Source organism: Methylophaga sp. UBA3192 (assembly GCA_002363955.1).
Classification (GTDB): Bacteria; Pseudomonadota; Gammaproteobacteria; order Nitrosococcales; family Methylophagaceae; genus Methylophaga.
This window is the reverse complement of sequence record DEXE01000006.1, coordinates 173,014-230,543: the sequence shown is the minus strand read 5'-3', so window position 1 is coordinate 230,543 and position 57,530 is coordinate 173,014. Positions and strand designations below refer to the sequence as shown.

Annotated in this window: 60 protein-coding genes and 2 tRNA genes (2 of these 62 only partly in view); 35 read left to right on the top strand and 27 right to left on the bottom strand. The window is 45.8% G+C overall.

Going from position 1 to position 57,530, the window contains the following annotated elements; translation table 11 throughout:
- Window positions 1–485, bottom strand: partial view of an OprO/OprP family phosphate-selective porin gene (locus tag B2337_RS08210; RefSeq protein ID WP_292413194.1) — the beginning only. Its footprint begins 877 nt before the window's first position; the window shows 485 of its 1,362 coding nt (coding positions 1–485); its start codon is at window positions 483–485; its stop codon lies beyond the left edge, outside the window.
- A gap of 391 nt (window positions 486–876) precedes the next feature.
- Here B2337_RS08210 and B2337_RS08205 point away from each other — a divergent pair, with 391 nt between their 5' ends.
- Together B2337_RS08205 and B2337_RS08200 are read left to right on the top strand one after the other, a co-directional pair.
- On the top strand, window positions 877–2,649 hold the full coding sequence (locus B2337_RS08205; protein WP_292359828.1) for an SLC13 family permease: 1,773 nt from the start codon (window positions 877–879) through the stop codon (window positions 2,647–2,649).
- A gap of 10 nt (window positions 2,650–2,659) precedes the next feature.
- Window positions 2,660–3,157, top strand: a complete 498-nt coding sequence (locus B2337_RS08200) for a GNAT family N-acetyltransferase (RefSeq protein WP_292359829.1) — start codon at window positions 2,660–2,662, stop codon at window positions 3,155–3,157.
- Here B2337_RS08200 and B2337_RS08195 read toward each other — a convergent pair.
- Window positions 3,146–4,078, bottom strand: a complete 933-nt coding sequence (locus B2337_RS08195; protein WP_292413191.1) for a ZIP family metal transporter — start codon at window positions 4,076–4,078, stop codon at window positions 3,146–3,148. The genes B2337_RS08200 and B2337_RS08195 overlap by 12 nt on opposite strands.
- Window positions 4,079–4,192: 114 nt before the next feature.
- Here B2337_RS08195 and B2337_RS08190 point away from each other — a divergent pair, with 114 nt between their 5' ends.
- Together B2337_RS08190 and B2337_RS08185 are read left to right on the top strand one after the other, a co-directional pair.
- Window positions 4,193–4,384, top strand: a complete 192-nt coding sequence (locus B2337_RS08190) for a CPXCG motif-containing cysteine-rich protein (protein WP_292359832.1) — start codon at window positions 4,193–4,195, stop codon at window positions 4,382–4,384.
- A gap of 286 nt (window positions 4,385–4,670) precedes the next feature.
- On the top strand, window positions 4,671–5,012 hold the full coding sequence (locus B2337_RS08185) for a hypothetical protein (protein ID WP_292359834.1): 342 nt from the start codon (window positions 4,671–4,673) through the stop codon (window positions 5,010–5,012).
- 60 nt (window positions 5,013–5,072) lie between these two features.
- On the opposite strand, the gene cmoB is transcribed toward B2337_RS08185, so the two are convergent.
- The 3 genes from cmoB to tsaB are packed head-to-tail and all read right to left on the bottom strand — an operon-like array spanning window position 5,073 to window position 7,455.
- Window positions 5,073–6,044 (bottom strand): tRNA 5-methoxyuridine(34)/uridine 5-oxyacetic acid(34) synthase CmoB, encoded by a 972-nt coding sequence (gene cmoB / locus B2337_RS08180; RefSeq protein ID WP_292413189.1) that lies wholly within the window; start codon window positions 6,042–6,044, stop codon window positions 5,073–5,075.
- Window positions 6,041–6,772: a carboxy-S-adenosyl-L-methionine synthase CmoA gene (gene cmoA, locus B2337_RS08175; RefSeq protein WP_292413186.1), complete on the bottom strand. Its 732-nt coding sequence runs from the start codon at window positions 6,770–6,772 to the stop codon at window positions 6,041–6,043. The genes cmoB and cmoA overlap by 4 nt, the downstream gene beginning before the upstream one ends.
- Complete coding sequence (gene tsaB / locus B2337_RS08170; RefSeq protein WP_292413184.1) at window positions 6,769–7,455, bottom strand: tRNA (adenosine(37)-N6)-threonylcarbamoyltransferase complex dimerization subunit type 1 TsaB; 687 nt, start codon at window positions 7,453–7,455, stop codon at window positions 6,769–6,771. The genes cmoA and tsaB overlap by 4 nt, the downstream gene beginning before the upstream one ends.
- Window positions 7,456–7,533: 78 nt before the next feature.
- Between tsaB and B2337_RS08165 the strand changes: the two genes are divergently transcribed.
- The gene (locus B2337_RS08165; RefSeq protein ID WP_292359841.1) at window positions 7,534–7,662 is read left to right on the top strand and encodes a hypothetical protein; all 129 of its coding nucleotides are present in this window, start codon (window positions 7,534–7,536) and stop codon (window positions 7,660–7,662) included.
- 15 nt (window positions 7,663–7,677) lie between these two features.
- Window positions 7,678–7,917 (top strand): hypothetical protein, encoded by a 240-nt coding sequence (locus tag B2337_RS08160; protein WP_292359843.1) that lies wholly within the window; start codon window positions 7,678–7,680, stop codon window positions 7,915–7,917.
- Window positions 7,918–7,926: 9 nt separating this feature from the next.
- Here the strand turns inward: B2337_RS08160 and B2337_RS08155 are convergent, their stop codons facing one another.
- The 6 genes from B2337_RS08155 to B2337_RS08130 form a co-directional block, all read right to left on the bottom strand.
- A complete protein-coding gene (locus tag B2337_RS08155; RefSeq protein ID WP_292359844.1) occupies window positions 7,927–8,496 on the bottom strand; it encodes a YceI family protein in 570 nt (189 codons plus the stop codon).
- Between the two features lie 16 nt (window positions 8,497–8,512).
- Window positions 8,513–9,058 carry a cytochrome b gene (locus B2337_RS08150; protein ID WP_292413181.1) on the bottom strand — a complete coding sequence of 182 codons (546 nt, stop codon included), beginning with the start codon at window positions 9,056–9,058 and terminating at the stop codon, window positions 8,513–8,515.
- Between the two features lie 333 nt (window positions 9,059–9,391).
- Window positions 9,392–11,581, bottom strand: coding sequence for a YgiQ family radical SAM protein (locus tag B2337_RS08145; RefSeq protein ID WP_292359847.1), 2,190 nt, complete (start codon window positions 11,579–11,581; stop codon window positions 9,392–9,394).
- Between the two features lie 161 nt (window positions 11,582–11,742).
- Window positions 11,743–12,279: a L,D-transpeptidase family protein gene (locus B2337_RS08140; protein ID WP_292742496.1), complete on the bottom strand. Its 537-nt coding sequence runs from the start codon at window positions 12,277–12,279 to the stop codon at window positions 11,743–11,745.
- A 129-nt stretch (window positions 12,280–12,408) separates the two neighbouring features.
- Window positions 12,409–13,215, bottom strand: coding sequence for a spermidine synthase (locus tag B2337_RS08135; protein ID WP_292359848.1), 807 nt, complete (start codon window positions 13,213–13,215; stop codon window positions 12,409–12,411).
- Complete coding sequence (locus B2337_RS08130) at window positions 13,215–14,048, bottom strand: DUF3530 family protein (protein WP_292413180.1); 834 nt, start codon at window positions 14,046–14,048, stop codon at window positions 13,215–13,217. The genes B2337_RS08135 and B2337_RS08130 overlap by 1 nt, the downstream gene beginning before the upstream one ends.
- A 218-nt stretch (window positions 14,049–14,266) precedes the next feature.
- Between B2337_RS08130 and rpe the strand changes: the two genes are divergently transcribed.
- From rpe to trpC, 6 genes are read left to right on the top strand one after another with little or no spacing between them, the layout of a single operon-like run.
- Entirely contained in the window at window positions 14,267–14,959 is a 693-nt protein-coding gene (gene rpe / locus B2337_RS08125; protein WP_069295252.1) for a ribulose-phosphate 3-epimerase, read from the top strand.
- Window positions 14,960–14,962: 3 nt separating this feature from the next.
- Window positions 14,963–15,631 (top strand): phosphoglycolate phosphatase, encoded by a 669-nt coding sequence (locus B2337_RS08120; RefSeq protein ID WP_292359854.1) that lies wholly within the window; start codon window positions 14,963–14,965, stop codon window positions 15,629–15,631.
- A 9-nt stretch (window positions 15,632–15,640) separates the two neighbouring features.
- On the top strand, window positions 15,641–17,134 hold the full coding sequence (trpE, locus tag B2337_RS08115; protein WP_292359855.1) for an anthranilate synthase component I: 1,494 nt from the start codon (window positions 15,641–15,643) through the stop codon (window positions 17,132–17,134).
- Window positions 17,135–17,149: 15 nt separating this feature from the next.
- Window positions 17,150–17,737, top strand: a complete 588-nt coding sequence (locus B2337_RS08110) for an aminodeoxychorismate/anthranilate synthase component II (RefSeq protein WP_292413178.1) — start codon at window positions 17,150–17,152, stop codon at window positions 17,735–17,737.
- The gene (gene trpD / locus B2337_RS08105) at window positions 17,730–18,758 is read left to right on the top strand and encodes an anthranilate phosphoribosyltransferase (protein ID WP_292413177.1); all 1,029 of its coding nucleotides are present in this window, start codon (window positions 17,730–17,732) and stop codon (window positions 18,756–18,758) included. The genes B2337_RS08110 and trpD overlap by 8 nt, the downstream gene beginning before the upstream one ends.
- A gap of 10 nt (window positions 18,759–18,768) precedes the next feature.
- Window positions 18,769–19,566 carry an indole-3-glycerol phosphate synthase TrpC gene (gene trpC, locus B2337_RS08100; protein ID WP_292359861.1) on the top strand — a complete coding sequence of 266 codons (798 nt, stop codon included), beginning with the start codon at window positions 18,769–18,771 and terminating at the stop codon, window positions 19,564–19,566.
- On the opposite strand, the gene crp is transcribed toward trpC, so the two are convergent.
- Window positions 19,546–20,235 carry a cAMP-activated global transcriptional regulator CRP gene (crp, locus tag B2337_RS08095; protein ID WP_292359863.1) on the bottom strand — a complete coding sequence of 230 codons (690 nt, stop codon included), beginning with the start codon at window positions 20,233–20,235 and terminating at the stop codon, window positions 19,546–19,548. The genes trpC and crp overlap by 21 nt on opposite strands.
- Window positions 20,236–20,340: 105 nt before the next feature.
- Between crp and B2337_RS08090 the strand changes: the two genes are divergently transcribed.
- From B2337_RS08090 to B2337_RS08080, 3 genes are read left to right on the top strand one after another with little or no spacing between them, the layout of a single operon-like run.
- On the top strand, window positions 20,341–20,760 hold the full coding sequence (locus B2337_RS08090) for an OsmC family protein (protein WP_292359865.1): 420 nt from the start codon (window positions 20,341–20,343) through the stop codon (window positions 20,758–20,760).
- A gap of 30 nt (window positions 20,761–20,790) precedes the next feature.
- The gene (locus B2337_RS08085; RefSeq protein WP_292359867.1) at window positions 20,791–21,180 is read left to right on the top strand and encodes a VOC family protein; all 390 of its coding nucleotides are present in this window, start codon (window positions 20,791–20,793) and stop codon (window positions 21,178–21,180) included.
- 12 nt (window positions 21,181–21,192) lie between these two features.
- The gene (locus tag B2337_RS08080) at window positions 21,193–21,468 is read left to right on the top strand and encodes a YcgL domain-containing protein (RefSeq protein WP_292359868.1); all 276 of its coding nucleotides are present in this window, start codon (window positions 21,193–21,195) and stop codon (window positions 21,466–21,468) included.
- Between the two features lie 6 nt (window positions 21,469–21,474).
- Here B2337_RS08080 and mutS read toward each other — a convergent pair whose 3' ends face one another.
- Window positions 21,475–24,024, bottom strand: coding sequence for a DNA mismatch repair protein MutS (mutS, locus tag B2337_RS08075; RefSeq protein WP_292413175.1), 2,550 nt, complete (start codon window positions 24,022–24,024; stop codon window positions 21,475–21,477).
- A gap of 16 nt (window positions 24,025–24,040) precedes the next feature.
- On the opposite strand from mutS, the gene B2337_RS08070 reads away from it, so the two are divergent.
- From B2337_RS08070 to B2337_RS08035, 8 genes are all read left to right on the top strand, one after another.
- Window positions 24,041–24,553, top strand: coding sequence for a CinA family protein (locus B2337_RS08070; protein ID WP_292359871.1), 513 nt, complete (start codon window positions 24,041–24,043; stop codon window positions 24,551–24,553).
- A gap of 120 nt (window positions 24,554–24,673) precedes the next feature.
- Window positions 24,674–25,714, top strand: a complete 1,041-nt coding sequence (gene recA, locus B2337_RS08065) for a recombinase RecA (RefSeq protein WP_292359873.1) — start codon at window positions 24,674–24,676, stop codon at window positions 25,712–25,714.
- Window positions 25,711–26,151 carry a recombination regulator RecX gene (recX, locus tag B2337_RS08060; RefSeq protein WP_292413173.1) on the top strand — a complete coding sequence of 147 codons (441 nt, stop codon included), beginning with the start codon at window positions 25,711–25,713 and terminating at the stop codon, window positions 26,149–26,151. The genes recA and recX overlap by 4 nt, the downstream gene beginning before the upstream one ends.
- A complete protein-coding gene (gene alaS, locus B2337_RS08055; protein WP_292413172.1) occupies window positions 26,151–28,754 on the top strand; it encodes an alanine--tRNA ligase in 2,604 nt (867 codons plus the stop codon). The genes recX and alaS overlap by 1 nt, the downstream gene beginning before the upstream one ends.
- Window positions 28,755–28,757: 3 nt before the next feature.
- Complete coding sequence (locus B2337_RS08050) at window positions 28,758–29,978, top strand: aspartate kinase (protein ID WP_292359878.1); 1,221 nt, start codon at window positions 28,758–28,760, stop codon at window positions 29,976–29,978.
- Window positions 29,979–30,205: 227 nt separating this feature from the next.
- Complete coding sequence (csrA, locus tag B2337_RS08045; RefSeq protein ID WP_014706856.1) at window positions 30,206–30,391, top strand: carbon storage regulator CsrA; 186 nt, start codon at window positions 30,206–30,208, stop codon at window positions 30,389–30,391.
- 54 nt (window positions 30,392–30,445) lie between these two features.
- Window positions 30,446–30,535 (top strand) — tRNA-Ser (locus tag B2337_RS08040).
- Window positions 30,536–30,596: 61 nt separating this feature from the next.
- Window positions 30,597–30,673: transfer RNA gene (locus tag B2337_RS08035), tRNA-Arg, on the top strand.
- Between the two features lie 250 nt (window positions 30,674–30,923).
- Here B2337_RS08035 and B2337_RS08030 read toward each other — a convergent pair.
- The 7 genes from B2337_RS08030 to B2337_RS08000 all read right to left on the bottom strand — a co-directional run bounded on the left by B2337_RS08030 (window position 30,924) and on the right by B2337_RS08000 (window position 40,957).
- Window positions 30,924–32,720 (bottom strand): sensor domain-containing diguanylate cyclase, encoded by a 1,797-nt coding sequence (locus tag B2337_RS08030; RefSeq protein ID WP_292359880.1) that lies wholly within the window; start codon window positions 32,718–32,720, stop codon window positions 30,924–30,926.
- Between the two features lie 359 nt (window positions 32,721–33,079).
- Window positions 33,080–33,616 (bottom strand): glutathione peroxidase, encoded by a 537-nt coding sequence (locus B2337_RS08025; protein WP_292359882.1) that lies wholly within the window; start codon window positions 33,614–33,616, stop codon window positions 33,080–33,082.
- 115 nt (window positions 33,617–33,731) lie between these two features.
- Window positions 33,732–35,384, bottom strand: coding sequence for an ABC transporter ATP-binding protein (locus tag B2337_RS08020; RefSeq protein WP_292359883.1), 1,653 nt, complete (start codon window positions 35,382–35,384; stop codon window positions 33,732–33,734).
- A complete protein-coding gene (locus B2337_RS08015; RefSeq protein WP_292359885.1) occupies window positions 35,381–36,577 on the bottom strand; it encodes an ABC transporter permease in 1,197 nt (398 codons plus the stop codon). The genes B2337_RS08020 and B2337_RS08015 overlap by 4 nt, the downstream gene beginning before the upstream one ends.
- The gene (locus tag B2337_RS08010; protein WP_292413171.1) at window positions 36,570–37,952 is read right to left on the bottom strand and encodes an ABC transporter permease; all 1,383 of its coding nucleotides are present in this window, start codon (window positions 37,950–37,952) and stop codon (window positions 36,570–36,572) included. Before B2337_RS08010 ends, B2337_RS08015 begins: the two co-directional genes overlap by 8 nt.
- A gap of 20 nt (window positions 37,953–37,972) precedes the next feature.
- A complete protein-coding gene (locus B2337_RS08005) occupies window positions 37,973–39,853 on the bottom strand; it encodes a peptide-binding protein (RefSeq protein WP_292413169.1) in 1,881 nt (626 codons plus the stop codon).
- A 180-nt stretch (window positions 39,854–40,033) separates the two neighbouring features.
- Window positions 40,034–40,957 (bottom strand): patatin-like phospholipase family protein, encoded by a 924-nt coding sequence (locus B2337_RS08000; RefSeq protein ID WP_292359889.1) that lies wholly within the window; start codon window positions 40,955–40,957, stop codon window positions 40,034–40,036.
- Between the two features lie 108 nt (window positions 40,958–41,065).
- Between B2337_RS08000 and B2337_RS07995 the strand changes: the two genes are divergently transcribed.
- Window positions 41,066–41,281 (top strand): hypothetical protein, encoded by a 216-nt coding sequence (locus B2337_RS07995; protein ID WP_292413167.1) that lies wholly within the window; start codon window positions 41,066–41,068, stop codon window positions 41,279–41,281.
- A 1-nt stretch (window position 41,282) separates the two neighbouring features.
- Here B2337_RS07995 and B2337_RS07990 read toward each other — a convergent pair whose 3' ends face one another.
- Window positions 41,283–42,659, bottom strand: a complete 1,377-nt coding sequence (locus tag B2337_RS07990; protein ID WP_292413166.1) for a ribonuclease J — start codon at window positions 42,657–42,659, stop codon at window positions 41,283–41,285.
- A 33-nt stretch (window positions 42,660–42,692) separates the two neighbouring features.
- Entirely contained in the window at window positions 42,693–44,396 is a 1,704-nt protein-coding gene (gene ybaL, locus B2337_RS07985) for a YbaL family putative K(+) efflux transporter (protein WP_292413165.1), read from the bottom strand.
- A 269-nt stretch (window positions 44,397–44,665) separates the two neighbouring features.
- Here ybaL and B2337_RS07980 point away from each other — a divergent pair, with 269 nt between their 5' ends.
- The 3 genes from B2337_RS07980 to B2337_RS07970 are packed head-to-tail and all read left to right on the top strand — an operon-like array spanning window position 44,666 to window position 47,941.
- Complete coding sequence (locus tag B2337_RS07980; protein ID WP_292359896.1) at window positions 44,666–44,965, top strand: OadG family transporter subunit; 300 nt, start codon at window positions 44,666–44,668, stop codon at window positions 44,963–44,965.
- Between the two features lie 43 nt (window positions 44,966–45,008).
- Window positions 45,009–46,796, top strand: a complete 1,788-nt coding sequence (oadA, locus tag B2337_RS07975; protein WP_292413164.1) for a sodium-extruding oxaloacetate decarboxylase subunit alpha — start codon at window positions 45,009–45,011, stop codon at window positions 46,794–46,796.
- A gap of 11 nt (window positions 46,797–46,807) precedes the next feature.
- Window positions 46,808–47,941, top strand: coding sequence for a sodium ion-translocating decarboxylase subunit beta (locus tag B2337_RS07970; RefSeq protein WP_292359899.1), 1,134 nt, complete (start codon window positions 46,808–46,810; stop codon window positions 47,939–47,941).
- Window positions 47,942–47,970: 29 nt separating this feature from the next.
- Here the strand turns inward: B2337_RS07970 and B2337_RS07965 are convergent, their stop codons facing one another.
- Window positions 47,971–48,300 carry a hypothetical protein gene (locus B2337_RS07965; protein WP_292413163.1) on the bottom strand — a complete coding sequence of 110 codons (330 nt, stop codon included), beginning with the start codon at window positions 48,298–48,300 and terminating at the stop codon, window positions 47,971–47,973.
- 109 nt (window positions 48,301–48,409) lie between these two features.
- Here B2337_RS07965 and B2337_RS07960 point away from each other — a divergent pair, with 109 nt between their 5' ends.
- From B2337_RS07960 to B2337_RS07940, 5 genes are read left to right on the top strand one after another with little or no spacing between them, the layout of a single operon-like run.
- Window positions 48,410–48,631, top strand: a complete 222-nt coding sequence (locus B2337_RS07960) for an RNA-binding S4 domain-containing protein (protein WP_349676068.1) — start codon at window positions 48,410–48,412, stop codon at window positions 48,629–48,631.
- Between the two features lie 60 nt (window positions 48,632–48,691).
- Window positions 48,692–49,015, top strand: coding sequence for a metalloregulator ArsR/SmtB family transcription factor (locus B2337_RS07955; RefSeq protein ID WP_292359902.1), 324 nt, complete (start codon window positions 48,692–48,694; stop codon window positions 49,013–49,015).
- Window positions 49,016–49,051: 36 nt separating this feature from the next.
- Window positions 49,052–49,537: an arsenate reductase ArsC gene (locus tag B2337_RS07950; RefSeq protein ID WP_292359904.1), complete on the top strand. Its 486-nt coding sequence runs from the start codon at window positions 49,052–49,054 to the stop codon at window positions 49,535–49,537.
- Window positions 49,537–50,559 (top strand): ACR3 family arsenite efflux transporter, encoded by a 1,023-nt coding sequence (arsB, locus tag B2337_RS07945; RefSeq protein WP_292413160.1) that lies wholly within the window; start codon window positions 49,537–49,539, stop codon window positions 50,557–50,559. Before B2337_RS07950 ends, arsB begins: the two co-directional genes overlap by 1 nt.
- A gap of 13 nt (window positions 50,560–50,572) precedes the next feature.
- A complete protein-coding gene (locus B2337_RS07940) occupies window positions 50,573–51,574 on the top strand; it encodes an ArsJ-associated glyceraldehyde-3-phosphate dehydrogenase (RefSeq protein ID WP_292413159.1) in 1,002 nt (333 codons plus the stop codon).
- A 1-nt stretch (window position 51,575) separates the two neighbouring features.
- Here the strand turns inward: B2337_RS07940 and alkB are convergent, their stop codons facing one another.
- Window positions 51,576–52,226, bottom strand: a complete 651-nt coding sequence (gene alkB, locus B2337_RS07935; protein WP_292413158.1) for a DNA oxidative demethylase AlkB — start codon at window positions 52,224–52,226, stop codon at window positions 51,576–51,578.
- Window positions 52,223–52,768, bottom strand: a complete 546-nt coding sequence (locus tag B2337_RS07930; RefSeq protein ID WP_292413156.1) for a methylated-DNA--[protein]-cysteine S-methyltransferase — start codon at window positions 52,766–52,768, stop codon at window positions 52,223–52,225. Before B2337_RS07930 ends, alkB begins: the two co-directional genes overlap by 4 nt.
- Window positions 52,769–52,927: 159 nt before the next feature.
- Here B2337_RS07930 and B2337_RS07925 point away from each other — a divergent pair, with 159 nt between their 5' ends.
- The 3 genes from B2337_RS07925 to B2337_RS07915 all read left to right on the top strand — a co-directional run bounded on the left by B2337_RS07925 (window position 52,928) and on the right by B2337_RS07915 (window position 56,457).
- Window positions 52,928–53,338 carry a hypothetical protein gene (locus tag B2337_RS07925; protein WP_292413154.1) on the top strand — a complete coding sequence of 137 codons (411 nt, stop codon included), beginning with the start codon at window positions 52,928–52,930 and terminating at the stop codon, window positions 53,336–53,338.
- A 156-nt stretch (window positions 53,339–53,494) separates the two neighbouring features.
- Window positions 53,495–54,592, top strand: a complete 1,098-nt coding sequence (locus B2337_RS07920) for an alkene reductase (protein ID WP_292359916.1) — start codon at window positions 53,495–53,497, stop codon at window positions 54,590–54,592.
- Window positions 54,593–54,750: 158 nt separating this feature from the next.
- Entirely contained in the window at window positions 54,751–56,457 is a 1,707-nt protein-coding gene (locus B2337_RS07915) for a potassium/proton antiporter (protein ID WP_292413153.1), read from the top strand.
- Here B2337_RS07915 and B2337_RS07910 read toward each other — a convergent pair whose 3' ends face one another.
- Window positions 56,458–57,102: a MarC family protein gene (locus B2337_RS07910; protein WP_292359919.1), complete on the bottom strand. Its 645-nt coding sequence runs from the start codon at window positions 57,100–57,102 to the stop codon at window positions 56,458–56,460.
- Window positions 57,103–57,175: 73 nt separating this feature from the next.
- On the bottom strand, window positions 57,176–57,530 hold the final stretch of the coding sequence (locus tag B2337_RS07905; protein ID WP_292413151.1) for a pirin family protein. It continues 488 nt past the right edge of the window; only the last 355 of its 843 coding nucleotides appear in the window; its start codon lies off the right edge, out of view; it ends in the stop codon at window positions 57,176–57,178.

Here is a 57,530-nt window from a genome sequence, read left to right as displayed (position 1 = left end):
TATTTGAAGTAGGCATCTCTGACACCGCGTGTTGAACTGCTGCCATTTGGACGAGCAAAGTCGTATTGAAAGCGATAGTCCCAATCTTTGTAGACGGTGCCACGTAAATCGACAAACAGACGACGAAAATCAGTACCATCCCCACTGGGAATTTCACTATCATAAAAAGCAGCATCAGCTTGAATACGGCCACCAATTTGTGCCTTGAAATCACCATCGGCTGACTCAAATGACAGACTTCGTCCATTAGTTTTGGCGATTACTGCATTTTTAGTTACTGCTTTAGTGGATTGAATATCTTCTTGTTGTTGGTTAAGTTGTACATTTTGCTGTTCAAGTTTTTCCAGCAGCAAATTCACTTGCTGTTCGAGCTTTTCGATGCGCGCATCGGCATCATTATCAGCCGCCTGGGCCGCTAACGGAGAGATGCTTATCAATCCGGCCAGCAGCAAATGCTGTGTTAAAGGTTTAAGTTTGAATGACACTGTCTATCTCCTGTTTTTGTGAAGTGCAGGCAGATAGTAGAAAGACAGGGTTATAAAGCGAACCAAGTAAAAAAGGATTGTTTATTCATTATCTTGTTAAGCAAGTAAAATTGAGCATTCCGCTATGATTTTATCTGTTAAAAAAAACAGTGCAGATACTTTTTCAGCAAGCTTTTCAGCTTCGGTGAATTTGATTGGGCGCTAGCAAATAAAAAATGCAGATGATTTTTCTCCTTTCATACAAGTGGATAATGACCTTTAAGTTTTGTTTCCAACTAAGCAGTGCCATTTTCCATATAGCTTTTAAATATATGTATATTCCCTCTTATTAATTCCACTTATTTATAAACCTGTCATTATTAGCACTTTGAAAAATAGCTTGAGGTAGAAAATGGGTTGGCAAGGCTGGTTTACCATAGCCGTTACTTTATCGGTCTTACTGGTGCTGACATTTAGCCGAGTGAGACCTCATATCGCCATGATAACGGCGATGACAGTGTTGTTAGCCACCGGTATTCTCAATGGTCCACAGGCATTGGCAGGATTCAGTAATGCAGGTTTGATTACGGTTGCCGCCATGTTTATTGTTGCCGCCGGTTTGCATGCTTCAGGGGGCGTGGATATTTTTGTGAAATCCTTGTTAGGCTCGCCAAAATCTATTCGTGGCTCTTATCTGAGAATGTTTACCCCGGTCGTTTTTCTCAGTGCATTTTTAAATAACACGCCTGTGGTTGCCACCATGGTTCCGGGTCTGCTCGCCTGGTGTAAACGGATAAACATCAATCCATCAAAACTCATGATTCCTTTGAGTTATACGGCTATTCTTGGTGGAACTCTCACGTTAATTGGAACCAGTACCAATTTGGTCTTAAACGGTCAGTATCAATCGTTAACCGGTGAAGCCGGTTTCTCAATTTTTTCCATCACGATTATAGGGTTGCCTGTCGCTATCTGCGGCTTGATTTTTATGTGGTTGTTTTTTCCTAAATGGTTGCCGGATATTGGAAAAAGTCATGCATTCGAAAATGTACGGGAGTTCACCCTGGAAGTGATGGTCGAGGCCAATGGGCCATTGGTTGGGCAAAGTATTCAACAAGCGGGCTTACGTGAACAGAAAAGTGTTTATCTGGTGGAAATTGAACGTAATGGAACAGTATTAACGGCGGTCACGCCTGAACAGCGTCTGCAAGGTGGTGATCGTCTGGTATTTGCCGGAGATACTCAGGGCATTACTGATTTGTTGCGGATTAGAGGTATTGTCGCCTCAACCTCTGATGCAGAAAGCACAGTCCTTTCTGCAGATCGTCCTGAACGTAGTCTGGTAGAAGCTGTTGTTTCACCGCACTGTGCCGCTATTGGCGAAACCATTCGTGAAGCAAAATTCCGTCAACGATATGGTGCTGTCATTATGGCTGTCGCCAGAAATGGTGAACGTATCGTGGGCAATTTGAGTAATATTGTTTTAAAAGCGGGTGACTCGCTATTATTGGAAGCCAGACCCGCTTTTGTCAGCCGACAACGTTACAACAAAGACTTTTTATTGATTAATGATTTGGGTAAAGAATCACCCAATCACGATAAAGCGGTTCTTGCCTGGGTGATTTTGATAGGCTTGGTGGCTGCTGCAGGATTCGGTTTTATTGATATGCTCCACGCCTCGTTGATCGGTGCAACACTAATGATATTAACGGGTTGTTGCTCCGTTAGTCAGGCGGAACGCAGTCTGGATTTAACGGTTATTTTAACCATTGCTGCATCGTTTGCTTTGGGTGTGGCATTACAACAGACCGGCGTCGCAGACTATTTGGCTACAGGCATTGTTTCGGTCAGTCAGAATCAACCCTGGTTGATGTTGATAATGACTTATATTGCCGTTTCAGTGCTGACCGAGTTGATCACCAATAATGCAGCGGCCGTGTTAATGTTACCCATCGTGCTTGAGCTTACTGAAAAGGCAGGATTGCATAATGAGCCATTTGTTTTTGCCATAATGATGGCGGCCTCAGCTAGTTTTGCAACGCCGTTGGGTTACCAAACCAATTTGATGGTATACGGTCCGGGCGGCTATCATTTCCGTGACTTTTTAAAAGTGGGTATACCAATGAATTTATTTATTGGTGCAGTAACGCTTGCAGTAATAATGCTGATCTGGCCACTGAACTGACATTATGCAGATGGTTAACGTACAAATTCAGCTTGCTTGTCAGATAGATATTCCGGACCTTGTTTCGCTATTAAACCACTGTGCCAGAGATATGCATCAGCAAGGTATGTCGCATTGGCTGAATGTTTATGATGAGCAATCCGTCAAACAAAATCTGCTGCAAAAAACAGTCTATGTTCTCAAACAAAAATCACAGCTTATTGGTTGTGTGGCATTAGGCGTTCAACCAGCCAGTTATTACACTGACTGCTGGCCACAGGCACCTGATGCTGATTTTTATCTCACCCAACTGGCAATCCACCCACAGCATCAACAATCTGGTTACGGACGATTTTTGCTGCAGTACTGTCTCGAACTGACTGAAGGGCGAACACTGCAGTTAGATGCAGTAGCACATTACCCCGAGCTGCTGAAATTTTATCGGCAATCAGGTTTTAAGCAGATTGCCGAAGGTATTGGTCTCGGTGATCGTCGGTATCTGTTTGAGTATGGTGATTTAACCCAATAACGTATCTAATAACATGATGGCAAACAATCCCCCCATCAGCCCCATTGTGGCCCTGGTCTGATGACCATTACGATGCGTTTCCGGTATGACTTCATGAGAAACAACAAATATCATCGCTCCGGCTGCAATACCTAATCCCAGAGGGTAAGAAACTGGCAAACCACTTGATAGAAAAATCCCCATCACTGCTCCCACCGGCTCTACCAATCCAGTTGCGGCAGCAATTGTTACGGCTTTGCCAGCTGAAATATTGATACGTCTCAGCGCTAATACAACGGCCAGTCCTTCAGGAATATTCTGCAACGCGATTGCAGCTGTCAGTGGAATCCCGACAGCCAGATTTCCATCTGTATACCCGACACCAATTGCCATGCCTTCAGGAAAGTTATGCAGCGCAATAGCCAAAACAAACAGGCTTACCCGTCCCACTTGTTGATGTCCCGCTCCACATGGACCGGAGTGCTGATGTTCATGCGGCAGATAATAGTCCAGCCCTAACATCAACAACACGCCCCCCATCATACCCACAATAACAATAACCACACCGCTGAGAGCATGGCCGGTTAATGCAGTTCCAACGTCTATACCTGGCAGAATAAGTGAGAAAAAGCTTGCTCCCAGCATCATGCCGGCAGCCATGCCCAACATCGTATCTTCCGTTACCGTGGGAAGTTTTTTAACAATTAATCCGGGTGCGGCTCCCATTGCCGTTGAAAGCGCTCCCACACCACCGCCAATCAATGCCCATTTCAGGAAAAGCGGATCAACACTGGTATGTGTACTCAGAAAATTCATGAGCAGCATACCGACAATCGCCATTAGCGTTAACAGGATGAACGCTGACATAATGGGACGACTATTGAATTGTTCACGCCAACTGATAAGAAGTGCAGAAAAAGTTTGCTTTATTGCCTGTTGCATCCGGATTTTCCAAAAAGATTGGCCATAGGTTTATCACACTCAATACCTTTAAGATATTGAACTAATCCATCCCCATATATTCATAACGATAATAAACAATTTTGGAGTATGACGATGCAAGCTTTACAGGAACAATCTGTTATGTGTCCTTACTGTGGTGAAATTATTGAAGTTTTACTCGATGCCAGTGTGAATTTTCAGGAATATATTGAAGATTGTTTTGTCTGCTGCCGGCCAATACAGTTTTCGGTTTATGTGAACGATGACGGTTCATTTCATGTTGATGCCGTTGATGAAAATGCGTGAGATTAAAGCGTTTTACTGGAGCTAATTGTGTAAATGAAATGTCTCATTTCTGAAGCCTCAACTATATGACCAGGTTGCAAGATTAGGGATTGCTAAGTAATGTTTTTTGGGTGGTTAAACATCGAAAAAAAATAAGCATATGGATTTAAAGGAAAAATATCCTGCTTAAACAAGGATAGTTTACTTATTGAAGGATGGTATATTTCGGTTTCTAATGGACTTAAACCAATGATGGGAATGCACATTGAATCGTATTTGGCACAATACTTTATATCCGGCCCTGCTAATGGCGCTGTTAATACCACAAGCTTATGCATCACTCGATCTTTTAGCGGGTGTCGAGGCCGGTATTGAAACTGATACTGCGATGACGACTATTGATCTGGACAGAACCCAGGAAATCCTCTCGTCAAATGATTTCGAGTCCGAGCATGGCTGGATTAATCATCACACCGGAATTCACTATCAAATCCAGCTTTTACGCAGTTATTCTTACGGTCATTACCCTTGTCTGGCCTATCAGTTGAAAATTAAAAATGGCGACGATATACAGGAAAAATCGCTGGATGCCTGTCAGCATCGAAGTGGTAAATGGATTTCAGTTTCCCCTACCTCAATGGCTTTTTAGAACCTGTTTAGCCTTTATTAATAGCCGCCAGCAGTGGTGGAGATGAAAGATAAACAAGCCCTAGGGCGCATCAGCGATAAATATGGCCCGCTTCGGTGCTGGATAACCTTCAATTGTTTTATTGATATCGTCAGGATCCAGAAAATCCTGCAATGATTCAAAGGTCATCCATTCTGTTGCACGCTGCTCTTCCAGACTTGTTTGATTTTCATCTACACAGCGTACATTTTTATAGCCGCATTTCTGCAACCATATCAGCATGGTCGGCACCGAGGGGATAAACCAGACATTACGCATTTTCGCGTAACGCTCTTCTGGCATCAGACTCATGCCTTCTTCCCCGTCAATAATCAACGTTTCCAGCACCAGCTCCCCCCCCGGGCGAAGACAATGGCGTAACTCCAGTAAATGATTTAGCGGTGAACGGCGATGATATAAAACGCCCATCGAAAACACCGTATCAAACAGGTGCAGTTTTTCCGGCATATGTTCAATTCCAATCGGCAAGACAAAATGTCTGTCACTTTGAATAAAGTGTTGCATCAGTTGATACTGCATACTGAACACCAGTGTCGGATCTATGCCCATCACCATGCTGGCACCCTCACCCACCATGCGCCAGCCGTGATACCCATTGCCGCCACCGACATCAAGTACCTTACGACCTTGCAATGAACTAAGATGCGGCAATACGCGCTCCCATTTCCAATCCGATCGCCACTCCGTATCAATGTGTATATCAAATAATTGGTACGGGCCTTTGCGCCAGGGATGAAAAGTTTTGATCAGCTCAATAAATGAAGCTGAGTCATAAGCCGCCAAATCTTCTTTTGAGCCAATAGCCACCTGTTGTTGAAGTTCTATAGCGGAAGGCTTTATGGAGGGTAAGTCAGCCAACACTTTTTGCCATAACGGCATCTTGCCATGAAAATCATCAGCCAGTCGCTGGTCAGTAAATTTGGCCAATTGTTTGGCCCAGTCAGCTTGTCCAACGGAGTCAAGCCAACGATAAAACGGTTCATATACGGTCATTTAAACGCTATCAAAGAGGCAAAATTAAAACATTGAAACCAGCATTCACTGCTGGAAAAACCCGCCTGGCTGAGACGTTGCTGATGTGCTGTCTGAGTCTCGGGGATTAATACATTTTCCAGGGCGCTGCGTTTCTGGCTGATTTCCAGATCACTGTAGCCATTAGCGCGTTTGAAATCATGATGTGCTTCAGTAAAAAAAATCTGTTGCGCATCACTGTCAAAAGCCAGTTTTTCCGACAGGATAAATACACCACCGGGTTTCAAGCCCTGATAGATTTTATCAATCAACTCATCGCGTAAATCTGGTGCAATAAACTGCAGCGTAAAATTCATCACCACTACTGAGGCATTTTCAATAAGCGTCTGGTTAATATCTTCACAGCGCAGCTCAACCGGTACTCGATTATTATCAGCCGCAATGATTTTCTCTGCTCGTTCAATCATTGCGGCCGAATTATCAACCGCAATTATCTGACAGCCTTCAGCTTTTATACGCTGGCGCATTGATAAAGTAACCGCTCCTAATGAACTGCCCAGGTCATAGCATCTGCTGTTTGCCTGAGCATATCGAGCGGCCAGAATGCCAATATTGGAAATCAGGGTGCCATAGCCTGGTACCGAACGCTGGATCATATCGGGAAATACATCCACCACGCGCTCATCAAAGCGAAAGTCCACCATCTGTTCCAGCGGTGAAGCAAAAATGTTATCGGCTTTTTTGATCATCCCTGTTGCGCCTTCTTTTTGGCCACATCGTTGCGCAGGTAAACGGGTAAAGCTTTTTCCGCACTGACATATTCGCCCCGTGCGTATAATTGCCCGGCAAGTTTCAAAATAATCGCTGCTTGCGGATAAATATCAGGTTGCTGACCAATTAACTGTCCGGAAAAATTGCTTTGCAATGTATCTGCATAAACTTGCCAGCCAGTGCCAGCACCAAACCACATCTCAGTATTAGCTGGCAGGAATTGTTCTGCCGGACAGACTTTTTCTTCACCCAGCAGCACAACGCTCCCACCTTGTACCTGAAAACTGGCTGCATAGATTTCATCCATCCGCGCATCCATCGCTACCGCTATATTGTGTTGTTGGGTCTGCTCATAAGCAGCCTGGGCGACTGCTGCTAAAGTCGAGACTGGAATAACCGGAAGCTCACGAGCAAACGCAATTCCTTGAGCAACCCCCACCCCGATTCTAACCCCGGTAAACGAGCCGGGGCCGCGCCCGAATGCCAATGCGTCAATATCAGCGATTGACGCATCTGCTTGCTTGAAAAGCTGATCAAGCATCCCCAGTATTAGGGTTGAGTGACCCCGCTGAGTCATTTGCTGCTGCTGATACAACACGCCGTTAATGGTTATTGCGGCAGAACAACTTTCGGTACTGGTATCAAGGGCAAGCAAATTCATTGGCTGGTCATCATCATGTCATTTGAACGTCATAGACGCGCATTATAATTCAACCGTCGACTACAAAGGAGGTTCGCTATGGGTTATATCGCTGATTCCATCTATATTTTTCGTGAACTGATGAAACTGTTGTTTGTGGTGGTAACATCACCTTTCGCAGTAGTGGGTAGTTTGCTGATGCTGGGTAGTGTTACCTGGCAGTCATAAATAGCGAGGAAACCAATGAGCGTCATACATCTGCAAGCACTGGATAACATTCGCGAAAAAGACTGGAATAGCGCTCACCAGCTTATTCAGCAATACAATGATCCGATGGCATGCTTGATTCATGGTTACTTGCATCGAATTGAAGGCGATATGTCTAATGCTGCTTACTGGTACAACCGAGGTCACGAAGTTGTACCAGCAAACAGTTTAGATGACGAACTGGAGCGTTTGTACGCGCTAGCCAGTCAAGAGTAATTTATTCAGTTACTGTCTGATGCCTTCAATAGACAAGGTCAGAAAGACTTCCTGCGAGCTTGGTCCCAGCTTGCTGACATCAATGCCATAATCTTCAATGATAAAGCTGGTTTCACCATGGAACCCCACACGGTAACCACCCCATGGATCTTCACCTTCACCAATTTTTTCCACCGGAATAGTCATCGGTTTGGTCACGCCATGCAAGGTGAAATCACCTTTCATTAATAAAGTGCCATCTGCCTGCTGCTCAAAGCTGGTTGAAGTAAAGCGTGCTTCGGGATGCTGGGCGGTGTTCAGAAATTGTTCACGCAAGTGCTTATCACGTTCAGCAAAGTTGGTATCCACACTGGCAACATCAATCTTCACATCAATTTTTGATGCTTCCGGGTTTTCTGCGTCATAGTTGAATGTCCCTTCAAAGTCATTAAAACGCCCGCTCATCCAGCTGAAACCCAGATGCTGAATGCGGAAATCAATAAACGCATGAGCTTTTTCCGTATCAATCACATAATCAGCCGCCTGCGCGGGTAATATAAAAGCCGTACTCATCGCCAAAGCAAAGATGGTTTTTTTCATGGTAACTCCTGTTGGTTTAAAGATTAAGCATGCGACGCAAAGTGGCGTCCTTATTGATGAAATGATGTTTTAATGCGGCCAGCGCATGGAGAGAAGCCAACCCGATAATGAAATAGGCAGACCATAAATGCAGCTTGCTCACCAGCTCACTGGTCGGGACACTCAATTGCGTGATGGAAGGGATATTGAACCAGTCGAAAATTCCCAGAGGCTGACCTTTCGCGGTGACAATCAGATATCCCGTGACAGTCAATACAACAATGGCAATATTCATCAATTGATGAGCTACTTTAGCCATCCATTGTTGCCAGACAGGTATTGATTCAATCGAGGCGGGTTTACCTGCAACCGGACGCCAGATCCAACGCAGAATGACTAATATAAAGACGATAAATCCAAGGCCTTTATGCCACCAGGGTGCCTGATAGTACCAGTCATCATAATAACCAAGATCAACCATCCATAATCCGAGTATGAATAAACCGATCGTCAGCAATGCGACTGACCAGTGGAGCAAGAAACTGATCAGACCATAACGTTCAGGAGTATTGGTTAAACGCATTTATTCCTCTCCATAGGAAACTATCAGAATGCATATCTGACCCAGCTTTTGATGGCTGGGTTCCATCTAGGGCTTGTTGATCTTTCATATCCACCACTGCTGGAGGCTATTTTTGTGTCAGACAAGGCGGAAAGCACGCAGTGTAGCCATCCTACATAAGTGATTGACAACGCAGGCGGGCGCAAAAAAAGTCCCAGCCCTTCGGGTTGTGACTGAAAAAGCGCCACTCTGCGTTGCTCGTCGCTTATTTAGAATAACTAAAGGGCGCTCCTCGAGCCTTGATTGACGCTTTTTCAGTTCACAACAGAGGCGGAGATGAAAGATCAACAAGCCCTAACGTTTGCGGGAACGTTGCGTTCCACTTTTTACTTTTTTGGATCTGACATGCTGGGTACGGAAAGCCGGTTGCGTTGATGGCGTTTTAGCCTTACGGGTAATGCGTTTGCCTTCACCCATTTCGCCAGTGCCTTTAGGTTGAAAGCTCGGAATCAGATGCTTTTTGCCATTACCGATCAAATCAGATCTGCCCATACTTTTCAGGGCTTCACGTAACATCGGCCAGTTTTCCGGGTCGTGATAACGCAGAAATGCTTTGTGCAGGCGCCTTACTTTCAAACCTTTTGGAACGGTGATATCGCCGCCCTGACGGCGTACTTTGTGCAAAGTGTCCTTGCCTGAGTGATACATGGCTGCTGCAGCTGACATCGGTGAGGGCAAATACGCCTGAACCTGATCAGCTCGAAAGCCATTATGTTTTAACCACAACGCCAGATTCATCATGTCCTTGTCAGTCGTACCCGGATGAGCCGCAATAAAATAAGGTATCAGATACTGTTCTTTGCCAGCCTGTTTGGAATATTTATCAAACATCGCTTTGAACTTGTCATAAGTGCCAATGCCGGGTTTCATCATCTGCGACAGTGGACCATCTTCGGTATGTTCCGGCGCAATTTTCAGATAGCCACCCACATGATGCGTGACCAGTTCTTTAACATACTCCGGAGACAGAACCGCGAGGTCATAACGCAGACCGGAGGCAATCAGAATCTTCTTGATACCCGGCAGACTGCGCGCACGACGATATAGATTAATTAATGGCGTGTGATCGGTGTTGAGGTTTTTGCAAACACCCGGAAAAACACAGGATAAACGACGGCAACTGGCTTCGATTTCCTCGCTGTTACAGGCCAGCCGGTACATATTGGCGGTCGGTCCACCCAGATCCGAGATAATGCCGGTAAAGCCCGGAGTAGTATCGCGGATTGCCTCAATCTCACGAATAATCGAATCTTCACTGCGACTCTGGATAATGCGACCTTCATGTTCGGTAATCGAACAGAATGTACAACCGCCAAAACAGCCACGCATAATGTTCACTGAAAAGCGAATCATCTCGTAAGCCGGAATATTGGCTTTGCCATATTCCTTATGCGGTAAACGGCTATAAGGCAGATCAAACACCGCATCCATCTCTTTGGTGGTCAATGGGATGGGCGGCGGGTTCAGCCAGACATCCTGATCGCCATGTTGCTGAACCAGCGCCAGTGCATTGCCCGGATTAGTCTCCAAATGCAGAATCCGCGAGGTATGTGCATAAATAATCGGATCATCTTTAACCGTTTCATAACGCGGCAAACGAATCACTGTTTTATCGGCATTTCGCGGTGAGACCCGATGGATTTTAATGACATTAGTTGCTGGTTCCGCCGGAGCAGCATTTTTCTCGGCGGTTTCCGCTTTGGATTGCTCGCAACTCTCTTCCGTCTGCATCTGATAAGGATCAATCGGTGGATTAAGCTGGCCGGGCTTATCAATACTGGTAGAGTCCTTTTCCCACCATTCTTCACGTCGACCATGACGACGGGTATAAACCGTGCCGCGCACATCTGTCAGGTCTTTAACCGCTTCACCCTGTGCCAGCCGATGGGCTATTTCCACTACCTGGCGTTCACCGTTACCGTAAACCAGTAAATCCGCTTTGGAATCCATAATCACGCTGCGACGGACTTTTTCAGACCAGTAGTCATAATGTGCAATACGACGCAGACTGGCTTCGATGCCACCAATAACAATTGGCACACCTTTATAGGCTTCCCGACAACGCTGACTGTATACGACGACGCTGTGATCAGGGCGTTTGCCACCTTCACCATCAGCAGTGTAAGCATCATTACGACGAATTTTTTTATCGGAGGTGTAACGATTGACCATCGAATCCATATTGCCGCCGGTGACGCCAAAAAACAGATTCGGTTTACCAAGTCGTTGAAAATCTTTGGTGCTGTTCCAATCCGGTTGCGAGATGATGCCGACTCGAAAGCCTTGAGATTCCAGCAAGCGACCAATTAATGCCATGCCAAAACTGGGATGATCCACATAGGCATCACCGGTAATGATAATCACATCGCAGCTGTCCCAACCCAGAGCTTCCATTTCACTGCGTGACATTGGCAATTGTGGTGCAATGCCGAAGCGGTGAGCCCAGAATTTGCGGTAGGAAAAAATATCAGGAGCGGCTTGCATAGAACCTCAGATCAACAACAGCGAAAAATCAACGGCTTATTGTAACAAACACAGGGCTGTTATTTTTGTCTTTTGCTCACCGCTGTTTGCTGACGAACCATGCCTTGATTTAATGAAAATTGATTTTGAGGATTCTAAAAAGTATTAATGATGGAGTGATATTAGGGGTTTACAGCCGCTTTAAATGACTCCAAAGAATCAACGATAATAACCGGAGTACCTTTTTCCACCCACATGGCTAATTCCCGAACTTCCGCATTGCGCATCGCAATACAGCCCTGAGTCCAATTGGAAACCTCATGAATATCGAGTTTGTCAGGCGTTTCATCGCCAATTCCATGAATACCAATCTGCCCACCTAAAGGCGTATTTTGGGGTGGCGTTTCGTTATAGATAAAAGCAGCCAGAATTTGGCGATATTCCTTACGAGTGATGCGTCCTTCCTTGAGGGCCTGTTTGGCATCATCCATATTTGGATAATCCAGATGCATAAACAGATAAAACCGGTCACTACTGCGAATATCCTTTATCCGATAATGACCTTTGGGGGTTCTGCGATCACCCTCTTGCATCTTGGGCTGCCGGCCACCACTGCCTAAAGCCACTTTAAAGCTACGCAACGTTTTATCGTCTTTTCTAACCAATAATTTGTTTTCTGAGCGCACGATAACCAATTCTATCTCCCCCGATGCCGCCATCGTGACCGTTGGGAAGTGAAGTAAAAGGGCTATGAAAAGCAGCCTGAACATAGGGCAATTAATCCGCTAAAAGATGTGAACTGATTTTTATCATAAAACGCCTTAATTATCACCTGTAAATAAATATTTTTAAAGAAATAATCGATTTAAAAATGAAATGTTCTGCTTTATCAGATCATGCAGGGATTGTGGTAAATCAACATCAAATTGCAGATTCAGTGAATCGGCCAGATCACGATGCCTTTTCAACTGGCTCACATTGAACCTTTGTTTCAAGGCCAGACCAATCACATTGCCCTTATCAGCAACTGGCAACACCAAGGTCTGATCAGCAAAGCTTTGGTTAATTCGTTGCATCGATTGACTGAATCCCGGACGATCGGTTCCCCATAAATTAATACTCATTAGACCATCATCATTTAAAACACCGGCACAGGCATCAAAAAAGGCCTGACCACCAACGCTGGCAGACATACCCAGATGATCATAGGCATCGACCAAAAGCAAATCATAAAATGCACCATTACTGAAAAACTGGTCACTGACAAACTGGTAGCCATCACCATGATGAATTCGCAATCTGGGATCATTATGCGGCACATTAAAATAACGTTGTGCAACATCAATCACATCCTGCCGGTATTCAATGACATCAATCTGACATTCATTAAAATGATGTAATAAAAACTTAACCAGCGAGCCGCCACCTAAACCAATAACACAGATATTCCTTGGCTTCGGCTGAAACAATAAGCCCGCCATCATGGCACGTGTGTAACTCAGTTCAAGCAGATGTGGTGATTGCAGTGACATACTGCTCTGCCGAGGATAGGTACCAAAATGCAACGATCTTTTATCACCAATATCAACGACTTCAATGATGCCTTCATCAGATGCAGCTTGATACACTACAAAGCCGCCATAATAGAGTTGCATTATTGAGAAGCCTCTTCATCCAGCAGTTGTTTGACTAACCAGCCATGAACCTGGTTGGTTAACTGTTTAGGCGCACTACTGAAATAATGATCCGCTCCAGTAATCTGTCGTAAATGATAATTGGTTCTCTGTTCGGTTTTCATCTGTGTCTGGCGTTGGAGAATGGCTTGTTTAACCTCGTCTTTCTGCCTGCTGCCCATAATTTCTAACGTTGGAATGGTCACATCAGTAATACCGATGCCTTCTGATAACGCTCCAGTATTAATCATAACCAAAGCGGTGACTGGAACCGCTGTTTCATTAAGCGCCTTTAATGCTAGCCGACCGCCTGCTCCCTGACCAATCAACACGATATTTTCGTGGCCCTCTTGTTGTAACTTAAGTAACGCTGCATCTATTCGCTCAGCTGTGGTGACCATTTTATAGATTTCCGCAGATGACTCCGCTGTTAACGAATCAACTGGAGCTTCAGCATCATCGGCAGGATTATCATCTGATACTTCCGCCGTTTGAACCGCTTCAACTGGATCCACTGTAGCCTCAGTTTCAGCTGTCAATTGAGACTGGTCGGTATCTTCACTAAAGCGAATAATCTTAATGGCCAGAGTATTCCAGCCATAACTTGGTAGCTGACGTCTCAATAAACCAACAGCAGCGCTATCAATATGCTCATTAATATCATGTAGCAATAATACGGCACCGCGAGGTATGCCAAGGGTTTGCGATAAATATGCGGCGGCAATAGTCTGCTCACCAACTGGCAATGCTTCATAACCTTTTGTTACTGATCCCTGACGCAAAATTTGTGGCTTTTCTGCGGAAGCATCATCCACAGCTCCAGCATAGGCTGCCGGGTTCGTTAAAAAAAGTATGCATAATGTAAGAAATAATCGTCTCTGGATTTGCACCGGTTTTCCTATTTGTGTCGGTTAGGCATCTCGCGCCAGTATAATCAGCGATAGTGAATTTCAAAAGCTGAAAAAACCCATGTTTTGCGGTAGAGTAACGGGTTTTGACAGTAAATTTTTAACTAACTTAGAGAGAATCCGACATGGCCGAATTCAAAATTGCCCCATCAATCCTCTCCGCTGACTTTGCCCGTCTTGGCGAAGAAGTGGTAAATGTACTGGCCTCAGGTGCTGACATTGTTCATTTTGATGTCATGGATAATCATTATGTGCCCAACCTGACGATCGGACCTTTAGTCTGTGAAGCATTGCGCAAACACGGTGTTACCGCCGAAATTGACGTGCATTTAATGGTTAAACCGGTTGATCGCATTATTCCAGATTTTGCTAAAGCGGGCGCCAGTTTCATTACTTTTCACCCTGAAGCATCCGAGCATATTGACCGCAGCCTGCAACTGATTAAAGCCGAAGGCTGTAAAGCAGGTCTGGTATTTAACCCGGCCACACCACTGACTTTAGCAGAACATGTTCTGGATAAAGTGGATCGTATTCTGCTGATGTCAGTTAACCCGGGTTTTGGCGGCCAGAAATTTATTCCTCACACGTTGGAAAAACTCCGTCAGGCCCGCAAAATGATTGATGAAAGTGGTTACGACATCGATCTGGAAATCGATGGTGGCGTAAACGTACAGAACATTCGTGAAATTGCTGAAGCCGGTGCCCGTACATTCGTTGCAGGTTCAGCAGTATTTGGTGCAGCTCAGGACAGCGATCCCAATAAATACGAAACCGTTATCGCAGCACTGCGTGCAGAATTAGCTCAAGCTAAAATCTAAATAATGGCTTTAATCAAGCCGGATCTGGCACTCATCGATCTTGACGGCACGCTGGTTGACAGTGTGCCGGATCTGGCCTGGTGTACTGATCAGACTATGCTGACACTTGGTATGCCCGTACACGGAGAAGCCAAAGTCAGAACCTGGGTGGGGAATGGTGTTGAAAGACTGATTAAGCGCGCCCTGATAAATCAGTTGGATGGTGAACCGGCAGAAGCACTTTATGCTAAAGCCGCACCCATCTTTATGGAATTGTATGCCGAGAACACCAGCAAACGCAGTCAGTTATACCCTGCTGTAGAACAGGGATTGCAATGGTTAAAACAACAAGGCATACATCTGGGCTGTGTAACAAATAAAGATGAACAATTTACTTTACCGATATTAAATAATCTGGGGATCCATGATTATTTTGAACTGGTTGTCAGCGGTGATACCTTACCGCAGAAAAAACCGGATCCTGCACCACTGCTTTATGCCGCCAGTTATTTTAACATCGAGCCACGAAGAGCATTGATGATTGGCGACTCGGTAAGTGATGTCAAAGCATCGCGCGCCGCAGGTTTTCAGATTGTTTGTATGAGTTATGGTTACAACCACGGGAATGATATCCGCTCTGCTAATCCAGACGCGGTTATTGATAGTTTTGCCGAGTTAAATACTCTTTTTTAGAAGCCGGACATGAAACAGGCACAATTCGACCAACTGGCCAGTGAAGGCTATAACCGCATCCCTCTCTATCGCGAAGTACTCGCTGATTTAGATACGCCATTAAGCACTTATCTTAAACTGGCAGATGCACCCTACTCCTATCTCTTTGAGTCCGTTCATGGGGGCGAAAAATGGGGTCGTTATTCGATTATTGGTCTGCCCTGCGAATCAGTGATTAAAGTCTTTGGTGATCAAATCAAAGTCTATCAGCGTGATGTGCTGATAAATGAGATACAACATGAAGATCCCTTAACATGGATTGCCGAGTTTCAGTCGAAGTTTCATGTTCCCTCACTGGAGCATCTGCCTAAATTTAATGGTGGACTGGTTGGCTATTTCGGTTATGACACAGTCCGTTATGTTGAAACTCGTTTAGGGGATGCACCGCAGAATGATCCATTGGGTTGTCCTGATGTGCTGCTGATGGTGTCTGACGAATTAGTGGTGTTTGATAATCTCAGTGGGCGGCTGTTTTTGATCGTACACGCCGATCCAACGCTTCCTGATGCCTACGACAAAGCGCAGGAACGTTTGGATCAACTGATTCGCAAACTACGTGAATCCACTCCCAAGTTCAGTGAGAAACGGCCTCAAAATGCGGTTTCAGAACAGGATTTTGTTTCCGGTTTTACCCATGATGGTTTTATTGAAGCCGTCAGCAAGGCCAAACAATATATAAATGATGGCGACATCATGCAGGTTGTCTTGTCACAACGTCTGTCTGTACCGTTTCATGCTGCGGAGATCGATTTATACCGTGCCTTGCGCACGTTGAATCCATCACCGTATATGTATTACCTGAATCTTGAGGACTTCCATATTGTCGGATCTTCTCCGGAAATTCTGGTACGCATGGAAGACAATGAGGTAACGGTTCGCCCGATTGCCGGTACACGTCGTCGTGGTGCTAACGCTGAGCAGGACAAAGCCTTGGAACAGGAACTGCTCAACGATCCGAAAGAGCTGGCTGAACATTTAATGCTGATTGATCTCGGACGCAATGATGTAGGTCGTGTCAGTCAGACCGGTACCGTCAAACTGACCGACAAAATGGTAATAGAACGTTATTCGCATGTCATGCATATTGTTTCCAATGTCACTGGGCAGGTATTACCGGGGATGACCGCAATGGACGCCCTCCGAGCCACCTTCCCTGCCGGAACGGTCAGTGGTGCACCGAAAGTAAGGGCAATGGAAATAATCGATGAATTCGAGCCGGTAAAACGCGGGGTTTATGCGGGGGCAATCGGTTATCTGTCCTGGGCAGGCAATATGGATACGGCAATCGCCATCCGCACCGCCGTCATCAAGGATAAACAACTGCACATTCAAGCCGGTGCTGGAATCGTCTATGACTCAGTTCCGGAAATGGAATGGGAAGAAACCATGAATAAAGCCCGTGCAATATTCAAAGCGGTTGCCATGGCAGAGGCGGGTCTTGAGCCGCCAAAACCGACTGAATAAATAACAGGACCGACTATGCTGTTAATGATTGATAACTATGATTCGTTCACCTACAACCTGGTGCAGTATTTTGCTGAACTGGGTGCTGAGGTGGAAGTACAGCGTAATGACAAGCTGACGATTAACGACATAGAAACACTTGACCCTGAGCTTATTGTGATTTCGCCAGGTCCATGCACCCCTAATGAAGCGGGCATTTCACTGGATGTTATTCATCATTTCGCCGGAAAAAAACCCATTTTAGGAGTCTGTCTCGGACATCAGGCCATTGGACAGGCCTTTGGTGGTGAAGTGATCCATGCACGGGAAATCATGCATGGTAAAACTTCCCCGGTACATCATAAAAATGTCGGTGTGTTTCAGGGACTGAATAATCCGTTGCAGGCTACTCGTTACCACTCTCTGGTCATCAAAAAAGAAACCCTGCCTGACTGTTTTGAGGTGACAGCCTGGACCGAAAATCCCGATGGCAGCATAGATGAAATCATGGGTATCCGGCATAAAACCCTTCCAATTGAGGGAGTGCAGTTTCATCCTGAGTCCATTCTGACCGAACAGGGCCATCAATTATTGAAAAATTTCCTGGATGAACATCATGGTTGATACTGAGTTCACGATGCAAGCCGCAATAAAACTTATTACCCAGCATCAGCATTTGTCCGAGCAGCAAATGACCGCAGCAATGCGAATGATCATGACCGGTAAAGCCACAGACGCGCAGATTGGTGGTTTTTTAATTGGCTTACAGATGAAAGGCGAAACCATTACTGAAATTGCCGCAGCGGCATCCGTGATGCGTGAATTAGCCACACCAGTATACGTAACCGGTGAACATGTCATTGATACCTGTGGAACAGGTGGAGATGGTGCCAGCAGTTTTAATGTTTCAACCGCCAGTGCCTTTGTGGTAGCTGCGGCGGGTGCCAAAGTTGCAAAACATGGCAATCGTTCAGTCAGCAGTACTTCCGGCAGTGCCGATGTACTGGAAACGGCCGGTGTCAATCTGGAATTAACACCTGAGCAGGTTGCGCATTGCGTTGAAACCACAGGCGTTGGTTTTATGTTTGCCCAACGCCATCATGGTGCAATGAAACATACTGTCGGACCTCGCCGTGAAATGGGTGTACGCACCATTTTCAATTTACTCGGCCCACTAACCAACCCTGCCAAAGCCAAACATCAGGTGATGGGCGTGTTTGATAAAAAATGGGTTGAACCTATCGCTCAGGTTTTACAAAAACTGGGCAGTAAACATGTAATGGTGGTGCATGCCGAAGACGGTATGGATGAGATCAGTATTGGTGCAGACACCTTTGTCGCTGAACTCAAAGATGGCGTCATTTCCACCTACACTATCAAGCCCGAAGATTTTGTCATGCAACGTACCGATATCAGCCAGCTGACGGTCTCCAATGCACAGCAAAGTCTCGATATTATCAAACACGTGTTTGCCGGTGAGCCCGGTCCGGCACGCGATATTGTCGTGCTGAATGCCGGCGCTGCCATTTACACAGCAGATCTGGCTGACAGCCTTGCTGAAGGCGTTCGTCAGGCAAAACACTTTATCGATAATGGTATTGCCCACCAAAAACTAGATGCACTCATCACCTGCAGCCAACTTTAAAAGATCGTTTATGACTGACACACCCGATATTCTGAAAAAAATTCTGCAACGCAAACAACAGGAAATTGCTGAACGCAGTAAACATTTGCCAATTAATCTGTTGCAGCAACTCGCCGAAAATGCTGACCCGGTCCGCGGCTTTGTCGAAGCCATTGAACGTAAACTGGCTGCGGGACAAAGTGCCGTTATTGCCGAAATAAAAAAAGCCTCGCCCAGTAAAGGTGTTCTGCGGGCTGACTTCAAACCGGCCGAAATTGCGTTATCTTATGAAAATGGTGGCGCAGCCTGTTTATCCGTTTTGACCGATCGGGATTTTTTCCAGGGCCACGAGGATTATCTCAAACAGGCGCGAACGGCCTGTCAGTTACCCGTTATTCGTAAAGATTTTATTATCGACCCCTACCAGGTATTTGAAGCCAGAGCGATTGGTGCGGATTGTATTTTACTGATTGTCGCTGCTTTGGATGATGATCAACTGGAACAGTTGAGTCAGTTGGCCATTCTGCTGGATATGGATGTGCTGGTTGAAGTGCATAACGAAGAAGAATTACATCGGGCACTGGTATTGAATCTGCCCTTAATCGGCATTAATAACCGGGATTTACATACATTTGAAACCTCGCTAGAGACCACTATTAAATTGCTCAACTTTATTCCGGATGAGACCATTGTGATCACCGAGAGCGGCATCCTTGGCAAGGCAGATGTGGCTTTGATGCGTGAGCACGGAGTAAATGGCTTTTTGGTGGGTGAAGCCTTTATGCGCGCAGATGAACCGGGTGAAGCCCTAGCCAACCTTTTTAATTAATGCATTAACGCCGCGATGCTCTTCATCAAATAGCACCATGGTTTTACCATGAGCCCATAAGACACCGCGTTCCTGCAATTCTTTAAGCACCCGACCGACCATTTCTCGCGAACAGCCCACAATGCGACTGACTTCCTGACGGGTGATTTTGATTTGACGGCCATGTTCATGACGCATGGCATCAGGCTGTCCCGCCAGATCTTTCAAGGCTTCTTCTACCCGGCCCGATACATCCATAAACGCCATGTTGGTGGCTTTACGGGTCGTGGTCAGTAAACGTCTGGACATCTGCTCACCCAACGTTTCCAGTAAATACGGATAACAACCTTTCAATTCTGTTTTGGAAAGCGCTTTCAGTGTTTGATAACTGATTTCTTCTGTGCGGCAATCGGTTCTGGCTTTGACCACCGACATGCGGTCGTTGATGGTATCGTGAAAATACCCCACTTCACCGATAAAGTCGCCCTGGTTAAGGTAGGCAACTATTAATTCCTCACCTTCTTCATTTTCAACACAGATGCTGATAGAGCCTTCGCGTATATAATAGAGCTTGTCAGGAATATCACCCGGTCGGGCCAGCATCGTTTTGGCAGGATAAACTTTGCTGTGACAGTGTTTAAAAAATTCTGCCAACTGCTCTTCTCTTTCTTTATGTTTTAAATAATCCATGTCATGAAGGCTCAGCTTTATTTTTATAGGGATTAATTCTGCCCAATTCCGATGAATATGGCAAAATTAAACGTTATTAAATGTATTTTATGCAGGATGAGTTAAATGAAAGCAAGAGTAAAGTGGGTTGAGGATGTTTTATTTGTCGGTGAGTCTGGTACCGGCCATACCATCGTAATGGATGGCCCGGAAGAAGCCGGTGGCCATGGCACAGGCATGCGCCCCATGGAGCTATTGTTACTTGGTCTGGGCGGCTGCACCTCATTTGATGTTATCGATATTCTGAAAAAATCGCGTCAGGATGTGACGGACTGTGTGGTCGAGGTTTCCGCAGAACGCAGTACTGAAGCCCCCAAAGTGTTCACCAAAATTCATGTGCATTACACGGTAACCGGTCGCAACCTTAAACAGAACTTTGTGGATCGCGCAGTCAAGCTGTCGACCGAAAAATATTGCTCAGCGTCAATCATGCTGGCAAAAACAGCGGAAATCACTCACGACTATGAAGTGATTGAACAAACGTAATTCTTTGATTTTTAAAAAGGGAGCATAACCATGCAGCGCCCAACTCGAACCGGCGGTTTACGCCATGTGGCATTAACCGTCGATAACCTCGAAGCCTGTGAACAGTTTTATGTGGATTTATTGGGCATGGAAGTCGAGTGGCGACCCGATGCAGATAATGTGTATCTGACGTCAGGTAATGATAACCTGGCCTTGCACCGTGGTGAAAATATCAATAAAACCCCGGTTCAGCCCCTGGATCACATCGGCTTCATCATTCCAACCCCTGATCAGGTTGATGAATGGTATGCTTTTCTGGATCATCATGCCGTTCCCATGCGCCAGCCACCTCGCACCCATCGCGATGGTGCCCGCAGTTTTTATTGTTTTGATCCCGCCGGAACGGTTGTGCAGATCATCTATCATCCACCGATTTCGTAAATCAGAGTTATTATGAAAGCCTATATCTATAAAAGCCGAAAAAAAGAAGAGCTGTATCTTTATCTCAGCAAAAAAGATGATTTTTCAGAAGTCCCGCCAAGTCTCTATGGGTCAATGGGCAACGAACCAATATTTGTGATGGAACTCGAGCTTAGCCCGGAGCGAAAGCTGGCTAGAGAAGATGTAAATAAAGTCATTCATAATCTGGAAACACAGGGCTTCCATGTACAAATGCCGCCGACCAATGATTTATTGTTACATCGTGAGCGCACAGGCCAACTGCATTAATTTAAGTCAAACCAGTTTTTTCAGCTCGTAAAGTAATTCCAATGCGGCCTTGGGTGTTAATTCATCCGGATTGATTTGCCCGATTTTATGAATCAAAACGGCATTATCCGGTTGGGCAAATAAATCCTGTTGCGGTTGTAGCTCCTGGCCCTCCGAACCAACGCTGCGTTGTGACTCTAACGTCGCCAGTTTATGTTTGGCTGCCTGAATAACATCGTTTGGCACCCCAGCCAATTGTGCAACCTGTAATCCATAACTCTGATTAGCTGCACCCGGTTTTAATTGATGTAAAAACACAATTTTGTCGCCATGTTCAATGGCATCCAAATGCACATTAGCCGCTTTGCCATATAACGCTGGTAGCTGGGTCATCTCGAAATAATGTGTCGCAAATAAGGTATAAGCACCAATATCCCGTACCAGTTTTTCAGCGCAACTCCAGGCCAGCGCCAGCCCATCGAATGTACTGGTCCCACGCCCCACTTCATCCATCAACACCAGACTTTGTGCCGTCGCGTTGTTCAGAATATTGGCCGCTTCATTCATTTCCACCATAAACGTGGAACGACCTGACGCCAGATCATCACTGGCACCGATACGGGTAAAAATCTGATCTATCTGGCCAATTTTGGCTGATTCCGCCGGTACGTAGCTGCCCATATACGCCATGATCACTATCAAGGCAGTCTGACGCATATAGGTGGATTTACCGCCCATATTTGGTCCGGTAATCACCAGCATCGACTGTTCATTTAATTGCAAATCATTGGGGCAGAAATGGGTTTTCTGCACTGCCTCAACCACCGGATGCCGACCAGCCTGAATCGATAAGCCTTTATCGGTGGTTAACTGCGGCGCAACATAATTGAGTGTTTGCGCTCGCTCAGCCAGATTTGCCAAAACATCAAGCTCAGCCAGTGCCGCAGCACAATGGGTCAATGCTGCAAGATCAGGATGAATCAGTTTAAAGAGTTCTTCATATAAAGATTTTTCCAATGCCAACGCTTTTTCGCTGGCACTGAGCACCTGATCTTCATGGGTTTTTAATTCAGCTGTGATATAACGCTCAGCATTTTTCAATGTTTGCCGACGCTGATAATCAGCGGGCAATTGAATATTGTGGGCACGGCTGATTTCGATATAAAAGCCATGCACTTTGTTATAACCGACTTTTAAGGTGCTGACCCCGGTCCGTTCCCGTTCACGCTGTTCCAGTTCACGCAAAAAATCATTGGCATTCAGATGCAGATTGCGTAATCGATCCAACTCCGCATGGTAGCCTTCAGCAATGACTCCGCCATCGCGAATCAATACCGGCGGTTCTTCAACAATGGCTTTATTTAAAAGCTCAAGTAATTCCGGGAAAGTGCCCAATTCCCGATCAATCTGTTTCAGTAACCTGGCTTGAACATCTGATAAATGCAGATGCAGATTCGGCAGCGCAGTCAGCATGCGTCTTAATTGCACAAAATCCCTGGGACGGGCGCTACAAAGGGCTAAACGGGTCACAATACGCTCGATATCACCCAACGGTTTTAACAGGGTTTGAGCGAAAGCAATGACATCTGCTTCAATAAGATTGCCAATTGCCTCCTGACGTTGCTGCAAAATCGTTAAATCGCGTTTGGGTTGCAATAACCAACGCCGAAGCAAGCGTGTTCCCATCGGAGTAACAGTGTTATCGAGTACTGATAACAAGGTATTTTCACGACCACCTGACAGATTCTGTTCCAGTTCCAGATTCCGTCTGGACTGCGGATCAATACGAATACTATCAACGGGTGTTTCCACACTGATTTTGCGTAATTGCGGCAGTGCTGTCCGATGCGTTTGCTGAGCATAATTCAGTAAACAGCCTGCTGCCATAATGGCCAGCGGCAGCTCCTCACAGCCAAACCCTTTCAGGTCTGTGGTTCCAAAATGCTCACATAAACGGCGACGAGCCGCGTCCAGACCAAAATGCCATTCCGGGACAAACCGCAGTAGTTTGTTATAGCTATTAAATGATTCGCCATGACTGTCATCAATCAAAATTTCTGCGGGTTGCAGTCTGGCTAAATCTGCAAGCAAATCATTTAATGACTCATGCTGACAAACTTCAAAACGACCACTGCTGATTTCAGCGACGGCTAATCCGTATTGATCCTTTTGCCGGGCTATCGCCACCAGTAAATTGTCTTGTTTGCTGTCGAGTAAGGCTTCATCGGTTAACGTACCGGGTGTCAACACCCTGACTACCTTACGTTCAACCGGACCTTTACTCGTTGCCGGGTCACCAATCTGTTCGCAAATGGCCACTGGCACACCCGACTTAAGTAATCTGGCCAGATAGCCTTCAGCAGCATGATAAGGCACACCCGCCATTGGAATGGGAGCACCGTTACTATTACCGCGGGCAGTCAGCGTGATATCGAGGAGCTCAGCAGCCTTATGTGCATCATCGAAAAACAACTCATAAAAGTCGCCCATTCGATAAAACAATAATAATTCCGGATGTTCAGCCTTGATCCGCAGATATTGCTGCATCATTGGCGTATGATTGTTTTTTTCGGTCATTTTTATAGTTTAGCGTATGCAAGATTATTCTGACGCAACACTTTATCAGCTTACCCAGCAACTGGCACAGGCGCTTCAATCAAAAGGCCTGCGATTAGTCACCGCCGAGTCGTGTACCGGTGGCTGGCTGGCAAAATGTTGTACCGATTTACCGGGAAGCTCTGCCTGGTTTGAAGGTGGCATCGTCAGCTACAGCAATCAAATCAAACAGCAACATCTTGATGTACAGCTCAGTACGCTTGAAAAATATGGTGCTGTCAGTGAGCAAACCGTGATTGAAATGGCCTCTGGTGCCATCCAAAATTTCTATACCGATATATCTGTAGCAATAAGCGGAATTGCTGGCCCCGATGGCGGTTCAGAGGAAAAACCTGTTGGAACCGTCTGTTTTGCCTGGGCCGATAAACAAAGTGTGTTTTGTAATACCTTTTATCTGCGCGGCAATCGCGAATTCATTCGCCGCCAGGCCGTATTTATCGCACTTGATGGTTTGGTGAAAAAATTAGCTTCCACCGAATATTACGCCTGAACCCGACTACAAAATTAATATCCACTAAATGCCTGTTTGAAACCGCAATCGACGCTGGTGAGACATGGCTATCTGTGTGATAATCCATAGTTTTCTGATATCAGCTAAAGGGCACACCAAATGGATGAAAACAAGAAGAAAGCGCTTGGCGCCGCCTTAGGTCAAATCGAAAAACAATTTGGCAAAGGTGCCGTAATGCGTTTGGGCGACGGAACGGCCCACCGTGATATCGATGCGGTTTCAACGGGCTCAATTGGGCTAGACGTTGCCCTGGGTATCGGCGGTTTACCACGTGGTCGTGTCGTTGAGATCTACGGCCCGGAATCTTCCGGTAAAACCACGCTGACGCTGCACGCCATTGCCGAAATGCAAAAACTGGGGGGCACCGCTGCATTTGTCGATGCCGAACATGCGCTTGATCCCCTTTATGCTGAAAAACTGGGCGTTAATATCGATGATCTGCTGGTCTCTCAACCTGATACTGGTGAGCAGGCGCTGGAAATCACCGATATGCTGGTCCGTTCTGGTGCCGTTGATATTGTCGTGGTCGACTCAGTTGCCGCATTGACGCCTAAAGCTGAAATCGAAGGTGATATGGGTGACAGTCATATGGGGCTTCAAGCCCGTTTGATGTCTCAGGCTTTACGTAAACTGACGGCCAATATCAAACGTTCCAACACACTGGTTATCTTCATCAACCAAATCCGCATGAAAATCGGCGTTATGTTTGGTAATCCTGAAACAACTACCGGTGGTAATGCGCTTAAGTTCTATGCTTCAGTCCGACTGGATATTCGCCGGATTGGCGCGATCAAAAAAGGCGATGAAATTCTGGGCAACGAAACCCGTGTGAAAGTCGTAAAAAATAAAGTCGCTCCGCCGTTCAAGCAAGTCGAATTCGATATTCTCTATGGTGAAGGCATCTCTCGCGAAGGCGAATTGATTGATTTGGGTGTCAGCGAAAATATCGTCGAAAAATCCGGCGCATGGTACAGCTATGACGGCAATCGAATTGGTCAGGGTAAAGACAATGTACGTATTTACCTGAAAGAACATCCGGAAATGGCGAAGGATATCGAAGCGAAAATTCGTGCTGTGATGATGCCAAAGAACATCAAGGTAAGCGCTGAAACCCCTGTGGATGATGAAATCGACGCGTGAAATCCCGCTCTGCAATCGAACAGGCCATTGGTTATTTAGCCAGACGGGAACATAGCGCCGCCGAATTACAGCAAAAACTTCAACAAGCCGGTCATGAAACAGATAAAATTCATGCCGCTTTAGAAAAGCTGCAACAAAGTGGCTTGCAGGATGATCAACGTTTTGCCGAAGCGTTTATCCGATCCCGTACCCTACGGGGCTATGGTGAGTTGCGAATTCGGCAGGAAATGAAACAAAAAGGTGTGGCGGATGAACTGATTAACTCCACCATACAACAGGCAGAAACTGATTGGTTTGCGCTTGCTATCGAAGTTCGGTGCAAGCGTTTTGGCGAGCAGAGCCCCGATGATTATAAAGACCGTGCCAAGCAGATGCGGTTTTTACAATATCGGGGCTTTACTCATGAACAAATAACGGAAAGTTTTGAACTGAACTAATGAAAACGAGCGCTGATATACGCAAATTATTTCTGGACTTCTTTGCTGACAAAGGTCACGAAGTCGTTTCCAGTAGCCCATTAATTCCGGCCAATGACCCGACATTGTTGTTTACCAATGCCGGCATGGTTCAGTTTAAAGAAGTCTTTCTCGGTCAGGAAACCCGAAAGTACACGCGCGCGACAACAACTCAGCGCTGCGTACGTGCCGGTGGTAAACACAACGATCTTGAAAATGTCGGTTATACCGCCCGCCACCATACATTCTTTGAAATGCTCGGCAACTTCAGTTTCGGTGATTATTTCAAGCGTGAAGCGATTCAATACGCCTGGGAATTTCTGACTGAAACATTACAGCTGCCAGCAGATAAACTATGGATCACGGTATTTGAGGAAGATGATGAAGCCGCTGATATCTGGTTAAACGAAATTGGTGTCGATGCTTCACGCTTCTCCCGTATCGGTGCTAAAGATAATTTCTGGTCAATGGGTGACACTGGTCCATGTGGCCCCTGCTCAGAAATATTCTATGACCACGGCCCGGAAGTAGCTGGCGGCCCTCCTGGTACACCGGAAGAAGATGGCGATCGTTATATCGAGATCTGGAATCTGGTCTTTATGCAGTTTGACCGTTCTGCTGATGGCACGCTGACTCCCCTGCCTAAACCGTCGGTGGATACCGGCATGGGTCTGGAACGTTTAGCCGCGGTGCTCCAGCATAAACATAATAATTACGACATTGACCTGTTCCAGAATCTGATCAAAGCGATTCAAAAGCTGTCGGGCACCACTGATTCCAGCAACACGTCGTTACGCGTTATCGCTGACCATATTCGCTCATGTGCCTTTATGATTACTGACGGCGTGCAACCGTCTAATGAAGGCCGTGGTTATGTGTTGCGCCGTATTATTCGTCGCGCCATTCGTCACGGACATAAACTGGGTTTAAAAGAAGCATTCTTCTACAAACTTGTTCAGCCATTGGTCGATGAAATGGGCGAAGCCTTCCCCGAACTTGCCAAGGCACAAGCGATTGTTGAACAGGCTTTGCAAATTGAAGAAGAACGTTTTGCCGATACCTTGGATAATGGATTGAAAATTCTGGATCACGCGATTGACGAAATGGCGGATAAAGAAATTCCTGGTGAAACCATTTTCCTGCTGTATGACACCTACGGCTTCCCGATTGATTTAACCGCCGATATCGCCCGTGAACGCGGTTTGACGATTGATGTGGCAGGTTTTGAACGTCACATGGAAGCACAACGTAATCGTGCACGCAGTGCCAGTCAATTTGGTGGTGGTTTATCCGAAACACTGATTATTGATGGCGAAACCGTTTTTTGTGGTTATGACCATGTGCGTAATGAAGGTGTTATAACTGCTCTGCTCGTTGATGGCGAAAATGTCGATAAACTGCATGCCGGGCAGCAAGGCATTATCGTTCTGGACCACACGCCTTTTTATGCCGAATCCGGTGGTCAGGTGGGCGATCAAGGCGAAATCAACACGGCTGGTGCGCACTTCATTGTTAAAGACACACGCAAACAGGGCAAAGCCTTTACACATATTGGTGAATGTAAGGATGGTACCTTTGAAGTAGGTCAGCCGGTGATTGCCCACGTAGATGAATATAACCGTCAGGCAACAGCACTTAACCACTCTGCCACGCATCTGCTACATGCTGCTTTGCGTAAAATTCTCGGTGAACATGTCACGCAAAAAGGTTCGTTGGTCGATTCACAACGACTGCGTTTCGATTTTTCACATTTTGAACCGGTTTCGGCTGAACAATTACGTGAAATAGAACGGCTGGTTAATCAGCACATCCGCGTAAACCACACGGTTGAAACGCGCCTTATGCCAATTGAAAAGGCTCGTAAAAGTGGAGCAATGGCATTGTTCGGCGAAAAGTATGATGATGAAGTTCGGGTACTGAGCATGGGTGAATTTTCGGTTGAACTTTGCGGTGGCACACATGTTGGTCACACGGGTGATATTGGTCTGTTGAAAATCACCAATGAAACCGGTATCGCTTCAGGGGTTCGTCGTATTGAAGCTGTCACCGGTGAAGCGGCACTGAACTATATTGAACAGTCTGAAAACCGTCTCAACCGGCTATCTGATTTGGTCAAAGCCAAACCAGAGAATGTCGAGGAGAAAACGCAGCAACTGGTGCAACGCACTCGTCAACTGGAAAAAGAACTGGAATCCCTCAAATCAAAACTGGCCAGCAGTGCAGGTTCGGATTTAGCTGCTTCAGCAGCGGAGATTGGTTCTATCAAAGTGCTCGCTGCCAATCTCGAAGGCGCCGACGTTAAAAGTCTGCGTGAAGCCGTTGATCAACTTAAAAATAAACTGGGTAGCGCCGCCATTATTCTGGCTGCGGTAGAAGGTGAAAAAATCACCTTGATTGCCGGTGTCACGAAAGATGTGACCGATAAAATTCGTGCTGGTGATCTGGTATCACATGTCGCCGCACAAGTCGGTGGTAAAGGTGGCGGCCGACCAGATATGGCTCAGGGCGGTGGTAGCGAACCACAAAAATTAACTGCTGCACTCGACTCCGTCACCACTTGGGTGGCATCTAAGCTGGAAAATTAAGTCATGGCACTTATCGTACAAAAATACGGCGGTACTTCAGTAGGTTCTGTTGAACGTATCCAGGAAGTCGCTAAAAAAGTTATCCAATATCGCAAAGATGGTCATGATATCGTCGTTGTGGTATCCGCTATGAGTGGCGAAACCAACCGTTTGCTGGCTTTGGCAAAGGAAATAACGCCACATCCGCGAGGACGTGAACTGGATGTTTTGCTGTCAACGGGTGAACAAGTCACTATCGCTCTGCTCAGCATGACATTGCAACAAATGGGTATGCCCGCACAATCCTATACCGGATCTCAAGTAAAGATCCTGACTGACGATGCGCATAATAAAGCCCGCATCATGCAGATTGATGATGAAAAAATGCGTGAGGATCTTGCAGAAGGCAAAGTCGTTGTGGTCGCCGGTTTTCAAGGTTGTGATGAACAAGGCAACATTACAACTTTGGGGCGCGGTGGTTCTGATACCACGGCAGTAGCATTAGCTGCCGCCCTGAAAGCAGATGAATGTCAGATTTATACTGATGTGGATGGCGTGTATACCACCGATCCACGTGTTGTCCCGGAAGCCCGCCGACTGGATCGCATTACCTTTGAAGAAATGCTTGAAATGGCCAGTCTGGGAGCAAAAGTTTTGCAAATTCGCTCAGTCGAATTTGCTGGAAAATACAACGTGCCTTTACGCGTACTTTCATCCTTTACGGAAGGTGGCGGCACATTAATTACCTCTGAGGAACCCTCAATGGAACAAGCGCTTATTTCGGGTATTGCCTTTAATCGCGATGAGGCAAAATTAACCATTCTGGGCGTGCCTGATCAACCAGGTGTCGCTCATAAAATTCTGGGGCCAATTGCCAAACAGAATATTGAAGTGGATATGATCATCCAAAACACCGGACATGACTCAACTACAGACTTTACTTTCACAGTGCATCGTAATGATTATCAAACGGCATTGAATCTGCTCAAAGAAACATCGGTATCTCTGGGGGCTCGTGAAGTTACAGGCGATGAGCATATTGCCAAAATTTCACTGGTAGGTGTTGGAATGCGTTCACATGCAGGTATTGCCAGCACCATGTTTGAAACGCTGGCACAGGAAAATATTAATATCAGCATGATCTCCACCTCTGAAATCAAGATTTCAGTGGTTGTCGATGAAAAATATTTAGAGCTAGGTGTCAGAGCGCTACACAAGGCTTTCAAGCTTGAACAGAGCAACTAAACCATTGATATCAGGAAGTTTTTCCTATCGATAAGGTGCTAATATCCTGATATACTTTTTGCACTTGTGATATATGGATAATTAGTTGTCCAACGCTGTCATAGAGGAAGAGAGGCAAAGATCTCTCACAAGGAAATAAACGGAACTGGCACGAGGCCTAGCTCATCGAAAGGAGTCAATAAATCTCCTCCGCTCGTCGCCAGAATTTACACTGCAAGGGGAATAACATGTTAATACTTACACGTCGCGTTGGAGAGTCACTCATCATTGGTGATGATGTTGTTGTAAATGTGCTTGGTGTTAAAGGCAATCAAGTCAGAATTGGTGTTGATGCACCAAAAGACGTCACGGTTCATCGTGAAGAAATCTACGATCGTATCCAGGCAGAAAAAGATCAATCAAACGCAGGTTAATTAAGCAAATCGACTAGCCAAATGAATCATAGCTGGTATAATGGCCGGCTTGATGGAGAGCTGGCCGAGTGGCTGAAGGCGCGCCCCTGCTAAGGGCGTATAGGTTAACCCCTATCGAGGGTTCGAATCCCTCGCTCTCCGCCATTTTTTTCTGAATTTATCCTTGTGATAGTCAGTAAAAAACAGTACAATTTCACGCTTTAAAGCGCCTGTAGCTCAGCTGGATAGAGTACCTGGCTACGAACCAGGCGGTCGCACGTTCGAATCGTGCCAGGCGCACCAAAAATTGAAAGTCAATCAAGCAGTTATCATTAATTTGGTAACTGCTTTTTTGTTTTCTGTCCTTAGGTTTTCTCTAAATTACTCGTTTGATATGCTCGAATGCGTACCTTTACAATCACATCTTTCCGATATGTGCATACCACAGCTTTTTTCTGGACAATCAGATATTCGTTTTCATATCTAATGCGTTCGGGTAAAACCTGTCAGCTCTAATTACTGTTATGGCTGCATACATAAGTAATCAAGAGTTTCAAAGTTTGTTTTCTGCCGACTTAACTTCATACATCCGCTTATCAGCAGCATTTAAAAGTTCGTCTGCCGAAGTAGCGTCCTGTGGACAGGCAGCCATACCGATACTCGCCGAGACTGATAAACTTTTACCATTATGAATCAGCGGTTGTTTGATTGTTTCAATAATAGATGTAATGACCCGTTGCGCCTGGCTTGGTGAGGTTTCCGGTAATAAGACTGCAAATTCATCACCTCCGAGTCGGGCCACAGTATCTGTTTCACGCAGGATTCTGCTGAGCTGTGTGGCAGTATGTTTAAGGATTTCGTCTCCCACATGATGACCATAGTTATCGTTAATTTCTTTAAATCCGTTTAAATCAATAAACAAGATAGTAAATTCGCGTTTATTACGCCGATAGTTTTGTACCAGTTTATTCAAAAACTCGAAGAACATCAGACGATTTGGAAGCCCCGTCAGTCCATCATGGAATGCCTGCCATTCCAGCTTCAGTTCAGCCTCTCTTCTGCTGGTGATATCAATAATAAACGCCAGTACATGCTTATCATCCAGAGCCGTTAGCCGTTCCAGAAAATAATATTCCTTACCATCTAATACCAACGGATATTCGATCGTTGCCGGTTCGCCAGTGTTTATTGTTTCAGCCATCAAAGCGAGTTTCTTTTCGACCAGATCGGCATCTAGCAGCTCACTGATATTCATTCCATTTAACTTAGTCGCATCAACCAGCAATGGAAAACTATCCTCTACTTCATGGTCGATTATTTTGCCATCCACCCTCATGGTGAGCAGCAAGTCGGGCATCGCATCAATAATGGCTTTATTGCGATGATTAAGCACCGCCAACAGTTTTCTGGACTCAATCTGCTTGAGCAACTGGTTACCTAAAAAAAGTAACAACAGGGTGAAAACTATCAAGATAATAAAATTTCTGGTCACCATCTGCTGTTCATATTGTCTTATCGACTGTTCAGCAGACGCACGGTTTTCAGCAATAATGGAGAACATTCCCCATTTGTTAAGAAATTGAAAATCACATTGCGCATTATTCTGGAGCTGAACGCGATGTATGCCAAGCTCGGTAGATGTCAGGTATCGATGATCCTTGCACAGGCTGTAAATATCATTTTTTTGCAGCCCTTCGTACAGACTGGAAGACCAGATGAGTTTGCCCGATTCGTCGGTCAATACAGCCGAAATATTTTTGTTTTTGGTAATATTGCCAAGCTGAGCTGTCAGATCTTCACTTTTCAAGGCTGCCACCGCCACACCGGTAAACTGATCATCAGCATCTCGAATGGGATAACTCATCGCAATATAGAGTGCGCTTTCCTGAATAATGGATTGCCTCGGTGAGGAAATGAAAAATTTTGTCTGCTCATGTTTGGTGTGCTCAGTAAAATAATCTCTGAGCGAGATCGGTGATTGATATCCTGGACTGGTAGAAAATGTAACTACCCCTTCGTTATCAGTGATATAGAGCTGCCATATAGTGGGATTCAGATTTGTTAACCTTTCAGCATAAGTCGCGACCTGCTCAGGAGCTTCCATGCTCATCGCGGCAAGCTGTTTAAGGTTGGCTCCTACAAAAGAAAATTCTTTATCAATCAGCTCGGCTTGCAACACGGATAACATACTCACTCGCTGACTGATTTGCTCATTAATCGGGTTTTGATAACCAGCGACTTGTTGGTGGTAAAAAAACCGTAAACTCAACGCACCAATGATCCACACTACAAGTAGAATAAACACTACAAACGTGCGATTAAAAAACAAATTATCGATATGTTTGGTCATACGGACAGAATAGCGCGTGAAGAATCAAAGTACACTAAAACTCTTTGCAATTCGGATAGTTGCGCACAGTTTAATAAAATACCCAGTCGGCATTAACGTTGATTGATAAGTTAAAATTTATTGTCTGACACGACGTGACAAGTGAGGTTAGATTAGGAATATCGATACTAGCTTTTGGTCGTTGCCTAATCACTCAAAGGTATCTGACAAACTATCAATCTGATTACACGTTTAGCATGATTCAGTAAAGCCAAGTTAGCGGGCAAATCAACATATCCTTGCACAAAAAAAGGCTTATCAAAAATAATTTGATACTTTTAATAAGCCTTTATTGTTATTTAATCGCCAATATTTACGAATTATAGCAATGACTCAATGGCATCAGTCACTTGCTTATCACTTGGCTTAACTTTGCTGGGAAAAGCGGCAACGACTTTACCATCAGCATTAATCAGGTATTTACTGAAATTCCAACCAGGCTCTTCACTTTGCTGGTTAATTTCCTGAAATACCGGATTAGCATTCTGACCCGTCACAAAGCTCGGCGCGATCATGGTGAAGGTTACACCAAAATTTTCCCGGCAAACCCGCTCAGCTTCGGCCTCGTCTTTTGCTTCCTGATTAAAGTCATTACTGGCAAAGCCAACCACCATCAAACCGCTTTGCTGATACTTCTGATGCAATGCTTCAAGGCCTTCAAACTGACGAGTATAACCACAGTGGCTTGCCGTGTTCACCACCAGCAATGGTTTTCCATTGGCTACTTCACAGAGATTAATGGTTTCGTTTGAATGCAGTTTGGGAAGTTCATAGTCGAGAAATTCAGGGCAGGATTCTGCTGCCTGAACCGAAAATGAAAGCATTAAACTTGATATCAATAATAATATATAACGCATCTTAAAATCCTTTGGCTATCAGTAGGTCGAGCTCGGTCACCACTCAGATGTTATTTATGCAGACCTTAGGAACGACTAAAAGTTGATAAGCGGCTGAATTAATTGTCTCTCAGCGTTAAACGGCAGAGGCCATATAATTATCATCCAGCCTAGGCACGGCATCCAGCAGGTTCCGAGTATGTTCATTCTGTGGTGATTTCATGATGTCATGTGTATTACCGGATTCGACTAATTGCGCTTTATGCATCACCACCATGCGATCGGCCAGATAATCCACTACACCCATGTTGTGTGTGATAAACAACATGCCGATGCCCTCTTCATCTACCAGCTGCCGTAACAACCTTAAAATACCGGCTTGAACTGATACATCTAAAGCTGAGGTAATTTCATCACACAAAATAAACCGAGGTTCGAGTACCAGAGCTCTGGCAATCGCCAGTCGCTGTCGCTGTCCGCCAGAAAATTCATGTGGATAACGCCATAAACTATCGGTTGGCATTTCAACCCTGTCCAAAAACCGCGCTGCGATTTGAGTACGTTCGGCATCGCTACTGCCAATACCATGTACCCGCATCGGTTCAATCAAAGTAGTATGAATTGGCAGGCGTGGATTTAAACTGGAACCCGGATCCTGAAACACCACCTGCATTCGTCTTCGAAGGGGCCGCATCGCTTTGGCTGATAATTGGGTAATATCCTGTCCTTCCAGAAAAATACTGCCTGAAGTCACTTCCTGCAGTCTTAGTAAAGCCCGGCCCAAAGTGGTTTTACCGCAGCCTGATTCACCCACCAGAGCCACGACTTCACCGGCATTTACCTGCAAAGAAACGTTTTCAACGGCATGGAAATGATCGACTACCCGCCGCATCAAACCGCGACGTACTGGAAAATACACGGACACATCTTTGACTTCCAGCAACACTTTTTCTGATTTCACCATTCTGTCAGGTCTGGTCAGGCGTTCCGGTAATGCGGCTATCAGGCTCTGGGTATATTCATGTTGCGGGTTACGTAAAACATCTGCCGTCTTGCCACTTTCGACCAGTTTGCCTTTGCGCATCACCCCAACCACATCGGCAATTTGTGCCACCACGCCAAAATCATGGGTAATAAACAACATGCCCATTCCGTATTTGGTCTGTAAATCACGCATCAGCTTAAGAATCTCAGCCTGTACCGTGACATCAAGGGCAGTAGTCGGCTCATCCGCAATCAATAATGCCGGTTCACAAATCAGCGCCATCGCGATCATCACCCGCTGACGCTGGCCACCGGATAAACGATGGGGATACTCCCGAATACGACCTTCCGGGTCCGGAATCCTTACCTCTGTCAATGCTGCCAGAATCTTCTGTCTACGCGCTTCTTCATCAAGTTCCGGTCGATGGATCACCAATACTTCTTCCAGTTGCTGGCCAATTGTCTGCACGGGATTAAGTGAGGTCATTGGCTCCTGAAATATCATCGCAATACGACTGCCACGAACAGAGCGCAACGTTTCATCATCTGCATTGAGCAATGCTGTTTCAGGTAAGTGTCCCTGAGGGTCAGTTAACTGAATATGACCATCAGGATGCCGGTAATGACCATGCGGCAATAACCCCATGATCGATAACGCTGTTACTGATTTACCACTACCGGATTCACCGACCAGACAATAGGTTTGGCCGGGCTCAACAGCGAGACTGATATTATCCACCGCCCGTAACCAGTTATCGCCCTCACCCAGCTCTGTCACCAGATTTTTCACTTCCAGCAACTTCATGACTGCATACCCCGACTGGTATGGGGATCTACCGCATCACGCAGTGATTCACCCAACAAATTATAGGCAAATACGGTCATAAAGATTGCCCCACCCGGGAAAACGGCCAACCACCAGTTAAATGTCGAAGATTGAACGGCCTGATTCAACAATTGTCCCCAGGAAGGATCATCAACCAGCCCCAACCCCAGAAAGCTTAATGTCGCTTCAGCCAGAATCGCAGAGGCAACACCAAAACTGGTAGCGACCAGCAACGGCGCCAGACCGTTGGGCAGCATATGGCGGAATAAAATCGATCGTAATGGCAAACCACTGGCGATTGCCGCTTGAACAAAGTCCTGTTGACGCAGTTTGAGAAACTCCGCGCGTACATACCGTGCATAGCCTGACCAGGCGGTGATGCCGATAATGACCATCATCATGTAAATAGATCGTCCGAAAAAAGCAACAAATGACAACAGCAGGAACAAGGTCGGTATAGCTTCAAAGATTTCCACTAGGCGCATGCCAATGATATCGACAATGCCGGAAAAATAGCCCATCAAACCGCCAATTATTGTGCCGATAACCAACGCAATACCGGTAGCAATAAAACCAATCCCCAAGGCAATCCGTGATGCATGAATCATCCGCGATGCTACATCTGCACCATTTTCATCGGTACCCATCCAGTGTGTTCTTTCTCCAGCAGACAAAGGCGATTCAATGCCGGTATCCGCATAATCACGTAAATAATCTTTTGCCGAGTACGGAATCGGTACACGGATGATGTTTTCAACTTTACCAGCCGTTTCCAGTTCACGGTACTGTTCATAAACCACCAGAACAGGTGGTGACACAGTCGAATAGGCAATAAATGAAACCATCGCCATGCTCGCCAGCCATAACAAAATCTTTTTCCACAGCACAACTGAAAACGCAGAAATCACCAGCGTAATAAAAAATCCACTCAGCCAAATCCAGTCCAGTGCTTCCATATGCTTGAGTAATGGACTGGTCGCCTGCCCATCAACCACCAGGTAAAGTGGATGACTGTTTGCCAGAAACGGTGAAAACGTGGCGATAACAACTAACAAGCCTATCCAGGCCAGACCTATTTTGGCACTGGTTCTTTTCAATAATGATGAAGCAACCTGTTGAGTCCAGGATTTGGATGGCTGCTTGACTGGAACTTCGACGACTTGCTCAGTCATAACTGACCCTCGGATCAACAATTGCGTAGGCAATATCAGCCAACAAATAACCAACTAGCGTCAGCAGACCGGAAATCAGTGTCACCGATAACACCAGCTCCCGATCGCGGGTCTGGACAGCTTCAACCGCCAGCTTGCCCATTCCATCGATACTGAAAATGCTTTCAACGATGACCGAACCCGCCAATAAACTGGGTAGTAATGTTGCTGAAACAGTGATCAACGGTAAAAGCGAATTCCGAAATACATGCCGCCACAATACGGTTTCTTCATCCACACCTTTGGCTCGAGCGGTACGCGCATAATCTGCGGCCAGATTTTCCAGTAGCGATGAGCGTGTCAATTTGGCCAGAAATGCCAGACCTCCATATGACAGGGCAATTACCGGTAACACCAGATGCCATAGACGATCCAGCAAATAGCCCCCCTGTACCACCTGCACACCAAACAATCCGGCTAAAGCCAAACCAAACCCCACCGCAAATCCACCGGTAATGACAATTCGCAGTGCGATATTACCCAATCCTGCGAAGAGTCTGACCAGCATAGCCATTGAAGGAATAAGCAACACATGCAATAAGCCAAACAGATCACCATTGAGATTAAATGCCATGGCATAACCCAATAAACCACCGACAATAAGACCGGCGAATTGTCTGATTTTCAATGAAAAGGTCACCACGGCGCTGATAAGCAGAACGGTGAGCAATGCCACACAGGCAAACGTAATGAACACATCACCCATACTGGTCATTAACGGCAGGAAAGTCTGGTCAGCAGTCTCTCTTCGCATCAGACCACCGGTAGGAAACCATCGCCAGTATTGTTCCGACGCAAAAAAACCAATAAACAGAACACCGGCCAGCATGCTAGGGACTGACCACAGTCCAAGCAGCAGAATATTCGATGTCACATCAAATCGGCCGCCACGTTGGCGTGCGGCCTGCACACCAATTCCAATGGCCAGGGCGTATATGAGCGGGATAGAAATCAGATTGAGTAACAAGGTGATTGGCAGCCGTTCAGCAATCATATCAGTAACCGGTCTGCCATAACGGAAACTGGTACCCAGATCAGTGCCTTTCCACAATGAAAATTCGCCAAAGGTGCCGTCCGGCAGGCGTTTAAATCCAATTGGTGAAATATTATTCAGCCAGCGAACATATTGCACCGGAGCCGGTTTATCCAATCCGTAAAGTTTATTGTAATAGTCTTCCAGCGCCTGGCGGCTTTGCGGCTCCAGCTCCATGCCGTCCACCAGCGATTGGGCACTGATCCCTCCCGGTGCAGCAGCCATCACGGTAAACACAACAATAGTGATACCGAGCAAGGTCGGGATCATCAACAAGATGCGTCTCAGCAAATAATTCAGCATGATGGTCTTGGCCTGCTTAACTAACGTCTATGCTGCAGTTCAGCCGGCACATATATCTCTACCGGAACACTCATCAGATTCAGACCCAGACCGGTTTTTTGCAGGTTATGGATACGTCGATCAATAAATGCCATGGTATTACGGCGGAACAGGAAGGTATAGGGTTGCTCATCCACCAGAATTTTCTCTGCCTGATGCCAGAGTTTCATTCTTTCTTCTTCTTTTACTTCTGCACGGGCAGCATCAATGATGGCATCAAGCTCAGGGTTGCGATAATTGATAAAGTTATCACCACCTTCGACTGTCTGGCTGGAATGAAACATCTGGTAAATATCGATTTCAATGCCCGAGGTCCAGGCCAAAGTAATGGCATCAAAGTTTTTTTGTTGAATGTTTTCCACCATCACCGACCACTCAGTTGGATTCGGTTTCATGATAATGCCGGAGCGCGCATATAAATCGCGTAGAAACAGCACCATCCGCCGGGTATCGTCACTGTCCTGAAAATAGGTCAGCGAAAATTCAAATTTCTCACCATCTGGTGTTTCCAGAATGCCGTCATTATTACTGTCCTGAAAACCAGCTTCCAGCAATAACTCTCTGGCTCTATCGATGTTATGACCGATCGCCTGATTGGCTTCATCGTGCTGGGCTGAACCCGGCATAAACGGACTGGCAGCAGGCTGACCATAACCGAGGAAAATCTCTTCCAGCACTCTATCTACATCAGTCAGCATGGACATTGCCATACGCACCCGTTTGTCGGCAAAAATGGTCTTTTCACCGCCACGTTCCTGATTCCAGGCAATAAAGCTGTAACCGGCTGTTGGACTCATATATTCAAAATTCTGACTACGCTCTGTAATGCCCTCGTCATCGAGCAAATTCTGATACTCACGTGGACGGGCGCTATAAACATCAATATCACCGTTACGGAAAGTAGTCAGTCGTGCGCTGTCGTTTTCGATAATGCGCCAGACTATTCGATCAAATGACGCACTGACCGGTCCCCAGTAGCGAGGATTACGCACCAGCTCAACGACACCTTTATCCGGAGACCAGCCTTCAGGGTTACTTAAACGGAACGGACCTGAACCAAGTAATAAACCACGGCTTTCATTAAAGGTTTGAGGATCATCGAGAAATCGACCATAAAAATGTTCAGGCAAAACATCAATACTGCCCGCTAGTTGGAGACTATTGAAATACGGTTCTTTGAATACAAATTCCACATGATAATCATCCAGCGCAGTAACACGCTCCATTCTGGATAAGTAGGCACGACTGCGAGGAGCGGCAATCGCCTCGTTCATGATGAAGTTAAAGGTAAACTCGACATCCCTGGCAGTTAATGGCTCTCCATCGGAAAACGTAATATCCCGGCGTAATGCAAAAGTAATCGTCAGACCGTCTGAAGACGTAGACCAGTCTTCAGCCAATAAACCATTCCATTCCAATGTGTCCGGGTTTCTGACCAGTAATGATTCCAGGACATATTGTTGCACTTCTGAAGAATAGGCATCCGCGGAGACTAATGGGGTCAGTGTGCGGATGTTACTGGCGAAGGCCATCATCAGCCAGTCACCTTGTGCATAATCTTCTTTTTCAGCGGCCAGACGCGCTCGTTCAAATGCATCTGTGCCTCTGATATCTTTGGGGCTGACCGGCTGGCTGTTCGGGTTACGGCTAAACTCCGCCGTACGCAGCGTTTGCTCCAGATTACGCAAAAGCCCCCGGGTTGCACGAATGTCTTTAGCCTGCTCCTCCATGATCCGCGTCATTTCATTCATCCTGGTCCATTGTCTGTCTATCTGAACCATCAATAGCAGAAACATCACTACAAACAGACTTAATGCCAGCCAAAACCAGAGCTTACTGATCCCCTCAATTCCATTTTTCATGCTTTATTTGCCTATATCTCTGTAGATTTGCGTTATTTTTGTTGATTGTTTTGCCCAGACTGACAGTTTGTGCGACCGCTGTCAGCAGGTTTCTACTAAAAATCCAGCTTCACGACATGACAGTTTCAAATTTAAATTGGTTCTTAACACTTGCTAAATTTTTCACAGCAGACGAATCAGCTAATCACGTTGCCCCAGACAGAACTGAATTTCCGCCAGGTTTTTGTCGACACTTTTTGCCCCAGCCTCTATGGCTTCGGCTGCCCGGTAAAACTCCAGCAACCCGATATGTGATAAGCGCGGCTGTAATAACACATCCGGCGGGTCACCTGCCATGCGACTGCGGGTGATCCTGTCCTGAGTTATATTCACTGATGCAGCAATCGCGGCAAACATATCCGGCACATCTTCTTTGGGAGGTTTATCCTCAGCAAAAAGATTTCCAGTGTAATTGGTTATAAATTCACTGATACGGTTACCAAGCAAACTGGCGCTCTGATCATTCTTTGTAACGGGAGGATTTTGATGCAGATGTTTCCCTAAAATATCGCCATTCAGATTCACTGCAATCACGATATCGGCTCCCAGGGCACGGCATACAGATACAGGGACAGGGTTCACTAGTCCACCATCGATCAACCAGCGACCATGATGTTTAATCGCCGGAAACAAACCAGGCAACGAAATTGACGACCAGACAGCTTCCAGTAATTTGCCCTCGGTGTTCCACACTTCCTGTCCCGAATGAAGATGCGTTGCAACACTGGCATAACGTTCTGGCAATGACTCAATTAATACTGTTTCGTCAGCAACATATAGCGTTAGAAATTCATGCAATTTGTCTTTATTGACGACGCCGTTAAACGGAAATCCGATATTGAAAAAACGTGCCGTTTCGAGCTTGGTCAGTTTAAGCAATCGCTGTTGCAGATCAGGTAATTTGTTACTGAGATAAGCTGCTCCAACCAACGCGCCGATAGAAGTTCCCACCACTACATCGGGTTTAATCCCAGCATTCTTCAGAGCATTAATCACGCCAATATGTGCCCAACCTCGCGCCGCACCGCTCCCTAAGGCCAGGCCTATTTTCAGCGAATCTTTCATTTATTTTCCATGTCTCAAAGGTTGAAGTCAGCGTTAACTTGATGAAAAAATTAAAGATATATTAAATCAGACCGCTATGATTTAAGCGTTAACAAAAGTTAGGTCAATATGATGGATATTTCACGAATTTATCATAACAATTTTTTAATAACCTATAGCACACATCCGGTAAACCCTGGGCAACCTGCTGCGGATAAAACCCAGCCTAGCATTCAGGAAGACCGGCGGCAGCGTCGTGAACGGCGCAAACGCAAGCAGAAAACCCTGATTGAAAGACGGGTTTCATCAGAGCGGCGCGGCCCCTCATTTGATGCTGAGGCGTAAATTACAGTTTTTTTAACGTCTTACGATCAAACAGGCCCCATCTTCCTGTTTTAACTGCGCCACGCCTGATGCCATTCACTGGCGAGATATAAAACAGATCACCATTCTGACCCAGTAATTGCCGCCTCACCCCGCTGGCTTTGGCGATTTTGGCATTGGCTTTCATATGCATTAATTCGCCATGTACCGGAATCGCACATTGTGGCTGAACCCACTGATACATGGTTTTCAATTCTTCACTGGCAGGGTGTCCCGAAGCGTGAATGGGCAACGCACTGTTGTCCATATCAATCACATCCACCTGCATGGCCTTGAGCCGTTCAATCAATGCAGCAATAGCCAACTCATTACCGGGAATCACTTTCGAGCTAAAAATAACGGTATCACCAGGTGACAATTGCAAATCCCGAAAGCTGTTCAGACTTAATCGATTGAGCGCTGTTCGAGGTTCACCCTGACTACCGGTCGCAACCAATAAAACCGTATGCGCAGGCAAGTACCCCAAATGAGCCGAATCTACTGATGTTTTTACACTGGTCCAGAGACCAACATTTTTGGCTGCTGAGACGGTATTGATTAAGGAGCGCCCTAATAAACCAAGATGCCGACCGGTTTCTTCAGCGATACCGGCCAGGGTATGTAATCTGGCGATATTACTGCCAAAACAGGCAACAACGACCCGGCCTTTCGCTTGTTCTACATGGAATTTCAGCCCTTTATAGAGATTGGCTTCGGATTCAGACCACCCCTGAACATTCGCATTGGTCGAATCACAGACCATTGCATCCACCTGATATTCCGCCAGTTTCTGAAATGCAGCTGCATCATAAGCCTGACCAACAACCGGGGCATTATCGAGCTTCCAATCCGCAGTATGAAAAACCTTCCCAACCGCGGTGCTGATTAATAATGCATATGGCTCCGGAATCGAATGCGTCAATCGCAACCATTCCACTTGAAACACACCAATCTGCCGTTTGGCGTCCGCTTCGACGATAATGACCGGCACTTTATCTGCGATACCCTGTTCGACCAGTTTGCGTCGCAGCATTTCAGCCGTAAAAGCAGTGGTATAGACCGGACAGCGGAAATATTCCCAGAGATAAGGCACTGCGCCAATATGATCTTCATGGGCGTGAGTAATAATCAGTCCATCCAGTTGTTGACGGCGATCAATCAGAAATTGTGGATCTGCCATCTGAATCGGCGGGTTTTGACTGTTAAGAGGCTCCCCAAACTCATCCACTTCTGCCTGAAAAGTAACGCCACAATCTACAATCAACCAGCGCCCGTTATGTCCATATACGTTCAGGTTCATACCAATTTCGCCACAGCCTCCCAGCGGCAGGAACCAAAAATCATCTTTTCCAGGTGTCATCCAGACCTCTTAATTCAGACTCCCCAACAGAAGTCAGTGTTCATTATTATTCGGGGCAAAACGTGTCGTGATGTGACTGGTAATACTTTTTGCCAATTCGTCTTCACTGAAGAAAACTGTACCAATACCATCTTTGGTCAACAATTGCGCTTCTGCTGCATTATACGTCCGCAACACTATTTCAATTCCTGGATTCAGCTTTCTTGCGGTATCGGCCATTTGTCTGATATCGACCGGATCCGGTGTTGCGATCACCAGCATGGCGGCATTGGCAATATGCGCCTGAATTAACACAGCCGGTTCTGCTGCATTACCGGCAACAGCAGCTATCCCCTGTTTGCGCAAGGCTTCTACCTGCTCACGATTCTGTTCCGCAACGACATAAGGAATATCTCGTGCATTGAGTGCTTCTGCCACGCGGCTGCCTACTCGCCCAAACCCGACTAACACGACCTGGCCTTTAAGAAATTTACTCTCAGTCGACATCGGCAGTTCAGCAAATGGATCTTGTCGCCGTTCAAGTCTGCGAGCCAGAAATGAACGCATCAATATCCACTTCCTCAACGGTTTTACAGCCGAGAATAATAAAGGATTGACGGCTATTGAAATAATGGCTCCTGCCAATACCAGATTCATACCTTCATGAGGCAGCAGTCCCAGCGTCACCCCAAGCCCTGCCAGAATAAACGAAAACTCGCCGATTTGCGCCAGGCTGGCGGCGACGGTTAACGCTGTATTAAGCGGATAGCGAAATACCAGAGTCAGTGCCATGGCTGCCATGGATTTACCGACAATAATGATGCCCACGACGGCCAGCACATGCAGTGGTTCTTCTATTAAAATAGCCGGATCAAACAACATGCCTACGGCTACAAAAAACAGCACCGAAAATGCATCGCGTAATGGCAGTGATTCCTGGGCAGCCCGATGACTGAATTCAGACTCACGCATCATCATACCGGCAAAAAAAGCCCCCAGAGCAAACGACACGCTGAACAGCAACGCGGCCCCATAAGCAATACTGATGGCTGCGGTAATGGTTGCCAGAGTAAACAACTCACGCGAACCGGTGCCAGCCACCTGCCAGAGAATCCAGGGAAACAGTCGGCGGCCAACGATTAACATCACCGCAATAAAGGCTGTTACCTGCAATAAAATCTTACTGATCGTTTGCCAGAGTGGCGCATCAGACAGGGCAGCATCACTAGAGCCCAAAATACCTGCTAAAGCAGGTAATAACACCAGCATCAATACCGTTGCCAAATCCTCAACAATCAACCAGCCTACGGCAATACGTCCATTCATCGTGTCCAGCACGCCTTGGGCTTCAAGGCCTTTTAATAACACCACCGTGCTGGCACACGACAAGGACAAGCCCAACACCAGCCCCTCACCAAACGTCCACCCCCAGCTCATTGCCAGCATAGTGCCTAACAGCGTTGCAATGGACATCTGCACTATGGCGCCGGGCACTGCAATCCGTTTAACCGCCATTAAATCTTTAAGCGAAAAATGCAACCCGACACCAAACATCAGCAGCATCACACCTATCTCGGATAATTGAATGGCAATATCAACATCGGCATGAAATCCCGGGGTACTGGGGCCAATAATGATGCCGGCAAGCAGATAGCCAACCAATGCAGGCACATTGATTTTTTCTGCAATAAAGCCCAGTACAAGCGCCAGGCCAAAGCCTGCAGCTATCGTGCTGATAAGCGGGACATGATGCTCCATAAAACTCCGTAAATTTCCCTTAGATACGTGTGTTAATTTTCTATCGTTTTATTATTGTTTACCGAACAATCCTTTTTCTGAGTTTTACCGACCAAGTTATTAAAACACAAGCTATTTTGAATATTCCTTTACCCTGCTACGCTACATAAGAAGTCGCTTTTTGCGTAAAGGAAATATGTGACTTAAATCAACAATGCTATACTAGGCGGCTGTTTACAGTTGAAAACGCTACAAGCTTTTAACGACCCAAATCAATCAGAGGCAAACAGATGGATGACACCACCCTTATGTCAGAAGGATTAACGCTCATGCTGACCGGCATGGGTTTTGTATTTGTGTTCTTGACAGTGTTAGTACTCGTTACAACATTGATGTCGTGGGTTATAACCCGCTACGAGAAAAGCGTAGGCGCCCTTCCAGCAGAAGGAATTCCCGCCCCCACTGCCGTTCTCGGTCAAAATAAATCCACTCATAATCAAAATCAGTCCCAGCCTTCCCAACAAGATCACACATTGCTGACAGTCTTATCCAGCGCAGTCCATAAATATCGAAATAAAAAAAATAAGTGACGCCAAGTCATCATAAAAATCAGTTTAATCACAAGGCCATAACATGACCGAAGCAAAAAAAACTCTTGGCATCACAGATGTCGTTTTACGTGATGCTCATCAATCCTTATTCGCAACTCGCCTTCGTTTGGATGACATGTTGCCAATTGCTGACAAACTTGATCAGGTCGGCTACTGGTCTGTCGAAACCTGGGGCGGTGCGACATTTGACGCCTGCATACGTTACCTCGGTGAAGACCCCTGGCATCGCATTCGCAGTCTGAAAGCCGCCATGCCCAATACACCCCAGCAAATGCTGTTACGTGGTCAGAATTTACTCGGCTATCGTCATTATGCTGATGATGTTGTCCGTAAATTTGTTGAAAGAGCCGCTATCAATGGCGTAGATGTATTCCGTGTATTTGACGCGATGAATGACCCGCGCAATCTGGAAGTTGCCATTAAAGCCGTTCTGGAAAACGAAAAACATGCACAAGGCACCATGGCGTACACCATCAGCCCGGTACATGACTTACAAATGTGGCTGGATATGGCGAAACGTATCGAAGATATGGGCGCACATTCCTTATGCATTAAGGATATGGCTGGTTTGCTTAAGCCTTACAAAGCTTACGAGCTTGTTAAAAGTCTTAAGCAAACCATTGATATTCCTATACATATGCAATCTCATGCCACGACAGGTTTGTCGACTGCAACGATTATGAAATGTGTTGAAGCAGGCATTGATAATGTCGACACAGCTATCTCTTCGATGTCGATGACTTACGGCCATTCAGCAACTGAATCGGTAGTTTCCATCTTTGAAGGTACGGATAGTGATACCGGGTTGAATATCGAGTTGCTGGAAGAAATCGCTGCGTACTTCCGGGATATCCGTAAAAAATATGCCAAGTTTGAAGGCAGTTTACGAGGTGTTGATTCCCGTATTTTGGTGGCACAGGTTCCCGGCGGCATGCTAACCAATATGGAAAGCCAGTTACGTGAACAAAACGCACTGGACCGTATGGATGAAGTGTTACATGAAATCCCGCGTGTTCGCGAAGATCTCGGTTTTATTCCACTGGTTACGCCTACTTCACAAATTGTCGGTACACAAGCCGTTATTAACGTATTAACCGGTGAGCGTTATAAATCCATCACTGAAGAGACACAAGGGGTATTGCGCGGTGAGTACGGTTCAGCTCCTGCACCATTTAATGCAGAACTGCAAAAACGTGTGCTAAATGGTGAACAAGCGATTACCTGTCGACCAGCCGATTTGCTGGAAGATGAAATGGATAAACTGACCGCTGAGCTAATTTCTCTTGCAGATCAGGATGATTTCAAACTGGAGGAAGGTGAAAGACAGATTGACGATGTATTGACTTTTGCGCTTTTCAATCAAACGGCGGTTAAATTTCTTAAAAACCGTGGTAATCCCGATGCATTTGAACCATTACCAACCGCAGAATCTACTCATGCACCGTCAGCCCCGGCAAAAGCAGCTGATGCGCCAGAGACCTACACCATCACCGTCAATGGCCAGCAATATGTTGTTGAGGTCAATGAAGGCGGTGATATCAGCCAGATAGACAGTTCACAAGCCCCTCAACCGACTAGCCAGCCGAGCTCTGGTGAAGGTATTGCTGTTAAAGCGCCATTATCCGGGAATATCTGGAAAATCATGGTTTCAGCAGGACAAACGGTTAAGGAAGGTGATGTTTTACTCATCCTTGAAGCGATGAAAATGGAAACGCAGATCGTAGCTGAGCATCCAGGTACGGTGACTTCTATCAATGTTAAACCCGGTGATACCGTCAAAGTTGGCGACTCACTGGTTTCAATCGCTTAAGGGCTAGTCAAATGGATAAGTTATTGCATCTATGGGAAGCCACGGGTTTCCAACAAATGCAGCTCGGTCAGGCTGTGATGATCCTGATCGGTATGTTGTTGTTATATCTGGCAATCAAGAAAAACTTTGAACCTCTGTTACTTGTACCCATCGGATTTGGTGGTGTACTGGCAAATATCCCCGGAGCGGGCCTGGCTGATCCTGGTGGTATTCTGTATCTGTTTTATACCATTGGCATTGAGAGCGGCGCATTCCCACTGATTATTTTTATGGGGGTTGGCGCAATGACCGATTTTGGTCCTTTACTCGCCAATCCAAAAACACTGTTTTTAGGTGCAGCTGCTCAGTTCGGTATTTTTGCAACCTTAATGGGCGCCGTCATACTCTCGACGTTTGGCATCTTTGACTTCAGTCTGGCTGATGCTGCAGCAATTGGTATTATCGGTGGTGCTGATGGTCCGACGTCAATATATGTTGCCAGTAAACTGGCTCCAGATTTATTAGGTGCCATCGCCGTTGCATCCTATTCATACATGGCTCTGGTGCCATTAATTCAGCCCCCGATTATGCGGGCGCTGACCAGCGAGAAAGATCGTAAAATTCGCATGCATCAGCAACGGCATGTGTCACAACGTGAAAAAATTGTCTTTCCGTTAGTTTTGTTGATTCTGGTCGCATTGTTTCTACCGGATGCTGCACCACTGTTAGGGATGTTCTGTTTTGGTAATCTGATGAAAGAATGTGCGGTTGTAGATCGTTTAAGTAACACAACCCAGAATTCACTTATCAATACTGTCACTATTTTCCTTGGCCTGGCTGTCGGCTCAAAATTAAGTGCTGAAAGCTTTTTGAATCACATGACTTTGGGCATTCTGTTACTGGGTATGGTGGCCTTCTCAATCGGCACTGCATCAGGTGTCATTATGGCGAAAATACTCAACAAACTCACCAAAGAACCTATTAATCCTTTGATTGGCTCTGCAGGTGTTTCAGCTGTGCCGATGGCAGCAAGGGTTTCCAATAAGCTGGGACTGGAAGCGGATAAACATAACTTCCTGTTAATGCATGCTATGGGGCCAAATGTAGCAGGTGTTATCGGTTCTGCAGTGGCAGCAGGTATTCTGATTAATTACGTCGCCAGCTGATTAGGCTCTGCTCCCTGAAACCTGATGTTTCAGGGAGCAATTTGCTGACCTTTAACAACTCTGACGCCCGCAACCTGCTGACCAAAACCTCTTACTTCACAGGCATAACCGGCAAAAGAAGCTTGTGATTCAACCAGACCTAACCATTTATCACCTTGGGTATAATCACCACTCATCCGGCTAAAGCTGAGTCCGGCTTCTTTCAGGTTTGAGACGATATCGTTATAGGACATGCCGGGTTTGATTTGCTGGCAAGCGCTTTTTATCCTGTCAGTTTCCCAGACATAATAGAGCGGGTATAACATCACCACTACAATTGAGATCTGTAGCAACTTTACCAGGGTCTGTTGATATTTCATGGCCATGTTTCCTTTCATTGAGCCATTTTAAGTTCGTTGATTTTAGAGCTATTCACGTTACTAAAACGTGACCCATCGAATGTTTTTCACTAAATAAAAGGTTCTCCTGATGACCGACGAAATCACCACCGTACATATCACCAAAAGTCCGGTTGAACTGTTCAAAATCCTTAAGTTTGAAGGTATCGCCAATAGTGGTGCCGAAGCGAAAAATATTATCGCTGAGGGTCACGTTAAAGTGAACGGTGAAGTTGAAACACGTAAACGCAGACAGATGGTTGCAGGCGATATTTTTCAAATCGGTGAAGATAGCTGGCAATTAATCGATTGACATAATTAAACTTTCATATATGATTTATCGAATATACTATTTACCAAATATTAAACTGTTATGGATTTACTGAACTTTCATAAATGCCTGGCCGATGAAACCCGTCTGCGTGTTGTATTACTGATCGCGGATCAGGATGAACTGTGTGTATGTGAACTGATTTCAGCGCTGCAGATTAGTCAACCTAAAATCTCCCGGCATCTGGCTCTATTGAGACAGCATGGAGTGTTACAGGACAGGCGTCAGGGACAATGGGTCTATTATCGACTTAATCCGAATCTTCCTGCCTGGGCGATAGAGTCCATCAACGCCGCTCACCATAGTAAACCAAATTTTCTCGTTGCCGACTTAGCCAAGTTGCAACGTCTGGATAATTGCTGCTAAAAATTTTCATTAAATATATATGGATATTCATATATCATGACCCATGCACCGCTCAAACTTTTATTTATCTGCACGCATAATGCCTGTCGCAGTATCCTGGCAGAAGCCATTTGCCGTCAGCAAGCCGGCGACACATTTATCGTGACCAGTGCCGGCAGCCACCCTGCCGGTAAGATTTTTCCTGAGACACTGACTAAATTAACCGAATACGGGTACAACACCGACGGTTTGTATAGTAAATCCTGGGATGATTTAAGTGAGTATCAGCCTGATATAGTTATCACCGTCTGCGATCAGGCGGCGGGTGAAAGTTGTCCAGTCTGGTTTGGTAAAGCGGTTAAAGGACACTGGGGACTCACTGATGCATCAAAGATAGTGGATCCTGCTCAGCGTCAGCAAAGCTTTGAAGGATTGATCAAGCTGCTGGAAACCCGTATTGACGCACTCCTGCAATTACATCCGGCTGAACTATCGGCAGCCAACCTCAGTATCGAACTCAAACGTATAGGAGCCATGCACTAATGGGCATATTTGAACGTTATTTATCTGTTTGGGTGGGACTGAGCATTCTGGCTGGCATGTTTTTCGGCAACCTGTTTCCTGACATATTCAATTTGATTGCCAGTCTGGAATTTGCGCATGTGAATCTGCTAATTGCTGTATTTATCTGGTTAATGATTTACCCGATGATGGTGCAGGTGGATTTTACGGCGATAAAAGATATCGGCAAGCGCCCCCAGGGAATATGGCTTACTTTGATTATCAACTGGTTCATCAAACCGTTCACCATGGCCGCATTAGGCTGGCTGTTTTTTAAAGTGTTTTTTGCCGGCTGGGTCGATCCGCAATCGGCCGATGAATATATCGCTGGCATGATTTTACTCGGCGTTGCGCCGTGTACTGCAATGGTATTTATCTGGAGTCAACTGGTCAAAGGGGATGCCAATTACACCCTGGTTCAGGTCTCGCTCAATGACATCATCATGATTTTCGCTTTTGCACCAATTGCCGCATTTTTACTCGGCATAACCGATTTAACCGTACCGTGGGAAACCTTGCTGATTTCGGTGGTTTTATATGTGTTATTACCCCTGATAGCAGGCTTTTTCACACGCCAACATATCCTGAAAAAGCATGGTTTACCAGCCCTCACCAGTTTTTTAAGCCATATCAAACCCTGGTCAATTATGGGGTTATTGGCCACAGTGGTTTTGCTATTCGGTTTTCAGGCTGAAACCATTATGCAACAACCTTTTGTTATTGTGCTGATTGCTATTCCCCTGCTGCTTCAAACTTATGGGATTTTTGCTCTGGGCTATCTCGCCGCCATCAAAATGCGTCTGCAACACGATGTTGCTGCTCCTGCCTGTTTAATCGGTACCTCAAACTTTTTCGAAATGGCCGTCGCTGTTGCCATTTCATTATTCGGACTGCATTCAGGTGCCGCGCTGGCAACCGTAGTGGGTGTTCTGGTTGAAGTACCTGTGATGCTGACATTAGTTTATTTTGCCAATCGTACAAGGCATTGGTTCCCAACAAATTGATTAAGGATTCAACATGACAATCAAAGTAGGTATTAACGGTTTTGGCCGCATTGGACGTTTGTGTTTACGGGCGGCCTGGGACTGGCCAGACATTGAGTTTATACAGTTAAATGATCCGGCTGGTGATGCCGAAACCCACGCGCATTTATTAAATTTTGATTCGGTACATGGTCGATGGCAGCATCAGGCCATCGCCAGTGGCAATACGATTACTATTAGTGATAAAACTCTGAAAGTGACAGCCAATAAAGCTATTAATGACACAGACTGGTCTGGTTGTGATGTGGTGATAGAAGCTTCCGGCAAAATGCGTGATAGCGCTTTATTACACACCTATCTAGATCAGGGTGTTAAACGAGTGGTGGTGACAGCGCCGGTAAAACAACCCGGCATTTTGAATATTGTAATGGGGGTAAATGATGACTTATATGATGCGGGTAAACATCCTATTGTCACCGCTGCTTCCTGCACCACCAACTGCCTGGCTCCCGTGGTTAAAGTGATTCATGAAGCGCTGGGCATCAAACACGGCATGATTACCACGATTCATGATTTGACCAACACTCAATCAATTCTGGATACACCGCATAAGGACCTTCGCCGTGCCCGTATGTCAGGCACTAATCTGATACCGACAACGACTGGCAGTGCCACCGCTATCACCGAAATTTTTCCAGAGCTGAGAGGCCGCTTGAATGGACATGCGGTACGCGTACCTTTAGCGAATGCTTCATTAACCGATTGTGTGTTTGAAGTTGATCGAGCTACCAGCGTTGAGGAAGTTAACAAGTTATTGAAAGCCGCAGCAGAAAATGAACTAAATGGTATTTTAGGCTATGAAGAAAAACCCCTGGTCTCCAGTGATTATCGGGGGGATCCGCGTTCCAGCATTATTGATGCGCTGTCGACCATGGTGACCAATGAAACCCAAGTGAAAATCTATGCCTGGTACGACAATGAATGGGGTTACAGCATGAGGACCATGGAACTGGTTCGTAAAGTTGGTCTAAGCTGAGTTACCTCGCATGCCGAAACGTCAGGTTATAACGATAAGGCCCGGTCAATGCATGTTGCCCGGGTTTTAACGCTAAAACGCCATGATAATAACGCCTCGCAGCCCTGCCCCAGACAATCACATCACCATGTTCCAATGGTATTCGCTGCTTTGGATCATTTCTGTTGCCCCCACCAAACTGAAACACGATTGGCAGTCCCAAAGAGACAGAAACGATTGGCTGTGAAAAGTCCTGCTCATCCTTGTCCTGATGTAATCCCATTTTGGCACCGATTTCATAGCGATTCATCAGACACACATCAGGAATAAAATCATTAAACCCAGCTAACAGAGCTGCCTGTTGAGCAAGTTGCTCAAAACATACCGGCATCGCTGGCCAGGCTTGCTCGGTTTGCGGGTCAATTTCACTGTAATGGTAACCCTGTCGATCCGTATGCCAGCCAACTTCACCACAATTGGTAATCGCCGCTGACATGAGAAAACCGCCCGGTGTCTGCATTTTGCGAAAAGGGGATTGTGTTTCGATAGCTGAAATAGCTTTAAAAAGTTGTTCGGCTTGCACCAGCGCGAAACCTTTTAATAAAAATACATCTGGCAATATCTGTTGCGCATCAGTGGGTATCAAATCGGCAAATAAATCTGCCATCTTCATTTTGTCAAAACAAGCCTTTCACGACGCAGCAGTGCTTGTTTGCTTTCGACTCCCCACCGATATCCTGAAAGCGAGCCATCTTTACGAATCACCCGATGACACGGAATGAGTACGGCAATATTATTTGCTCCACAGGCACTGGCAATAGCTCTCACCGCTCCCGGATTATTTAATTTTTCAGCTATGTCACTGTAGCTTACTGTGGTTCCTGTCGGGATTTCCTGCAAGGCTTGCCAGACTTGTTTCTGAAAAACCGTTCCACGCAAATCCAGAGAAAAATCCCTATTTTTTTGGGGGTTATGAATAACTTCAATCACTCTGGAAAGTGTATTTTTAACCCCCTTTCCACCATCTATACACTTCGCATCCGGAAATTTTTTTTGCAGACTGGCCATCATCAGTTTTGGGGATTTACCCAAATAAACGGCACATATACCCTTGGCAGATTCCGCGGTAAGCACATGTCCTACCGGACTGATACCAATAGCAAAATGAATACTCTCAGTTACTGGCACAACGATTCTCAATTCACTGGCCATCATTGACTGTCCCCTGTTCACGTTGCGTTCACCTTAAAGTTGTTAGTTTACATTTTAAATAGCAATTCCTTTAGCAGTTTATCAGTAAGGAATTTGCCGATGCACACAGTTTAAAAATCCATTAAGCTGTGATTACTATGGGAATTTTTCCTGGACACTGCTATGAAACTTAAAATAATTCTGCTGTTACTTTGCATGCCCTTGCTGGCTAACGCCGGTGCTGTTTCTCAGCTTGGTACGGGCGATCCACTAAAACTGGTTTATCAGGAAATGCTTTACCAATATCAGGTGGGCCTGGAACTGCATCAACAATACGACTTCAAGCAGCCGATTGATGTGATGCAGTGCAAAAATCAACATGGATATATTCAGACCCGAGCCAGATCGATGGTGGGTACGGCAAATCAGGTAGAGGAAGAAATTCGCAGCGATGTCATTGATGCGGCATGGTTCGCATTAAATTGCTCACGTTGCGGAAGTGCAGTAGACAGTTGCGACGCTGTTCCGGAAAAACTGGAATTCATTAAATCTTTACTTGAAGCAAAACAAAAAGCGAAAAATCTACAACAATAAGATATTAGGCCAGAACCAATCAGTAAAAAGCTTTGCTGAACCATCCTGCATGATCGTCAATGATTTGCAGCCGGTAACGTTTGGATCTTTAAATAAGTCCAATATCAACGCTAACTGCACTATTCCCCTTAATTTTCTTTTATGCCAGAGGTATTCATGAGCGAATCGCAGGATATTACGTTACTGTCTCCAATTAAAATAGGCCGTCAGACCTTAAAAAACCGCATGGTCATGGCCCCCTTAACCCGCAATAGAGCAGGTGATGGTCTTGTGCCCACCGAAATGAATGTCACCTATTACCGGCAACGTGCCAGCGCTGGCCTGATTATCAGTGAAGGTTCACAAATTGCTGATGATGCACTGGGTTATCCACTCACCCCCGGCATTCATTCTGAAGCACAGGTAGTTGGTTGGAAGCGTGTGACTGACGCAGTACATAAAGAAGATGGCTTAATCTTTATGCAACTTTGGCATTGTGGAAGGGTTTCGCATAGCTCCATGTTACCAGATGGCATGAAACCGCTTGCCCCCTCTGCAATAAAACCGGCTGGTGAAGTTTACACCTATGAGGGTATGAAACCTTATGAAACACCACAGGCGATAGAAACAGCAGATATCCCACGTATTATTGAGCAATATCGTCACGCAGCTTGTTGTGCCGTAGAAGCCGGTTTTGATGGCGTAGAAATTCATGCAGCAAATGGTTATCTCCTAGATCAGTTTTTACGTGATGGAACCAATCAACGCCAGGATCAATATGGTGGCAGTATCGAAAACCGATCGCGTTTGATTATGGAAGTCACTGCCGCTGTCTGTGAAATATGGGATCCCGAAAAAGTCGGTATTCGTCTTTCACCGCTTCAGCCATTTAATGATTTATATGACTCTAATCCCCAAGCTACTTTCAGCTACATGGTCAAAGCCCTGAATAAATTCGGGCTGGGCTATTTACACATTACAGAAATGGGTGCAGAAACTCCGGGTATTGCGGGTCCGTATTTTGATATCAGCTCATTGCGTAGCTTATGGGATGGCGTCTATATGACCAACAGCAATTACGACTATAAATCTGCGAATGCAGCACTACAAGAAGGCAAAGCGGATCTGATTTCTTTCGGAAAATTATTCATTGCCAATCCGGATCTGCCTGAACGGTTTGCCATCGATGCCCCTCTCAATAAACCAGATCCGGAAAGCTTTTATGGTGGTGATGAAAAAGGTTATATCGATTACCCTTTCCTCAAACAGGCCTGACTCTGTTTAAAATGCACAAAAAAACCGGCGATTGCCGGTTTTTTTGTATTGCCAATAAGCAGCGACACTGAACAATAATTGTTGCTGAAACACTTAATCCTTAAAAATGCAACCGACGAGTATGTAATAATTCTCTTTACACTTGTTCAAGGTTTAACATGGATTTTATCAATACACTGTTCCTGCTCGGCGGCCTGCTCATTGCTTTGAGCATTCTCGGCAGTCGACTTTCATCAAAATTTGGCCTGCCTTTATTGATTATCTTTTTGGCCCTTGGCATGTTGGCAGGCGAAGAAGGTATTCTGGGTATCCAGTTTGATGATTACTCAATGGCATTTCTGATAGGCCATCTCGCCTTAGCCATGATTCTGCTGGATGGTGGTTTACGCACAAGACTCAAAACCTTTCGCGTTGGTTTTAAACCGGCATTATCCCTTGCAACGTTAGGCGTGCTTTTGACCAGTGGCAGTGTCGGTTTTCTTGCCATGTGGGTGTTTGATCTGAGTGTATTTGAAGGATTATTGATTGGCGCTATTGTAGGTTCCACTGATGCAGCGGCTGTCTTTTCCATGCTTAGTGGTCGCGGTATCAACCTAAATGAACGAGTCGGCGCTACACTGGAAATTGAATCCGGCACCAACGACCCGATGGCAATTTTTCTGACGATTATGTTGGTGGAAGTACTGGTTGGCGAAATTGGTGCACCGCTTGAGACCATTTTATTTTTTGTTCAGCAATTTGGTTTTGGCCTGATTATCGGTATCGGAGGCGGTTGGTTAATAGCCAGATTACTCAGCTGGCTGGACCTGGCGCCGGGGCTCTATGCCATGCTGGCACTAGCGCTTGGATTTAGTGTTTTTGGTCTTACCGGAGCGGTTGGCGGCAGTGGCTTTTTAGCCATTTATCTTTGTGGCCTGATGATTGGCAATCGGCCGGGACGGCATTTAAATTTCATACTCCCGGTACATGATGGCCTGGCCTGGCTCAGCCAGATTGGCTTATTCCTGATATTGGGCCTGTTAGTAAATCCAAGTGAATTGCTGCAATACGCACTGCCCGCTCTGGTTATCGCATTAGCATTAATTTTTGTTGCCAGACCGATTGCGGTAGTTCTCTCAGTTAAACCTTTTTTTCGCTTCCGCTGGCGCGAAATCGGTTTTATTTCCTGGGTGGGTTTACGAGGCGCGGTGCCCATTGTATTGGCTATCTTTCCGGTGATAGGTGGTGTGGAAAATGCGTCTTTATATTTCAACGTTGCTTTTGTGGTGGTGTTGCTGTCACTGTTAATTCAAGGCAGCACATTATCGTTAATGGCACGTTGGATGCGCGTTGAAGTACCGGTCGGGATTAAACCAAATCATCGGGGTGCATTGGGTATATTGCCGCAGAATGATTATGAGTTGTTTGTGTATCGCATTGAAAACGAACAGCTGGATGGTCAACCTATACGGTTAATAAGGTTTCCATCGGGTACGCTGATTTCCGCATTATTTCGCAATCATGTCATGCTGCATCCTAAAGGCAGTACTGAATTGAAACTTAATGACACGATATGCGTGATCAGTCGTAATGAAGACTTGGACGCACTGAATCAAATCTTCAGTGGTCATTCCAAACTAAAACAGAAAGAAGCGTTTTTTGGCTCATTCAATATTCGCGGTGATGCATTACTTTCTGATGTCGCCAAAGCCTATGGACTGGTTATCAGCTCTGCCGAATATGGCATGACTGTAAGTGACTTTATTTCACGCCGTGTGGGAGGACACCCGGTAGTTGGTGATGATGTGGACTGGCATGGCATCCATTGGGTAGTCAATGAGGTGGAAGGCGATAAAATCATCAAAATCGGATTGAGGCTATACTGATTAAAGACCAGCGTATATCTCCAGCACGCCGTTAATTACAAACTGTACAGCAATCACTGAAAGAATAATGCCGAAGATCCGCGTGATAATCTCTTTGCCGGTTTCACCCAGATAACGCACCAGAAAATGTGAATAAACCATCGCCAGATAACACGAACCTGTTGTCAGAATAATCGCAGCAAACACCAGTAATAAATGCCAGGCAGTTGGCGCTTCACTGGTCAAAATCATCACTGTGGCGATAGCCCCGGGGCCACTCATAAAGGGAATAGCCAGAGGAATCACAGAAATATCCTTGGCAATCTTGCCATCAATAGCCGGATCAGAAGCATTGCTAGTTTCGCTTTCATCCAGTCCTTTATGAATCATGCTCATGGCAATACCGAATAAAATCAGACCGCCGGCAATGCGAAATGCCTCAATCGTAATACCAAAGATCTTGAATATCAGACCACCCAGCAAAGCAAAGACAAAAAACACTCCCGTAGCAATCAGACTTGAGCGTTTAGCGACGGCTTTGCGGGTGGCTTCTGAAGTTCGTGGCAACAGTGAAACAAACATAAATGCTGTTGTCAGCGGATTCACAATGACAAACAATGCGGCAATCGTAATGATCCAATAGTCGAACAAAACACCAGCATTCATAGCGAACTCCATAATTTAAACGCTTATCCTCTCATAAATTAAAGAACATTAAACGACTGAGCAGTTCGTTATATCAGGCAAACTGGCCACTGCGATAGTCTGTAAATGCCTGCTCCAGTTCAGCACGGGTGTTCATCACAAAGGGTCCCGCCCGCTCAACCGGTTCGTTAATTGGTTTGCCCGCCACGATAATAAAAGTACTGTCCTGCTCTGCTTCTACTTTTACCGTATCGCCTTCTTTTAATACTGCCAGCTGCGAGGCGCCGATGGAGGTCGGTTTATCACCAATGTTGACTCGTCCTGCTGCCACATAAACAAAGGCGTTATGTGTTGCAGGTATATTGTCTTCAAACACACTGCCAGCCGGCGCATCAATCACGAAATACACTGGCTCGACAAAGCTGTTATCTATAACGCCTTTGGTGCCA

Coding starts and splice junctions, on each gene's coding strand:
- recA (WP_292359873.1), top strand. CDS start 24,674: ATGGATGAAAACAAGAAGAAAGCGCTTGGCGCCGCCTTAGGTCAAATC.
- B2337_RS08135 (WP_292359848.1), bottom strand. CDS start 13,215: ATGCAACTCTATTATGGCGGCTTTGTAGTGTATCAAGCTGCATCTGAT.
- B2337_RS08010 (WP_292413171.1), bottom strand. CDS start 37,952: ATGCTGAATTATTTGCTGAGACGCATCTTGTTGATGATCCCGACCTTG.
- cmoB (WP_292413189.1), bottom strand. CDS start 6,044: ATGACCGTATATGAACCGTTTTATCGTTGGCTTGACTCCGTTGGACAA.
- B2337_RS07980 (WP_292359896.1), top strand. CDS start 44,666: ATGGATGACACCACCCTTATGTCAGAAGGATTAACGCTCATGCTGACC.
- B2337_RS08185 (WP_292359834.1), top strand. CDS start 4,671: ATGGCGCTGTTAATACCACAAGCTTATGCATCACTCGATCTTTTAGCG.
- ybaL (WP_292413165.1), bottom strand. CDS start 44,396: ATGGAGCATCATGTCCCGCTTATCAGCACGATAGCTGCAGGCTTTGGC.
- B2337_RS07970 (WP_292359899.1), top strand. CDS start 46,808: ATGGATAAGTTATTGCATCTATGGGAAGCCACGGGTTTCCAACAAATG.
- B2337_RS08145 (WP_292359847.1), bottom strand. CDS start 11,581: ATGCAAGCCGCTCCTGATATTTTTTCCTACCGCAAATTCTGGGCTCAC.
- B2337_RS08120 (WP_292359854.1), top strand. CDS start 14,963: ATGGCTTTAATCAAGCCGGATCTGGCACTCATCGATCTTGACGGCACG.
- B2337_RS08015 (WP_292359885.1), bottom strand. CDS start 36,577: ATGACTGAGCAAGTCGTCGAAGTTCCAGTCAAGCAGCCATCCAAATCC.
- alaS (WP_292413172.1), top strand. CDS start 26,151: ATGAAAACGAGCGCTGATATACGCAAATTATTTCTGGACTTCTTTGCT.
- B2337_RS07925 (WP_292413154.1), top strand. CDS start 52,928: ATGAAACTTAAAATAATTCTGCTGTTACTTTGCATGCCCTTGCTGGCT.
- B2337_RS08025 (WP_292359882.1), bottom strand. CDS start 33,616: ATGCGTTATATATTATTATTGATATCAAGTTTAATGCTTTCATTTTCG.
- B2337_RS07940 (WP_292413159.1), top strand. CDS start 50,573: ATGACAATCAAAGTAGGTATTAACGGTTTTGGCCGCATTGGACGTTTG.
- B2337_RS08160 (WP_292359843.1), top strand. CDS start 7,678: ATGAGCGTCATACATCTGCAAGCACTGGATAACATTCGCGAAAAAGAC.
- alkB (WP_292413158.1), bottom strand. CDS start 52,226: ATGAAGATGGCAGATTTATTTGCCGATTTGATACCCACTGATGCGCAA.
- cmoA (WP_292413186.1), bottom strand. CDS start 6,772: ATGATCAAAAAAGCCGATAACATTTTTGCTTCACCGCTGGAACAGATG.
- B2337_RS08155 (WP_292359844.1), bottom strand. CDS start 8,496: ATGAAAAAAACCATCTTTGCTTTGGCGATGAGTACGGCTTTTATATTA.
- B2337_RS08200 (WP_292359829.1), top strand. CDS start 2,660: ATGGTTAACGTACAAATTCAGCTTGCTTGTCAGATAGATATTCCGGAC.
- B2337_RS07955 (WP_292359902.1), top strand. CDS start 48,692: ATGGATTTACTGAACTTTCATAAATGCCTGGCCGATGAAACCCGTCTG.
- trpE (WP_292359855.1), top strand. CDS start 15,641: ATGAAACAGGCACAATTCGACCAACTGGCCAGTGAAGGCTATAACCGC.
- arsB (WP_292413160.1), top strand. CDS start 49,537: ATGGGCATATTTGAACGTTATTTATCTGTTTGGGTGGGACTGAGCATT.
- B2337_RS07910 (WP_292359919.1), bottom strand. CDS start 57,102: ATGAATGCTGGTGTTTTGTTCGACTATTGGATCATTACGATTGCCGCA.
- oadA (WP_292413164.1), top strand. CDS start 45,009: ATGACCGAAGCAAAAAAAACTCTTGGCATCACAGATGTCGTTTTACGT.
- B2337_RS08070 (WP_292359871.1), top strand. CDS start 24,041: ATGCAAGATTATTCTGACGCAACACTTTATCAGCTTACCCAGCAACTG.
- B2337_RS08050 (WP_292359878.1), top strand. CDS start 28,758: ATGGCACTTATCGTACAAAAATACGGCGGTACTTCAGTAGGTTCTGTT.
- B2337_RS07930 (WP_292413156.1), bottom strand. CDS start 52,768: ATGATGGCCAGTGAATTGAGAATCGTTGTGCCAGTAACTGAGAGTATT.
- mutS (WP_292413175.1), bottom strand. CDS start 24,024: ATGACCGAAAAAAACAATCATACGCCAATGATGCAGCAATATCTGCGG.
- B2337_RS08205 (WP_292359828.1), top strand. CDS start 877: ATGGGTTGGCAAGGCTGGTTTACCATAGCCGTTACTTTATCGGTCTTA.
- B2337_RS07990 (WP_292413166.1), bottom strand. CDS start 42,659: ATGACACCTGGAAAAGATGATTTTTGGTTCCTGCCGCTGGGAGGCTGT.
- B2337_RS08195 (WP_292413191.1), bottom strand. CDS start 4,078: ATGCAACAGGCAATAAAGCAAACTTTTTCTGCACTTCTTATCAGTTGG.
- B2337_RS08190 (WP_292359832.1), top strand. CDS start 4,193: ATGCAAGCTTTACAGGAACAATCTGTTATGTGTCCTTACTGTGGTGAA.
- B2337_RS08165 (WP_292359841.1), top strand. CDS start 7,534: ATGGGTTATATCGCTGATTCCATCTATATTTTTCGTGAACTGATGAAA.
- B2337_RS07920 (WP_292359916.1), top strand. CDS start 53,495: ATGAGCGAATCGCAGGATATTACGTTACTGTCTCCAATTAAAATAGGC.
- B2337_RS08085 (WP_292359867.1), top strand. CDS start 20,791: ATGCAGCGCCCAACTCGAACCGGCGGTTTACGCCATGTGGCATTAACC.
- B2337_RS07915 (WP_292413153.1), top strand. CDS start 54,751: ATGGATTTTATCAATACACTGTTCCTGCTCGGCGGCCTGCTCATTGCT.
- B2337_RS08030 (WP_292359880.1), bottom strand. CDS start 32,720: ATGACCAAACATATCGATAATTTGTTTTTTAATCGCACGTTTGTAGTG.
- B2337_RS08080 (WP_292359868.1), top strand. CDS start 21,193: ATGAAAGCCTATATCTATAAAAGCCGAAAAAAAGAAGAGCTGTATCTT.
- csrA (WP_014706856.1), top strand. CDS start 30,206: ATGTTAATACTTACACGTCGCGTTGGAGAGTCACTCATCATTGGTGAT.
- B2337_RS08000 (WP_292359889.1), bottom strand. CDS start 40,957: ATGAAAGATTCGCTGAAAATAGGCCTGGCCTTAGGGAGCGGTGCGGCG.
- B2337_RS07950 (WP_292359904.1), top strand. CDS start 49,052: ATGACCCATGCACCGCTCAAACTTTTATTTATCTGCACGCATAATGCC.
- tsaB (WP_292413184.1), bottom strand. CDS start 7,455: ATGAATTTGCTTGCCCTTGATACCAGTACCGAAAGTTGTTCTGCCGCA.
- B2337_RS08150 (WP_292413181.1), bottom strand. CDS start 9,058: ATGCGTTTAACCAATACTCCTGAACGTTATGGTCTGATCAGTTTCTTG.
- rpe (WP_069295252.1), top strand. CDS start 14,267: ATGGCCGAATTCAAAATTGCCCCATCAATCCTCTCCGCTGACTTTGCC.
- B2337_RS08005 (WP_292413169.1), bottom strand. CDS start 39,853: ATGAAAAATGGAATTGAGGGGATCAGTAAGCTCTGGTTTTGGCTGGCA.
- B2337_RS08140 (WP_292742496.1), bottom strand. CDS start 12,279: ATGGCGGCATCGGGGGAGATAGAATTGGTTATCGTGCGCTCAGAAAAC.
- B2337_RS07965 (WP_292413163.1), bottom strand. CDS start 48,300: ATGAAATATCAACAGACCCTGGTAAAGTTGCTACAGATCTCAATTGTA.
- trpC (WP_292359861.1), top strand. CDS start 18,769: ATGACTGACACACCCGATATTCTGAAAAAAATTCTGCAACGCAAACAA.
- B2337_RS08090 (WP_292359865.1), top strand. CDS start 20,341: ATGAAAGCAAGAGTAAAGTGGGTTGAGGATGTTTTATTTGTCGGTGAG.
- crp (WP_292359863.1), bottom strand. CDS start 20,235: ATGGATTATTTAAAACATAAAGAAAGAGAAGAGCAGTTGGCAGAATTT.
- B2337_RS07960 (WP_349676068.1), top strand. CDS start 48,410: ATGACCGACGAAATCACCACCGTACATATCACCAAAAGTCCGGTTGAA.
- B2337_RS07995 (WP_292413167.1), top strand. CDS start 41,066: ATGATGGATATTTCACGAATTTATCATAACAATTTTTTAATAACCTAT.
- trpD (WP_292413177.1), top strand. CDS start 17,730: ATGGTTGATACTGAGTTCACGATGCAAGCCGCAATAAAACTTATTACC.
- B2337_RS08110 (WP_292413178.1), top strand. CDS start 17,150: ATGCTGTTAATGATTGATAACTATGATTCGTTCACCTACAACCTGGTG.
- B2337_RS08020 (WP_292359883.1), bottom strand. CDS start 35,384: ATGAAGTTGCTGGAAGTGAAAAATCTGGTGACAGAGCTGGGTGAGGGC.